Below are 57,671 nucleotides of genomic sequence, written 5' to 3'. Positions count from 1 at the left end.
TTTTTAGAGAGAAAAATCCAGCAAAGCAATTTTTTGATTGTGAATCATGCTTTTTTAGTCCAAGAAACCCAAAGAAAGCGACCATTGTTACCAGAGAGTCCATATTTATTGATCGATGAGGCGCATCATTTGCCTGATATTGCAGAGAAAGTCAATGATCGCCGCTTAAGTATTGCGTATTTTTTCAAACAAATCCAACAGTTTAACGAATCGGATCATTTGTTTGACCGGATCAAAGCGTATTTACCAGAAAACCACGAAGTTCAACGTTGGTTAGAGATTTACCAAGAGGAGTTAAACGCACTTAACGAAGCGCAAATTTTTCTGGCAGAAGGACTGAATCAATTTGCGGCAAAGCAAACAAACGGTCAGTATCCAGAAGAAATGATGGTTACTCAAGAAATGCTTTCGCGGTTACCCTTTGAGTCGAGCCTTGCAATTGACCATCTCCATGTGTTTTATCGTGAAATCAAACAACTACAAGACCAAATGCGCTTAAGTTTGACAATCATTCAAGAAAGCTGGACGAAACAAATGCGCATTGATTTAGCCACTCTTTATCAATTATTCGATCAAATGGAAAAGCAAGCAACTTTGATGGAACAGTGGCTGGAAGATTGGCATGAAAATTTGATCCATTGGTTTGTTCCCAACAAAACAGCGCAACAAACGATTTTTCATCTTCACGATTTCAAGGCAGCCTCACTGAAAAGAACAGTTTGGTATCCGCGCTACACGCATATTTTATATATTGGCGGCACGCTTAAAGTGGGACCGAATCGTCAGTATCTTGCGAAACGTTTAGGAATTGAAGGTACACCATTGAAAGTGATCGCATCTCCTTATGATTACGAAAAACAAGCCCGTATCTATGTACCCAAAGAAGCACCGTCAATTAGTCAAGTTGATCAGCAACAATACGTGGACTATTTGTCTCATACGTTGTCTCAATTGATCTTACAAGAAAAGCGGCCAATCTTGGTTTTGTTTACGTCACATGATATTTTACAAAAAGTTTATCAGACGATTCATTTATCCATGTTAGAGCAAGGACGGGAAATCTTAGCCCAAGGGATCGGCGGTAGCCGACAGAAATTGTTGAAACGATTCATGCTGTCTGAAATGAGTGTTTTATTTGGAGCTGATAGTTTTTGGGAAGGTGTGGATTTACCGGGGGATGCTTTACAGATTGTCGTGGTTACCCGCTTACCTTTTGACAATCCGTTACGACCGATGGTGAAGGCAAGGAATACCTACCTTGAATCAGAAGGAATCAACCCATTCTATCAAGAATCGATCCCTAAAGCTGCTTTAAAATTGAGACAAGCCTTAGGAAGATTGATTCGCGGTGAAGAAGATCGAGGCGTTTTATTGATTCTGGATCGTCGATTACTGTCTGCGAAATACAGTAATCGGATCTTGCAGGCCTTACCGAAGAATATTACGATCAAAGAAGAAACATTGGACGATATTTGCAAAGATATCCCAAAATTCTTAAAGAAAAACGAAGAATAAACTTCTTCAGACAATCTATTTTCGCATGAAAAATCTGCTATAATAAAACTTAGCGAATATAAAAGGAGCGACGATCCTTGAAGAAACAATCAAAACAAAAGCAAGAATCTCCGAAAGAAAAAACAATTAATCATGTATTACTAGGGTTGATTATCGCTTTATTAGCGATCATCGTATTTAGTTCGATTTTTTATTTACGTGCGAGCCGCCCAAGGATGCAAGCCAAACAAGAAGCAATTGAGATTGCTAAAAAATACGCAGGACTTGAAGAAGCAGATCACTTTTATTGGTTTACTCGGAATCATACTTACTTTTCTTTGACTGGTAAAAACGATAAAGGGCAAGAAATTGCGGTCATTATTCCTAAATCGGGCGAAAAGGTCAAAGTATTAGCTCAAAAAGATGGGATAACTGAACAAGAAGCAAAAGAAAAAATTGCTCAAGCTCATCCAGAAGTCCAAATCGAAAAAGCTTCACTAGGAATGTACGATAATCAAGCTGTCTGGGAAGTTGTTGGAAAAAATTCAAAGGATCAATTCAATTATTATTTGCTTTCTTTCGAGTCAGGGAAAGAAATAAAAACTATCACTGGAATATAATTTGTAAAGGATGAGTAGGATGAAGCTGTCAAAAAGAGTACAACAATTAGAACCTTCTGTGACGCTTGCTGCAGCAGCAAAAGCAAAAGCTTTGAAAGCACAAGGAAAAGATATCTTAAGTCTAACGGTCGGAGAACCTGACTTTGCAACGCCCGAAAATATCCAAGAAGTGGCGGTTCAGGCAATTAGAAACGGCAAAGCAAGTTACTATACGCCGAGCGCAGGGATTCCTGAACTACGCCAAGCAATTGTCGATTATATCAAGGAGTATTATGGGATCACCTATGAACCTTCTCAAACAATTGTAACGGATGGTGCAAAATTTGCGTTATATGCCCTTTTTCAGACGATTTTAGATCCTGAAGATGAAGTGATCATCCCAGTACCTTATTGGGTAAGTTATGGAGAGCAAGTAAAATTAGCAGAAGGTCGACCGGTATTTGTTAAAGGCGAGGAAAACAATGGATTTAAAATAACTGTTTCCCAGCTAGAAGCATCACTAACCCCTAAAACGAAAGCATTGATCATCAACTCTCCTTCGAATCCGACAGGAATGATCTATGATCAAAAAGAGCTGCAAGCAATCGGAGAATGGGCTGTCAAACATGATATTTTGATAGTTGCAGATGATATTTATGGACGTTTAGTTTATAATGGCAATGAGTTTACTCCAATTGCAACAATCTCTGAAGCTATTCGTAAGCAAACGATCATCATCAATGGGGTCTCAAAAACTTATGCAATGACGGGATGGAGAATCGGCTATGCTTTGGGGAACCAAGAAATCATCGATGGGATGATTGCAATTGCTTCTCAATCAACAAGTAATTCAACAGCAGTCAGTCAATATGCTGCGATTGAAGCGTTGACTGGTGAGCAAGATCCAGTGGAAGAAATGCGCCTGGCATTTGAAGAACGCCTAAATATCTTATATCCACTTGTTTCAAACTTACCTGGAGTGACACTTAATAAACCACAAGGTGCTTTTTATTTGTTTCCGAATGTAAAAGAAACGTTGGCTATGTGCGGTTATGAGAATGTCACGAAGTGGGTAGAAGATCTATTAGAGGAAACGGGTGTTGCTTTAGTAACTGGTGAAGGGTTTGGTGCGCCAGAAAATGTGCGATTAAGTTATGCAACGGATCTTGGAACTTTGGAAGAAGCAGTCCGACGTATTGCGCAATTTATTGAGAGTAAAAGTCAAATATAATCCTAATAATTAAGGTAGAGCGAAGGAGAGTCATAAGTGGAAACAATTCAAATCATTGATTCGAAAAATCATGTAGGAGAAACAGTAAAGATTGGCGCTTGGGTAGCAAATAAACGTTCAAGCGGAAAAATTGCTTTTCTACAACTAAGAGATGGAACGGCTTATTTTCAAGGAGTAGTTGTGAAAAGTGAAGTTCCAGAAGAAGTATTTCAATTAGCGAAAAATCTTCACCAAGAAACATCAATCATCTTGACCGGAGAAATCCGTGAAGATAGCCGTTCAAAATTCGGCTACGAAATCGGGATTAAGACAATCGAAGTTGTCAGTGAAAGTCATGATTATCCCATCACACCTAAAGAACATGGAACTGATTTTTTGATGGATCACCGTCATTTATGGTTACGTTCTTCCAGACAACATGCAATCATGCAAATCAGAAATGAAATTATTCGTGCAACATATGAGTTCTTTAATAACCATAACTTTGTCAAAATCGATCCTCCAATTTTAACTGGTTCTGCACCAGAAGGAACGACTGACTTATTTGAAACGAACTATTTTGACCAAAAAGCGTACTTATCACAAAGTGGTCAATTATATATGGAAGCTGCAGCGATGGCTTTTGGTAAAGTATTCTCCTTTGGTCCAACATTCCGTGCAGAAAAATCAAAAACACGTCGTCATTTGATCGAATTTTGGATGATTGAACCTGAGATGGCATTTACACATCAAGAAGAAAGTCTAGAGGTCCAAGAACAATATGTTGCTTTCTTAGTACAAAATGTATTGGATCACTGTGATTACGCATTAGATGTCTTGGAACGAGACAAAGAAGTATTGAAAACTTATACGAAGTTACCATTCCCACGTATCTCTTATGATGATGCGATTGAATTATTGAAGAAAAATGGGTTTGATGATATTGAGTGGGGCGATGATTTTGGTTCTCCGCATGAGACATTCATTGCCAATTCATTTGAACAACCCGTATTTATCTTGAATTATCCAAAAGCAATCAAACCTTTCTATATGAAACCACATCCAACTCGTGAAGATGTAGTGATCTGTGCTGATATGATCGCACCAGAAGGATACGGTGAGATCATTGGTGGTAGTGAACGAGCAACGGATTATGAATTCTTATTAGAACAGATCAAAAATCATGGTTTAGACGAAAATGAATATTCTTGGTATCTTGATTTGCGTAAATATGGTTCAGTGCCACATTCTGGATTTGGATTGGGCTTAGAGCGAACAGTTACTTGGATCGCAGGTATCGACCATGTGCGTGAAGCAATTCCATTCCCACGTTTGTTAAACCGTATCTATCCATAAAAATGAAATAGCTGGTTCAACCACAAAAAACTGCAGAAAGTGGCCTCTTAGGAGGTTAACTTTCTGCAGTTTTTTTATAACTTAGTCAGTTGGTAATGGCTTTTTTAAAGCTTCGATTAATGGTTGGATCGTTGATTGCTGAAGAAGCAATTCTAAGGTACGAATCTCTTTTAGCGAAGGATAATTGTCTAAAAGTAGCCAGTTTTTCTGAGGAGCTATTGGAATATTAGAAATCCAGTAATCGATGGAATCTGCATTTTGATCGTTCATTACAGAATCTTGGACATCAATGATTTCAAAAACTGCATACTCATTCAATTTCGTTTTAAGAAGCATAATCAGTAATTCACTATGTACTTGGTCGTAGGTAAAAGCAAGACCAATTTTTTTCTTCTGTTGATTTTTTCTAATAAGTTCCTTTAAGTGTTTATCATAGATAATCGTAAGATAGAGCCATTCATAAAATAAAGGATCATCATTTATTTCATTTCTGAAAGTGATCAATTTTTGTAACAGTCGGTTAGCAGTATGGGTAGAAAAGCGCCCATTTTGCTTAAAAAATTCAATCACAAATCGTTTTTTTTGATCATTTAACAAATATTTGATTTTTCCAGACAAAGTTAGTGATTGATCGATCGAATAATGGAGCTCAATTTCTTTATTTTCTCCAAATAGTTGGTAGAGTTCAGTTGTCAACTGAATCAAGGATTGCTTTTTCCCTTGCATTTCTAGTGAAAGCTTTGGTTCTTTCATCATTGACTGAAATGTTAAGAGATTTGATTGGACGACACCCGTATATGAAAGCTTGAATACTTCTTTGAAGTGTGCATAATCAATGACGATTCGTGAATCATCAAATGGTAAAGTTGCTGAGGATATTGCATTTTTATCCGCTGATTTATAATAAGTCGTTGATTTTTGGATATGGACACTAAGCTTAATAATCACCCAGATCCAGCTACTTAATCGTTGTTGTTCTCGAGAAGTAGAGAAGTTGGGCAATTCGGTAAATGCTTGCAACAGTTGATCAAGAATTAATTGTTCTTTCGGAAGAATATATTGAGTATTAGCGTGATATTTTTCTGAAAAAAAGACATAAAAAAACTGATATAGTTTAGATGAATCTCCTGTAAAGTAGAAAGGAGAGTCAGTCAGACAAATATCATGGCAGTTCAAAAAATCAGCTACTTGTTTTTTGATACGGCGAAATTGAGATTTACTGATTTTTAGTTTTTTTAAAATTTCCGAAGTTGTTATAAACGGACAAGAAAAAACCAGAGAAATAAATTGAATCTGTACAGAATCTTGATAAATATAACTGTATACTTCACTATAGCTGATTGGTTTATTTTTTCTCAGCAATAAATGATCTTTTTTCTTTTCCACTTGAAAAAAGCCACGATTTTCCAGCTCATTCAATTGTTTAAGAATCGTTTGCTTGGTTGCTTGGGTTGTTTCTTCTAGTTGTTGAACGGTCACTTGTCCATTTGCTAAATATGTTTCTAAAATAATTAATTGGATATAATGTTTTTTGGATAATATCGCTTTCATCTTGGTTGGAACCCCCTTACTCGTTATAAGGATTGTACTAATGAAATAGCTGCTATCGGCAATGATAATTTCTTTTTTTGGAAAAAAAAATTATGGACAATTCCAAAAAATTAGTAAACATTAGCAGGATTGCTAAATAGAGAGATGAAAAATGGGAATTTGGCGATTTATTTCTTTTTTTGTGTAAAAAAGGATCTTTAAAATAAAATGTTCATGAAAATTCAAGGCAAATAAAAGAGTATCTCCAGAGATAATATAGAATGAGTCTCGTTACCTAATCGTAACAGCAGAAATCAATTAGTGGGGGAAAATAGAATGAAAAATAACATGAAGAAGGTATTTGTCGCAAGTATTGCCTGTCTGTCTTTAGGAACTTCTATAGGCGTACATGCAACAACCATAGGCAAGGAAGCTATTACTATCAGTGATAACTTGAAAGAAGTGGTTGAGGACTCGATTATCAGTAACGGGAATTTTAGCGCTGGTTTAGATCATTGGATCGTGTCAAACCCAGAATCGAACAATCCAACACTGGTAACTGAAAATGGGGTTTCTTATGTGAAAGCAATGTTGGGCGAAAATATCCATCAATATGTGAAATTACAACCCAATACGACCTACACATTTTCTTATGACGCTGCGGGAAGCAAAAATTTTCCGAGTAAAGTCGAGTTTGGTACATTGAATCACGGAGAAGAATTTGTTTCTTTACAAGAATCGGCACATAATAATGAACAATGGGAAAGACATTCGTTTACTTTTACGACACCAGAAAAAGACAATACATATATTATCCGTTTTTCTTCTACGGGAAATGGTTGGGCAACTTTTAAAAATATCGATATCCAATCAGAAGATGACATATCACAAAATACTTTATTATCTGTTGGAGTAGAAAGTCACCAACCATATATCTACTTAAACTTAACGCCAGAACAATTTAATATCAAACAACGCCTGATGGTTTATTTGGATGGTAACTATTATTTTGAAACGTATAATGGTAAAGCTTACTACTCTTACAAAGAGATAACAGACGAACTAGTAAAGATACGTCGTGGGTTTGAAGGCAACAAAGGTGAAAAAATTGAAGTTTATTTAGCGCCTGGATCACCTGGTCAAAGCTCTGCAGGTAAAGTATTGTTAGAAACCTATGTAGTCGAGAAAAAATTGGAATCAGCAGCGACTGAATATGATCAGATCGTGAAAGATATTCAAGTAGTTGGAAATAAAGTAGTGATGGATATTGATCGAGAAATATTTGAGCAAGACAATCGAATCGTACTTTATAAAAATGATGCATATATCGCGGAAACTTATAAAGGAAAAGCTTACTATTCATCAGTCAAAAAAATGAATGAGACTGTTCGGGTGACTTACAGTAAAGGCGTGGTTGCTGGCGATATCATTTCAATTAAATTAGTAGGTAATCGACCAGGAACAAGTACTACGAATAGTTTCCAACAACTACTAGCGACTATAGAAGTGGAATAATCCCAGTAAAATAGATATCGCTTAGGATGAAGAGATACGACAACAATAAAAAAACTCCCTCACTCGTTTGGCTAGTGGGGGAGTTTTAATCAAATAGGAGAAATGCTTATTTTTTTTATTGCTGATAAGATAGCTATTAGGTATGGATTAGTTCGGGTAAGGACAAGTGTAGATTCCGTTGTTCAGTTCTTTTTTATTTGTGACACTCCTGTACTCTTACAATGGATGATATGGTTTTCACTTTATGAGTCGCTTTTTTTATTGTAAAGGTAATGCTTTTTTGATTGATAAAAAATAGAAGAAGTATTAGTTTGACAAATGAGTGACCACTCATATATAATTATACATGAATAAACGTTCATGTTTAAAGTGAGGAGGTCAGAGCATGAAAAGCTATCGATTAGAAGGATTGGATTGCGCAAACTGTGCAATGAAAATTGAAAAAAGAATCAACGAAATCAATGGGGTAAAGCAAGCAAATGTTAACTTTGCTGTAGGTAAATTAACGATTGACGCAGATCAGGATAAGATAGGTGAAATCGAAACTGAAACTAGAAAAGTGATCAAGGAATTAGAACCAGAAGTTGAGGTAAAAGAGATGGAAGAAGTGACTTCGACATTAAATGAAGAAAAAAGGGATCTGATTCGTATTGTCCTATCAGCTATTGGCTTATTAGGCTTGTTTATTTGGGCTCCAGCTGAACCGATTCGTTTTATTGGATTTTTACTTGTCTATTTATTTATTGGTTTTGATGTTATTAAACAAGCTGCATTAAACATTACGAGAGGTCAATTGTTTGATGAAAATTTTTTGATGGCAATCGCAACGATCGGTGCGATGTTGATTGGTGAATATCCAGAGGCAGTAGCGGTCATGTTGTTTTATCAAGTAGGTGAATATTTCCAAGGCTTTGCAGTCAACCAATCAAGAAAATCGATACGTGCATTGATGGAGATTCGACCAGAAGTGGCTCATGTTGAAACAGAAGCTGGATTGGTGACAACCCAGCCAGAAAGAGTACTGATTGGGGAGCATGTTTTTGTCAAACCAGGAGAACGAGTACCATTAGATGGGAAAGTCATCAGTGGGCAGTCATTAGTTGACACTTCTGCATTAACGGGAGAATCGGTTCCAAAAGAAGTTTTTGAAGGAGAGTCAGTATTAAGTGGTTTTATCAATATCAATCAACCATTAGTTGTTGAAGTAGAAAAAAATTATCAAAACTCAACCATTAGTAAATTGCTCGAATTAGTAGAAAATGCAAGTAGTAAAAAGGCACCAGCAGAAAATTTCATCACTAAATTTGCTCGTTACTACACGCCAGTGGTAGTAGTATTAGCTGTTTTATTAGCCATTTTACCACCACTTGTGTTATCAAATACAGGATTTGATGAATGGATTTACCGAGCTTTGACGTTCTTAGTGATTTCGTGTCCTTGTGCTTTAGTAATTTCGGTACCTTTAAGCTTTTTTGGAGGGATTGGTGGAGCTAGTAAAATGGGTGTATTAGTGAAGGGTAGTAATTACCTTGAATTATTAGCTCATACAGACACCATGGTTTTTGACAAAACAGGAACTCTGACAAAAGGTGATTTTTCTGTTCAATCAATTGAAACTACTATGGTTGAACCTTTATTCATGCAATATGTTGCAAGTGTAGAACAATATTCGACACATCCGATTGCACAAGCGATTTTAGCTGATTATGAAGGAGCATTATTACCCACGGATCAAATGGAAGAAGTTTTAGGCGAAGGAATCAAGGCAGTTGTGGATGGGAAAGTAGTCTTAGTAGGAAATCATAAACTTTTCACTCGATACAATATAGCCTTTCCAGTCAATCAAGCAGTTGGTACCTTAGTATATGTGGCAATTGATCAACAGTATGTTGGAAGCATAGTGATTGCAGATTCCATCAAAGAAGATGCAAAAGCAGCTTTACAAAAACTAAAAAAACTTGGAGTTAAACAAACTGTGATGCTTACCGGGGACGCACAAGCAATTGCGACACATATTGGAAATGAATTAGGAATCGACACGGTCTATAGCGAGCTCTTACCGCAAGACAAAGTGGCTAAATTAGAGCAAATCCTCACGAACGCATCGCAAAAGACTGCGTTTGTTGGTGACGGAATCAATGATGCACCTGTGTTAGCTAGAGCTGATGTCGGAATAGCGATGGGAGGTCTTGGAAGTGATGCAGCAATCGAAGCGGCTGATGTAGTGATCATGAATGATGAACCTGGAAAAATCGCAGATGCTATTCGCTTATCAAGAAAAACGTTGAAAATCGTTAAACAAAATATTATCTTTGCGATCGGGATCAAAAGTGTTGTCTTAATTTTAGGCGCATTCGGGATTGCCACAATGGGAGATGCCGTATTTGCTGATGTAGGTGTCACTGTACTAGCAGTCTTAAACGCTATGAGATGTTTAAAACTCTAACGATCGACTGTTGATCTAAACACAAGCATCGTTAAAGTGAACTTTTCTTGCCTACGGAGTAGGATTATCAGAAAATAAGTGAAAATCTTTAACCAAACTATTTATATGCGTGTTTAAAATGAAGTTCTATAGGTGTATTTTGTTTGTTATTGATCAATAGAAAAGAAATTTTCCTTTATTCGTCAGCTTGATGACTGTTCGGATGAAAGGGGAATTTCTTTTTTTATGTAAAAGCGACGATTTTTGAATTGTACTACCTATTGTTGTTTTTTGATTAGAAAGTAAGCATATTAAAATAACTATTTGATCTAATTTTTAGAAAATTCTTTTACATCGTTCAGTTTGAAAGGGATTAACTAATTTATACAAGGTGTTATCTTGTGTTAAATGATAAAAAGATGGAAAAACAGTGTGGGAAAATTAAAAATATACACACATAAAATAACGAACTATTGTAAATAGATAAGAATTTGTTTATGATTGTGAATAGATAAATATTTTATTTAAAAAAATTTAAAAGGAGAAAACAGATGAATGATAAACAACTACGTTGGTTTACCGTAGCACTCATTGCTTTCAACATGGTTTGGGGCATGGGGAATGTAGTAAACAACTATGCGCAACAAGGAATCTCAGTTGTTACTTCTTGGCTATTGATTCTTGCTATTTATTTTATCCCTTATGCCTTGATCGTAGGGCAACTTGGTTCCGCATTTAAAGACAGTAAAGGTGGCGTCAGCTCTTGGGTCGAAAATACGACATCAAATAAACGGTTGGCATACTATGCTGCATGGACTTATTGGGTCGTCCACATTCCTTATCTTGCACAAAAACCTCAGGCAATTTTGATTGCTGCTGGATGGGCAGTTCAAGGAAATGGAAATATTGTTAACACAATGACTGTTCAAATGGTAGCAGTGATTTCCTTAGTAATTTTCTTAGCCTTCTTGTATCTTTCTACAAAAGGATTATCCACATTGAAGGTCATTGGTGGATTAGCAGGAACTGCGATGTTTGTCATGTCACTTTTATTTATTTTGATGGCAGTAACAGCTCCATTTATTACTACTGATATGGAATTTGCTACTACAGGAATGAATCAGGTCAAAACATACATCCCGACATTTGACTTTAGCTATTTTACGACCGTTTCGATGCTTGTATTTGCAGTAGGTGGGGCAGAAAAAATCTCTCCTTATGTTAATTCCACAAGAAATCCAGCCAAAGAATTTCCAAAAGGAATGATTTTCTTGGCTGCAATGGTTGGTGTTTGTGCGGTTTTAGGTTCTGTAGCGATGGGAATGTTATTTGCGAGTGACAATATTCCGAAAGACTTAATGGCAAATGGTGCTTACAGTGCTTTCCAAATCCTAGGCAACTATTATGGCATTGGTAATTCGTTGATGATCATCTATGCTTTGACAAATATGGTTGGTCAAATTTCCGCATTAGCCTTCTCAATCGATGCACCACTGAAAATTTTATTAGCAGATGCAGATCCAGAATTTGTTCCTTCATGGTTACGTAAACGAAGCAATAAAGGAACACTCGTCAATGGCTATTTATTGACTGGGATTTTAGTTAGCATCATCATTTTACTACCCATTTTTGGAATCAAAGACATGAACGAATTAGTGAAATGGTTGACTAATCTAAATTCAGTAGTAATGCCTATGCGTTATTTATGGGTATTCTTAGCGTATATGATGTTGAATAAAGCTTACAAGAAATTTACTTCTGAGTATAAATTCGTGAAGAATCCAAAGGTTGGTTTTATTTTCGGTGCTTGGTGTTTTGCCTTTACCGCTTTTGCTTGTATTCTGGGAATGGTTCCCAAAGTCGAGTATGCGGCTGATCCTAAAGCTTGGTGGTTCCAGTTGATCTCAAATGTCGTTACACCAATTATTTTGATCATGTTGGGAATGATCTTACCAGCGATTGCCCGTCGTGATAAAAATAAAAATGTAAAAGAAACATTGATTGAAACATAATGAGTTGAGAGAGAAACGATCGTTTCTCTCTTTTTTTTGTGCCTCATGTTATCATAAATAAAAAAAGAAAAAGTTTTGAGTGGAGGAGGAATAAGATGAAGATAGTAATTTTAGGACAAAGTGGCTCTGGAAAATCGACACTGGCAAGAACTATTCAAGAAACGGCAAAGATTCCTCTTTTACCCTTAGATTTTTTATGGCATGGTACAGATTATAGTGAAAAGGCACAAGTTTGGTTTCAACTAGAGCAAGAAAACTTTATGGCTAAACATGAGAACTGGATCATCGAAGGAAACTATCTTGCTACTGCTAGGAAGAGACTGCAAGAAGCAGATCAAATCATCTTATTACGAGTGCCAACGTATCTTGCAATGGCTCGTGTCATCAAACGAACTTTAAAAAGAAAGCGAGATCGTGCGACCAGACCTGACATGCCTAATGACTTTACTGAAAAGTTGGATAAAGAATACTTGGATTTTTTGTGTTTTGTTTGGCGTTTTAAGCGAAAGAATGAACCTCGAATCTTCCAACTGATTGATACATTGCAAGTAAAAAATAAGTTACTCATTTTAGATAATAAACGTGATCGACAAAAGTATATTAACCAGTTGAAAAAAAATAAGCCTATTGTTTGACAATTTACGATTACAGTTGTAATCTATTATCGAAGTTAAGTTTACAAATGTAATCGATGGAGGTGGAAAACCAATGGAAGAAAAGAGAGTATTAATTAAAATCAGTGATTCTGAATGGGAAGTCATGCGAGTTATCTGGACTTTAGGTCAAGCAAATGCCCAACAAATCACTCAGATATTAGCTGATTCGATGGATTGGAAAGTAGCAACTGTTAAAACCCTTCTAGGGCGTTTGGTGAAAAAAGAAGCGCTTTGGACTGAACAAGAGGGAAAGAAATTTATTTATCATCCAGCTGTTTCCGAGATGGAAACCGTTCGAAGTGCTACTGAAAATCTCTTTTCACATATTTGTGCAAAAAGAGTCGGTGCGACGATTGCTGATTTGGTTGAAGAAGCGACATTGACCCAAGCAGATATTCAGCAGATCATGAAACAACTCAATAAAAAAGAGCCAGTCGAAACGATTGAATGTAATTGTATACCTGGCCAATGTGAATGTAAGAAACAGTAATAAGGAGGAAACAAGAATGAAACAAGAATTTTCAGTTAAAGGGATGAGTTGCAACCATTGTGTGGCTCGGATTGAAGAAGCGGTCGGAAGAATCAGTGGTGTCAAAAAAGTAAAAGTTCAGCTGAAAAAAGAAAAAGCCGTTGTGAAATTTGATGAAGCAAATGTTCAAGCGACAGAGATTTGTCAAGCAATCAATGAATTAGGCTATCAAGCAGAGGTGATTTGATGGCAACGAATACTAAAATGGAAACATTTGTCATTACTGGAATGACATGTGCGAATTGTTCTGCTCGAATCGAAAAAGAACTAAATGAACAACCTGGTGTCATGTCCGCTACTGTCAATTTAGCCACTGAAAAGGCAAGTGTGAAATATACCGACACTACTACAGAAAGATTGATCAAAAGTGTCGAAAATATCGGCTATGGGGCAATTTTATATGACGAAGCGCATAAACAAAAAATTGCTGAGGAGAAACAAACCTATTTAAGAAAAATGAAGTTTGATCTTATCTTTAGTGCGATCTTGACTTTACCCTTGATGTTAGCAATGATTGCCATGATGCTTGGAAGTCATGGACCAATTGTGTCGTTCTTCCATCTGCCTCTTGTGCAGTTGCTCTTTGCTTTGCCTGTGCAATTTTATGTAGGTTGGCGCTTTTATAAAGGAGCCTATCATGCATTAAAAACTAAGGCGCCGAATATGGATGTCTTAGTTGCGATTGGAACATCTGCAGCCTTCGCATTAAGCATTTATAATGGTTTTTTCCCTAGCCATTCCCATGATCTTTATTTTGAAAGTAGCAGTATGATCATTACCTTGATTTTACTTGGAAAGTATTTAGAACATACAGCAAAAAGTAAAACAGGCGATGCCATCAAACAGTTGATGTCCCTTCAGACAAAAACAGCACAAGTTTTAAGAGATGGCAAAGAAGAGACGATTGCAATTGAGGAGGTCATGATCGATGACATCTTAGTGATTCGTCCTGGTGAACAAGTACCTACAGATGGACGGATCATTGCTGGCGCTAGTGCATTGGATGAAAGCATGTTGACAGGAGAAAGTGTACCTGTTGAGAAAAAAGAAAAAGATATGGTTTTTGGTGGAACGATCAATACCAATGGATTGATCCAAATACAAGTTTCTCAGATAGGAAAAGATACGGTGTTGGCACAAATCATCCAAATGGTGGAAGATGCTCAAGGAAGTAAAGCACCGATCCAACAAATTGCTGACAAGATTTCAGGGATTTTCGTACCGATCGTTTTGTTTTTAGCATTGGTGACACTATTAGTTACAGGATGGCTCACGAAGGATTGGCAGTTAGCATTACTTCATAGTGTGTCCGTTTTGGTCATTGCTTGCCCCTGTGCGCTTGGTTTAGCAACACCAACTGCCATCATGGTAGGAACAGGAGTCGGTGCTCATAATGGGATATTGATCAAAGGTGGCGAAGCGTTAGAAGGAGCCGCTCATTTAAATAGTATTATTTTGGATAAAACTGGAACGATTACACAAGGCCGACCAGAAGTAACAGATGTCATCGGTCCCAAAGAGATCATTTCCCTTTTCTATTCCCTTGAACATGCTTCTGAACATCCTTTAGGAAAAGCTATTGTTGCTTATGGTGCAAAAGTCGGTGCAAAAACTCAGCCAATCACTGATTTTGTTGCTCATCCTGGTGCAGGAATCAGTGGAACGATCAACGGTGTTCATTATTTTGCTGGGACTAGAAAGAGACTAGCTGAAATGAACCTTTCATTTGATGAATTTCAAGAACAGGCGTTAGAATTAGAACAGGCAGGGAAAACAGTGATGTTTTTAGCCAACGAAGAACAGGTTCTTGGAATGATTGCCGTTGCTGATCAAATCAAAGAAGATGCAAAACAAGCAATCGAGCAACTACAACAAAAAGGTGTAGATGTGTTTATGGTTACGGGAGATAATCAACGAGCCGCTCAAGCAATCGGCAAACAAGTAGGAATCGATTCTGACCATATCTTTGCAGAAGTTTTACCTGAAGAAAAAGCCAACTATGTAGAAAAACTACAGAAAGCTGGAAAGAAAGTTGGCATGGTTGGTGATGGAATCAATGATGCCCCAGCGCTAGCTTTAGCAGATGTTGGTATTGCAATGGGAAGTGGAACCGATATTGCGATGGAAACAGCCGATGTGACATTAATGAATAGTCATTTAACTTCTATCAATCAAATGATTTCTTTATCAGCTGCCACATTAAAAAAAATCAAACAAAATTTGTTTTGGGCATTCATTTATAATACGATCGGGATTCCTTTTGCTGCCTTTGGTTTTTTAAACCCAATCATTGCTGGTGGCGCAATGGCCTTTAGTTCAATCAGTGTATTATTGAATTCTTTAAGCTTAAATCGAAAAACGATCAAATAAATCGTTTCAGAGGAAAGGAAGGAAAAAGATGAATAATGGAATAGATCCTGAGAATGAAACAAATAAAAAGGGCGCTATTGGAAAGAATCCTGAGGAAAAAATAACTGTAGAACAAACGAATACCAAGAATAATTTACAGGAACATGGAAAAATGGAAAATATGGATCAACACCATACGCATGGACACATGGAACGGCACCAACAGATGGACCATGGACACATGAGCGGAATGGATCATAGCCATATGGATCATGAAGATATGAGTGGAATGAATCATAGCCACATGGGTCATGAAAATATGGGTGGAATGGATCATTCTATGCACATGGGGAACTTTAAGCAAAAATTTTGGCTTTCTCTGATTTTAGCGATTCCGATTATTCTTTTTTCACCGATGATGGGGATGTCCTTTCCTTTTCAAGTGACGTTTCCTGGCTCTAATTGGGTGGTGTTGGTTCTGGCAACGATTTTATTTATTTATGGCGGACAACCATTCTTAAGCGGAGCCAAAATGGAATTGAAACAAAAAAGTCCAGCAATGATGACACTGATTGCTATGGGGATTACCGTCGCATATGTTTATAGTGTGTATTCTTTTATAGCCAACCTCATCAACCCCCATACACATGTCATGGATTTTTTCTGGGAATTAGCAACGTTAATCGTAATCATGTTATTGGGACATTGGATCGAAATGAATGCAGTCTCTAATGCCAGCGATGCTTTACAAAAATTAGCAGAATTATTACCTGAATCGGTAAAACGATTGAAAAAAGACGGAACTGAAGAAACCGTCTCTTTAAAAGAAGTCCATGAAGGTGATCGTCTAATTGTTCGTGCTGGAGACAAGATGCCAACGGATGGGACGATCGACAAAGGACATACCATTGTTGATGAATCTGCTGTTACGGGTGAATCCAAAGGGGTTAAAAAGCAAGTGGGCGATTCGGTCATTGGTGGATCAATTAATGGCGACGGAACAATTGAAATTACTGTAACAGGTACTGGCGAAAATGGTTACCTTGCAAAAGTAATGGAGATGGTACGAAAAGCCCAAGGAGAAAAATCTAAATTAGAGTTTCTATCAGATAAAGTAGCAAAATGGTTATTTTATGTGGCTTTAGTAGTTGGGATCATCGCCTTTATTGCTTGGCTCTTCCTAGCAAATCTACCAGATGCACTAGAGCGAATGGTCACCGTGTTCATCATTGCTTGTCCGCATGCACTGGGACTTGCGATTCCATTAGTCGTTGCTCGTTCGACTTCGATCGCAGCTAAAAATGGGTTGCTTTTGAAAAATCGGAATGCGATGGAACAAGCCAATGATCTAGATGTGATCATGTTAGATAAAACAGGCACGTTGACCCAAGGAAAATTTACTGTAACTGGTATTGAGATTTTAGATGAAGCTTATCAAGAAGAAGAAATCTTGAAATATATCGGTGCTTTAGAAGCACATGCAAATCATCCTTTAGCGATTGGGATAATGAATTATTTAAAAGAAAAAAAGATTACTCCTTATCAAGCACAGGAACAAAAAAATTTAGCAGGTGTTGGTTTAGAAGCAACTGTGGAAGACAAAGATGTTAAAATTATTAATGAAAAAGAAGCAAAACGTTTAGGACTAAAAATCGACCCTGAACGATTAAAAAACTATGAAGCTCAAGGAAACACTGTCAGCTTTTTAGTAGTTTTAGATAAATTAGTGGCTGTGATCGCTCTAGGAGATGTCATTAAACCAGAAGCAAAAGAGTTTATCCAAACGATCAAAGAAAAAAATATTATCCCAGTCATGTTGACTGGGGATAACCCCAAAGCAGCCCAAGCAGTAGCGGAATATCTTGGAATCAATGAATATTACGGTGGTCTACTGCCAGATGACAAAGAGGCGATCGTTCAAAGATATCTTGATCAAGGAAAAAAAGTGATCATGGTTGGTGACGGCATCAATGATGCGCCAAGCTTAGCACGGGCAACGATAGGTATGGCAATCGGAGCAGGAACTGATATTGCGATTGATTCTGCAGATGTTGTCTTAACGAACAGTGACCCCAAAGATATCTTGCATTTCTTAGAATTAGCAAAAGAAACGAGAAGAAAAATGATCCAAAATCTTTGGTGGGGCGCTGGTTATAATATTATTGCTATTCCTTTAGCAGCAGGAATCTTAGCACCGATCGGACTTATTTTAAGCCCAGCAGTGGGAGCAGTCTTGATGTCACTAAGTACAGTGGTCGTTGCGCTCAACGCCTTAACTTTAAAATAAGTTGTTAACGTTACTTGATTAACGAGTGAGTGTAAGAATAGAAAAAAGACAATCTTTAAGGACAAACACTAGCAAATTTATTCAAATGAAAACTGGCAAGCAGTTATTTTTCAGCGAATCAATTTTAGCAAAGGTCGTTAAAGATTGTCTTTTTTATTTATGTAGACAAAATGAAAAGAAAAAATGGCAGGAGAAGGGTTGAGAGAGGTATTCAAGAAATAATCAGTAACCATAGTTGTTCCCATTGTACGAAATTTTGCACAGTTCAATGTGTGACGGTAAGAAAAAAATAGCAGTAGTTAACTTTTTCGATCTGTTAAATTAGAATTTAATGAATTTCGTTTGAATCAAAGAAGAAAAAATGTTTTTTTTCGTAATTTATATATAGGGAGATGTATTAATCTATAGTTGATCGTACTCCTGAAACACACAGTAAAAAATAAGTGAGGGAACGCCAATGAAGTGGCAAAGATTATTGTCAAAAAATGTACAAAATCTATTTATATTGATCCATCAAATGAAAGATTTATCGTGGAAAAAAACGGATCTAGCAGAAAAACTATTAGTTGATGTAAAAACGATCGATCGGTATTTAAAAAGATTAGAAGAAGGAGATTTTCCGATCCAACTGATTCAACATAAAAAAAGCGTAAAGCTGATTTATAATAAAGGCTACAGTGAGCCCTATTTGTTGTTTGATTTTCTGATCCACTCTTCGTCCTTTTGCTTATTGAAGGATTTGATTTTGAACACGGAGTATCAACAAGAGTATGATCGCTCCTCACAAGAGCGTCTAAGAAAATGGCTGGGGGAATATCATTTGTCTTTTTCTTATCGAAAACAACAACTTTATGGTTCTGAAAGAAAGATACGCTATCTTTTTTTCTGTTTTCTTAAAGATTTTCCCCTCTTTTTTATTGGGGATACAGAACAGTCTTTTTCCGAATTATTTATCCATTTGTTGGAGACACGTGCCCAAAATGCCGAAATCAAAATATTAGACGAACATCGCACGCTTTTTTTTGAACTTTTTCCAGAGTTGTTATTCCGACACGAACAACGTTTATCTGTCCGCGAAAAAAATTACCGCTGTATCGTTCGTTTAAGTTGCAACATCATTATCGAAAAATACTGGAAAAAAATTGAAGAAACGAAAATCTACCGAAAATTAATGACCTTAACAGAGAAATTGGATTCGTTGTTTTGGTTGGCTAGTGAATTTGAAAGTACGAATAAAACAACGATTACGCGAGTTATCTATCAAGAGTGGCTCCGTTACTCAATTGGACTACACGAAAGAGTAGTCAAAGAGGAATTTCATGAGTATCAGGAAAGCTTGCGTTTGGTGCCGAATGTTAATGAAAAACTTTATCAATACCGGATGGCTTTACAACAAGCACTTACATATCCATCGTATGAATGGGGCCTACTTTTACTTAAAGTTTTGCAAGAAAGAGGATACCTGGAAATCTATCCACCAGAAGTAAAAATCGTCTTTTTTTTTCGTTACGATCATGAGGAAGCGCGCCGCCTAGCTTCTGTTCTGGATAAGACCTTGCGACATCGAAAACGGACCTCCATACATGTTTGTACTCGATCAATCCCTCCAAGTTATGCACAATTGATTATTACGGACCATTTTTTTCCATTAAATAATAGTAAACATCAAAAGACTTATTTCTACCAACCTTCTTTTGGGGTAGATCGTCTACTATCAGATATTGATTATTGGATTGATACGAAAAATTGATTTTTATCATATGAAAAGGGTGTGTTATAATAAAGAAGATGAGTAAAGGAGGATGTCTTTTGGATTTAAAGAAATTAGAAGTTCCTACATCTTCAATCACTGAAGTAAAACGATCACCGATGGATGTATTTGATCAGGCAAGAAAAGCTGAAACCGGTGTATATATATTTAATCGTGAAAAAGTTGCAGGAGTGATGTTGACACAAGAGCAATATGAAACACTGTTACAAGAATTAGCAGATTTACGTCAGAAGGCAAATGAAGAAGTACAGGCACCTATAGAAAGTAATGAACTACTTGGAAACTACGCTGACCAAACAGCTGCTGTCGTTTCGACTTCTGATGGTCTAGATGAGTTGGTACAAACACTGAAACGTTATTTGATTACTGGTGTAACGATTTCTGCTAAAAATTTAGATGAACGAATGGTTACACTAGGTTTCATTACGAAAAAGACGGGCTTTGGAGGAGTGGTCGATATGTTAAACGAATTGACCGCAACTGGAAAGATCAATTATCAGTTACGTAGAAAACCAAACAGTCGTACAGTAATTGCCGAGATTATTGGTGAACAAGACAGTCAATCACAATTATTTGATAAAATTATTATAAAAAAAATCTATCTGCATGAACTTTAATGAATAGCGTAAATTTTTATTTTTTGCTTCTTTCGGTGCTATGATTTTTCAGACTTTTTTACAAGGATCAATGAGAAATCATAGCTGATTTTCTATAAAAATTGGGTGGTTACCGATCCTTTGCTAGTCATATTTTTTCGATTCACTGATTTAACGAGTGAAAATTCTTGCCCAAAAAGCCCCAAGAATTTGAGGGATCAAATACAAAACCGAAAGCAGTAAAATCAGTTGGGTTGGTTTGAATGGCTGGTAAAAGAAATGCCAATCAGAGTAATAGTGACAAATCAAATAAGAAATGAATGTTGAACTAATATTAATAAAGAAGAGAAAGAGTAACTGTTGCTTTTTCTGGAAGCTAAAGCCAGCGTAAAAAGACAGAAAAATCAAAAAAATCAAGCCAAAAACAGAATGATACCGATAATCTAGTAGTAAAGAGAAGTACACATACGGAATGAAAAGTAAGAGCAAAATTAATTTTTTTCCATGATTTTTCATGGTGTGTTCCCCCAATCAGGTGAATCCGATTTCTTCTACTTTCATTCTAAAATCAACCAGCTAATAATCAAACACTTTTTTGAAATTTGTAGATTAAATGAATAAACTCTCATAGCCTTATCTCTAAAAAAAAAGATTTTCCCCCTAATTTTTTTAGAGAAAACGCTTATAGTAGGTGAAAGAAAAAATCGCGTAGGAGTAAAGTGATGAAAAAGAAAATAAAACTTGAACAATTGTATTTATTTTTTTGGTTTTTTCCAATTCTGCTGTTGCCGTTTACTTGGGTGAATGCCGTTGTTCAGGGAGCAGAAATTTTGGGGCTAATTCATGGTACTGGGATTGTAGTATCGAAAAATTTTCCGATTTTAACACTATTCTATTTTTTAGTGAGTATGAGCTTGATTTTGACAAATAAATTTATGAATAGTTATAATTGGCATTTGATTCATTTTTCTTGTATGTTGGTTTTTACTTCCTTTTTTTCTATTCTGCCACGAATCATTGTTGGACCGAATGGCTTAAGTGAAAGTGGATTGAAAGATACAGGGGAAACTTCGATGTACTTTTTGACCATTAAACCAAGTTTTTATCTAGCGATTCTTTCGTTTTTATTAGCAGTCATTTTTTATTCTATAGCAAAATTAAGAATAGAAGAAAAACTGTCCGGCGAAGTTAATAAATAGGTTCAATAAAAAGTAAACATTGTGAGCGAATACATTGTGAGCAAATATGTGAGCAAATGATAGTAGCGAACAGTGTTTTTTTTTGCTCTTTGTCAAATGATGTTGAAGAAGAGAATCTTAGAATCATTTGGCCAGAAAGAGGAAACCTTTTTTATATCACACTACTTGATCCCAAAATAGGCATTGGCATGATTCGACGTTTTAAAAGCACTGAACAAAAATACCTGAAAGGATGGCAGGAAAGCAAGAACAACTTAAAGAAATAGAAGAGAAGTTAGAAATAGCGAAAAAACAGCTTCGTTTCCCACAAAAGGAAGAACTCAAAGAAAAAGTGGTAGAACAAACTAGAGTAAACATAGAAATGGAGTATTCACTAAGTAAGAAGTTAGATACGCAATCAATGGATGAAGATATGAATGAAGCAATGTTGCCTGAAGAAGAATACAATGAAGAAAATCAAATCGAAATATAAAAGAATAAATAACTGAATGTATTACATATTCCGCAAAGGAAATATCTCTTTTCGTATAATAATCAACCTATTTAAAAAATTCAAATAGCCTTTTTAGGCAAGCTAAAGATCTTTATTCTATGATATAATATTATTGTAGAAAGTTTGTGGCGGTTTGGCAAATCCAATTGAAGGAGCGTGGTGCCTATGGGCTTATTAGCTTATCGGACGTACTCTTTAGAAAGGAAATGCCTGATTTGTTCTCATTGGATCAAATCATTGCTATTATCGGAGCAGCAGCAGTAGTAATTACTGCCGTAGCGAAAGCTAGCGATTCGATTTTAGCTTGGTTAAAGTTCAAAAAAGAACAAAAAAAATAGAGCCGTCTCAACTTTTGGCGAAGTAGACAGGCTCTAAAGCTTTGTATATATGCCATCCGCTTTGAACGGACTACACTGGGCATGTTACAGCATGCCCTTTCATTTTTATTATAACCCATTTATCTAAATTTGAAAAGTAACTTTGTTTGCGAAGTGTTGTTCTGCATGACATTAAATATAGCATATTGCTACTTCTTCAATCATAGTAGAATCATTAATCCCAATTGCTATTCTATTACTTGAATAGGGCTTTTTGTCAAATGATGATTGTAGAAAGTTTGTGGCGGTTTGGCAAATCCAATTGAGGGGGCGTGATGCCTATGGGCTTATTAGCTTGTTGGACGTACTCTTTAGAAAGGAAATGCCTGATTTGTTCTCATTGGATCAAATCATTGCTATTATCGGAACAGCAGCAGTAATAATTACTGCAATAGGGAAAGCTAGTGATTCGATTTTAGCATGGTTAAAGTTCAAAAAAGAACAAAAAAAATAGAGCCGTCTCAACTTTTGGCAGAGTAGACAGGCTCTAAACTTGTTAAAAAATGCCATCCGCTTTGAACGGACTACACATTAAGGGCTATGTTAGCGCATAGCTCCTTTATTTAATTATAGTATATCGTAGATAGAGAAGAAAGAAAAGGATTAAAGGTTAGTTTTGATATAAATTAACCTTTATTTTTGGGCTTTTTGTCAAATGACGTTGGTAAAGAGAAAGTCTAGAATCATTTGGCCAGAAAGAAGAAAACTTCTTTCTGTGTTTTTTTTGTTAAAATAGTTTTACGTGATGGATCATGTTTTAAAGGATTTCAGGGGGGCTCTTCTCTCTATTTTTACATCATAAAAAATTTGTCGGTGAATTTCACCAACATCAATTGACACTGAGCCTTTTTATTTGGCTTCGATTTACGATAACTTTACATAAATTAACTGGATATTTACACCTTCAATATGCAGGATTTACAGTGGATTGCTACAATTTACTTGTAAATAAGAAAGGGGTATATCAATGAAAAAAGTATTATTTTCTTTAGGTGTTTTAGGTCTTATGTTAGCTGGCTGTGGTTCCGGTTCTGGTAGCACGGATGGCTCCGCAGCACAAAATAATTCTGCAACTTCTGGCGATCAAGTCAAAATCGTGGCTGTCGGATCTACTGCGCTCCAACCTCTAGTCGATGCGGCACAAGAAAGTTTTGTCCAAAAAAATCCCAACTATCAAATCTCTGTCCAAGGTGGTGGAAGTGGTACTGGGTTAAGTCAGGTCGAGTCTGGGGCAGTGACAATCGGAAACTCCGATGTCTTTGCTGAGGAAAAAGAAGGCGTAGATGCAAGTAAAATAAAGGATCATAAAGTTGCGGTGGTAGGTATGGCGCCAATCGTCAATAAAGACACGAACGTCAAAAATATTACAAAACAGGAATTAATTGATATATTCACTGGAAAAATTACCAATTGGCAAGAACTAGGTGGGAAAGATGAAAAAATCAATGTCATCAATCGGGCAAATGGTAGTGGTACACGAGCTACTTTTGAAAAGTGGGGATTAGATGGTGCTACTCCAGTACAATCACAAGAACAGGATTCATCAGGAACTGTTCGACAAATTGTTAGCCAAACTCCTGGCGCAATCAGCTACCTTGCTTTTTCTTATTTGGATGATAAAACACAGGCTTTAAGTATTGATGGTGTAGAACCAAAAGAAGAAAATGTTGCTGACAACAGTTGGAAAATTTGGTCTTATGAACACATGTATACAAAAGGTGAGCCTTCCCCAGAAGTTCAAAAATTTTTAGATTATATGATGACAGACGAAATCCAACAAGGACCGGTGAAAGAACTCGGTTACTTACCAATTACTGCGATGAAAGTAGAACGTGATGCTGAAGGAAACTTAAAATAAGCAATCATGTACTCAAATCTGCTACCCCTAAAAGTGTGCCTTTAACGGGCATGCTTTTTTTTTTAGCTATTTCCTACAAATGAATATGACAGTAATGAAAGATATTTATTAGTCATTTCATAGGCTTTTTTTTTACAAATGTATTAAGGTAAATATAATACTAATAATCGAGGTAAACGGTAAATGAGAATATTTAGTCATCAAACGGAAGTTGAAAAAGATCAAACTTCAGTTAAAAATATTACAAGATATGCTCCCGATTATCGAGAGGGGCTAACAGATGAGCAAGTTGCAGAACGAGTGCATGCTCAAGCAACAAATGAAACGATCGACCCATCATTTAAAACGAACAAACAAATCGTTTTGCAAAATATATTTACTTATTTTAATTTGATTTTTATCGTCTTAGCAGTTTTATTATGTCTAGTTAGTTCCTATAAAAATTTGACTTTTTTGCCAGTGATTCTTGCAAACACGGGAATTGCTATCTATCAAGAGATTCGCTCAAAAAAGATATTAGATAATTTGAGTGTACTGAATGCAGCAAAAGTCACAGTCGTAAGAAACGGCGTAGCCAATAAGATCGATATGGAGGAATTAGTTTTAGATGATGTCATCTTGCTCGAAACGGGTCAACAGATTCCTGCAGACGGTTATGTCTTAGACGGTAAATTACAAGTCAACGAAGCACTTTTGACAGGTGAAGCAGATGAGATCGTGAAAGAAGTAGATGATTATTTGATGTCAGGGAGCTTTGTCGTTTCTGGTAAGGCTTATGTACGATTAGACAAGGTTGGCTATGACTCTTACATCTCCCAATTAACAGCAAAAGCAAAAAAAATGGGAGGAGGCGAACAATCAGAAATGATTGCTTCGCTGAATAAATTAATCAAATGGATCGGGATCATTATTATTCCCATCGGTATCACCTTGTTTTCACAAAGTTACTTTTTTAATGGCAACACGATCAAAGAAAGTGTGGTAGCCATGGAAGCAGCTTTAATCGGGATGATACCAGAAGGCTTGTATCTATTGACAACGATCGCTCTAGCAATGAGTGCCGCTCGTTTAGCTAAGCAACGAGTATTATTACATGATATGAAAAGCATAGAGACTTTAGCAAGGGTTAATGTACTATGTGTAGATAAAACGGGAACCATTACTGAAAATCAGATGTCTGTACAAAAACTAGTGATTGCTAAAAATGAGCAGGCGGAGCAACAGGCAACTAGGATTCAAGAACTCATTTCAGATTATGCTAAAGCTATGGCAAATGACAATGCGACGATGCAAGCAATCAAAACGTACTTTAATAAGCCTACAGATCAAGAGCCTTTATCTATCTTGCCTTTTTCGTCGGTACAAAAATTCAGTAGCGTAACATTTGCGGATGGGGTCTATGTATTAGGAGCGCCAGAAATGGTTTTACGTGAACGTTTCGAAACAGTTAAAAATGAATTTAGTCAATATGCTGATCAAGGCTACCGTGTGTTGGTTTTCGGTAGTTACCAAGGAATATTGAGCGAAGCACTTTTAGAAGCAGAAGTGATTCCGCTTGCTTATCTTTTGATTGCCAACCCAATTCGAAAAGAAGCCCCTGACACATTTGCTTATTTTAAGGAACAAGGGGTAGCAATCAAAGTGATTTCAGGGGATAATCCGCAGACCGTTTCAACTGTCGCATTACAGGCGGGCATTGCTAATGCAGACCAATATATTGATGTTTCTCAACTTGCTGAGGAAGATTATCTCTCAGCAGTGGAAAAATACACCGTATTTGGACGGGTAAAACCTGAACAAAAAATGCAGTTCGTTCAGCTTCTTAAACAAAAAAATACAGTCGCGATGACTGGTGATGGTGTCAATGATATTTTAGCAATGAAAGAAGCTGATTGTAGTATCGCTATGGCTTCTGGCAACGAAGCAACGATCCAAGCTGCGCAAGTTGCTTTATTAGATTCTGATTTTTCTAGAATGCCTGAGATCGTAGCAGAAGGTCGGCGAGTTGTTAATAATATTGAACGATCTGCTAGTTTGTTTTTAGTAAAAAATATTTTTTCTTTCTTACTTTCCGTCTTTTCTGTCTTGTTCGCACTGACTTATCCGTTGGAGCCTTCTCAAATTACATTGATTAGTCTGTTTACGATTGGTTTGCCATCGTTTTTACTTGCTCTTGAAGAAAACAAAAATCGAATTGAAGGAAAGTTTATTGTGAATGTCTTAGAAAAAGCCATTCCTGGTGGGCTAACAGATATGACTGTCGTGGGGACTTTAGTGGTAGGCGGTGTCATCTTGCATTTGAATAAGACAGATGTTTCCACGGCTTCAACGATGCTACTGACAGCGGTTGGTTTTCTCGTACTCTATAAAATTTGTCACCCATTGAACCAATTCAGAGGGCGGATCATTTTATTTTGTGCAGCAGGTATCTTATTTTCAGTCGTCTTTCTGCATAAATTATTTTCTATCTCCGCTATTTCACCCGTTTCGATTCTGTTGCTTTTGATTCTATTTTTTGCGGCGGACTCGATTTTCCGGCAGTATTCGCGAATGATCGAAAATTACAGCCAGTTGAAGGATGGAAAGAAAAAACGGTCTATTTGGTTCTGGCTCAAAGTGCTGTTTTCAGTAGACAATAAACACGATTAACAGATAGACAAAACAAAAATAGGCGGTTATGCCAACCGCCTATTTTTTTCTGTTCCGCTATTTCACTTGTTCATTCATTTTTTGAAGATTTAAAGGTGATCATGCTGGAGGGATGGTGACGGTAAAAGTCGACCCCATTCCTGGATGACTTTCCACTTTGATCGTACCACCCAAGAGATTGACGTAATCTTTCACAATAGCCAGACCTAGACCAGTACCACCTGAGTGTCGACTACGTGCTTTATCCACTCGATAGAAGCGCTCAAAGATCCTTTCTTGATCTTCACGATCAATCCCAATACCAAAGTCTTGGACGGAGAATGTCAATTGGTTGTCAACCTCGTAACGGATGATTATTTTCTCTGATTCTTTAGAATATTGGATTGCATTTTCGATCAGATTTTTGATGATCGGGTATAAGAGTTCAGTTTGAGTTGTAAATGATTGTTCTTTCTGTTGCATTTCCAGGGTTAAGTGTTTCTTTTCGATCATTGGTTGGTAACTTTGAATGATTTGTTCAAAGTAAGTTGCTAAATGGATGGTTTGCGTTTCGTGTGCTGTTTCTTCATCTTTTGATAGCTGAATGATTTCTCGGATCAGCTTATCTAAACGAATCGCATCTTTTTGCATGATCAATAGGAACTCATTCAATATTTTTGGGTCATCTTTGGCTCCATCTAGCAGTGTTTCAGTAAATCCGATCAATGAAGTAACCGGTGTTTTAAGTTCATGAGAAACATTTCCTACGAAGTCTTTTTGCAGTTTTTCTAATCGTCTTACTTTTGTGAGATCATAAGCCACGCCTAGAATCTGCCCAGTCTCTTCAGAACTATTGAAGTAACGTAAGCTGATGTCTAATGTTTGTTGTCCCTCTGAAATAGTAATTTCTTGATGGATCAATGGTTCATTTGGCGTAACTTGATGAATCAATTGGATTAATTTTGGCTCTTGAATGATCTCAGTATACCGTTGATTAGGCTGATAATCATGTACCCCTAAATGTGCCTGCATTTTTGGATTCAATAACCGCAGATGTGACTCTGAATCGATCAAAAAGACACCAATCATTAATTCATTCAATAGAGTATACAATTGTTCTTCAGTGGTCGTATAGGCACGATAGACTTTACTCATTTGTTCACTCAAAGCATTGATCGTTTGGTAAAGTTCTTCCCATTGATCAGAAGTTTGCATGATGGTCTCGGTTTTATCAGGGTTTTTGACCATTTTCTTTAAGACGGGCAGCACGGTTTTCAAGGGACGGTTACGTTGATAAACCAAATAATAGCTCATACTGGACAAAACAACGAAGAAAACCAAAAAGAAGAAAAAGACCCAACGACGAAAATTTTCTGTTCTTGGCAAAAAGCCGTTTGTTGGTTCTGCGATTCGAATAATGGCTTCCAACTGCCCATTCTTCTTGATCGGTAGTGCTACATATAATAGTTCTTCCTTTAACGTACTGCTCATTCTTAAAGAAGTACCTAGTGAGCCGCCATCAAGGACTGCTTTGATTTCTGGACGAGTATTTCGCTGCCCTCGTAGTGAGTGATCGGTCGTATCGAATAGGATTGTACCATTTGGAGCTAATAAGGTTAGTCGTTCATTTGATTGATGAACAAAGTCTGTTAAAACTGCTTGATTATGCTTCGAAGATAAATCATCAATAGTCAATTGCTGGATCAGCAATTGCCCTTTTTTTGAAAGATAGCTTTCTTGTTGCTCGATGATTTGTTGTTTGAAATATTGAGAAATCATTTGCCAGCCACCGAAAAAGAGTCCCACTAAGAGAATGAAAAAGAAGACACGCTCAGAAATTTTTTTCCAATTCATCGTTTTGGTTCCTGAAATTTATAGCCAAAACCGCGAACTGTCACTAAATATTTTGGATGTTTAGGGTCTCTTTCGATTTTTTCTCTTAAGTGACTGACATGGACATCAACGATTCGACTTTGACCTGCAAAATCAAAATTCCAGATGCGATTTAGCAGCGTATCACGATCAATTACACGATCTTTTCGTTTCATAAAATAAACGAGCAGTTCAAATTCTTTTGGCGTTAATTCGATCGGTCGTTCCTCTACGGTTACTTGGAAATTCGTTAAATCTGCTTTGATCTGTCCAATCGTTAGGTAAGCAGGTTCTGCTTCTTCTTGTTGGACATGGCGTGGTTCGATGCGGCGAAAAATAGCTTTCATTCGAGCAAGTACTTCTCTAGGGCTGAAAGGCTTTGTTAAATAATCATCAGCACCAATTTCCAAACCGATGATCCGATCGACCTGGTCATCTTTGGCTGTTAGCATTAAAATTGGAGTATCAATTTTTTCTTGTCTTAACTTTTGGGTGATTGCCATACCATCTATAGAAGGCAGCATCACATCTAAAATCATAAAATCAAAAGGTTCTTCCAGTGCTAATTCCAGTCCTTTTTGTCCGTCTAAAGCACTTGTTACTTGATACCCTTCTTTTTCCAGATTGAACGTCAACAATGTGACGATTGAAGGTTCATCATCTACCACTAATACTTTTTTCATAACTTCTCCCTTTTCTTGCGTTCATTCTTTTTGTTTATTTAAAAACAGCTATCAACTAATGCCTGGTTTTTTTAATTAAGTGTCATGAATAGACATTTCTTATTTTAGCATAGAATCCAGTAGAAGGACTATTTTACCAACTAAATAAATGGTATAATAGGAAGGCACTTTGTTGGATAAAGGAGTGAGTGGCAATTGATCGGAATTAGCGCTTGTTTAGGCGGTGTCTTATGTCGGTATGATGGACAAGAAAAAGCTGTACCAGAATTAAAGAAACTGGTCGCTGAAGGTAAAGCGATCATGGTTTGTCCTGAAGTAATGGGCGGTCTATCAACTCCTAGAGCCCCAGCAGAAATCGTTGGTGGCGATGGATTTGACGTTTGGAATGGTCAGGCAAAAGTGATCACTACAAATGGTGAAGACGTCACAAAAGCCTACCAAGAAGGGGCAATCCATGCTTATCAAAAATTAAAAGAGCAAGAAATAGATTTAGTGATATTAAAAGCGAAAAGTCCTTCTTGTGGTTCCTCTCTTATTTATGATGGGAGTTTTTCAGGAACCTTGAAGTCTGGAACTGGTGTAGCAACTGCTTATTTTATCCAACAAAAGATGACCGTACTCTCTGATGAAGAATGGTTGAAATTGCGAGGTGAACAGAATGGAAATCGAGAAAACGAACCGAATGAACGCACTTTTTGAATTTTATTCTACGCTTTTAACCGAAAAACAGATGAATTATATGGAGTTGTATTATGCAGACGATTTTTCATTAGGAGAAATAGCAGAAGAGTATGAAGTAAGTCGCCAAGCAGTATACGATAATATCAAACGAACCAGTAAGATTTTAGAAGATTATGAAAAGAAACTCCATCTTTTCTCTAATTATATTGTTCGGGAACAGTTATTAGAAAAAATGAAAACTTATGTAAAGGAAACTTATCCTAAAGATGAAGTTCTCCTTGATTATGTGAAACAGATCCAAGAAATTGAAGAATAAAGGAATGAAGAAATCATGGCATTTGAAAATTTAACTGAGCGCCTTCAACAGGCAATGAGCAAGTTAAGAAAAAAAGGGAAAGTTTCAGAAGCTGACGTCAAAGAAATGATGCGGGAGATCCGCCTTGCATTACTAGAAGCCGATGTAAACTTACAAGTAGTAAAAGACTTTACGAAGCGTGTTCGAGAACGGGCGATTGGTGTAGAAGTATTAGAAAGTTTAACACCTGCACAACAAATCGTTAAGATCGTTGATGAAGAATTGACGATCACTTTAGGGGCAGAAACTGTTGAATTGAATAAATCACCAAAAATTCCAACAGTCATCATGATGGCAGGTTTGCAAGGGGCAGGTAAGACGACGTTTACTGGTAAACTAGCCAACTATTTAAAGAAAAATGAAAATGCACGTCCTTTACTAATCGCAGGTGACGTGTATCGTCCAGCTGCGATCGATCAATTGAAAGTTCTAGGGCAACAATTAGATGTACCTGTTTTTGATATGGGAACAGATGTTAGTCCAGTTGAGATCGTTCGTCAAGGGATGGAATTAGCAAAAGAAAAGAAAAATGATTATGTTCTGATCGATACGGCGGGACGTCTGCATATCGATGAAACCTTGATGGATGAATTGAAACAAATCAAAGAATTAACACAACCAAATGAAATCTTGTTGGTTGTCGATGCGATGACCGGTCAAGATGCTGTCAATGTGGCAGATAGTTTTAACCAACAACTAGGGATCACTGGGGTAGTTATTACTAAATTAGATGGTGATACACGTGGTGGTGCAGCACTTTCGATCCGTTCTGTGACTGGCGCACCAATCAAATTCATCGGGTCAGGGGAAAAATTAACAGATCTTGAAGTTTTCCATCCAGACCGTATGGCAAGCCGTATTCTTGGTATGGGCGATATGTTGACGTTGATCGAAAAAGCGCAACAAGACTATGACGAGAAAAAAGCAGAAGAATTAGCGAAAAAAATGCGGGAAAATTCATTTGATTTCAATGATTTCATTGAACAGTTGGATCAAGTGATGGGGATGGGACCGTTAGAGGATCTGATCAAAATGATTCCTGGGATGAACCAAGTACCAGGGATTGAAAATGTCAAAGTAGATCCTAAAGATGTCGAACGTAAAAAAGCAATGGTTTACTCAATGACACCTGCAGAAAGAGAAAACCCTGATTTATTGAATCCAAGTCGTCGCAGAAGGATTGCCGCAGGTTCTGGTAACAGTGTGGTTGAAGTTAACCGCATGATTAAGCAATTTAAAGAATCACGCAAAATGATGCAACAAATGTCTAAGGGAGATATGAATATTCCTGGAATGGACCAAATGTTTGGCACAGGTGTCAAAGGAAAACTTGGAAAAATGGCGATGAATCGCATGATCAAGAAAAACAAAAAGAAAAAGAAAAAACGGAAATAAAGCTTCTATCATACGTCTATCGTACTTCTATTATAATAGTAGAATTTTGTTTACCGTTTCATCCATCGAAAGAATCGTTGAGTTAGCTTCTGCTGGCTTTGCGATTCTTTTTTTGCATACTAGATAAACCCAATTCAAAAACTACCTGCCATAGCGTTCCTCATTTTAGATAGAGAAACAAAGGAATGGTACAATAAAGCTAAGAGGTGAAGAGAATGAAACGCAGATGTCCTTGGGGTGAGCAAACAGCAAGTATGAAACATTATCATGACACAGTTTGGGGTGTTCCAGAATATGATGATCAATTACTTTTTCGTAAATTGATGTTAGATATCAATCAAGCGGGATTAAGCTGGCAAACGATTTTGAATAAAAGTGCCTCCTTTGATGAAGCTTATGACTTTTTTTCGATCGGTAAAGTAGCCGAATATACAGAAGCAAAAATCAATGAGTTGATGGAAAATAAAGGGATCATTCGTAACCGTCGTAAAATTGAAGCAGCGGTAGCCAATGCTCAGGGTGTCCAAAAAATCCAACATGAATTTGGTAGTTTTGCGGATTATTTGTGGTCATTTTCGGATCATCAAGTGATCAATCACTCGTATAAAGAACAAAATGAGGTACCAACAACGAGCCCGTTATCTGATCAAATCGCCAAAGATCTAAAACAACGCGGATTTAAATTCATCGGAAGCACAACCATATATGCTTTTTTAGAAGCTGTGGGAATTGTCAATGATCATTTAGATCATTGCTTTCGCAAACAAGAAGTCAGCCAGATGGGAAAAGGAGAGTGAATATGATGGGGAAAATCGTCTTTTATGGTGCCATTAGTTTAGATGGCTACTTAGCAACAAAAGAGGATAGTTTACAGTGGTTATTTGACACACCAACTGGAGAAAAAACAACTTACGAGGCTTTTTATCAAACAATTGATCAAACGATTATGGGAAGAAAAACTTATCAGGAAGCCAAAAAATTTTTAGCAACTGAGCATCTGTATCCTGAAAAAAAGAATTTTGTATTTTCTTCTAATAAAGAGCTGGTATTAAATGATGCAACAGTTGTTCATGAAGATCCCGTTTCATTCGTGAAAAACATAAAAGAACATTCTAACCAAACAGTCTGGGTCGTTGGTGGTGGGAATTTGTTGAAACCTTTGATCGAAAATCATTTAATTGATGAATGGTGGATCCAAATCGCACCTGTGCTTTTAGGAGAAGGTATTCGATTGTTTCAAGAAGGCGCATACGAAGAACGATTGAAACTAGTTGATACTAATTATTTTGGAGAGTTCATTGAATTGCATTATGTAAGTAATCGTGGAATATGATGGGAAAGATTATGTTGTGATGGCAAGTATTATTGTTTAAAAATAGTTTGATTAAATCAAGAGAGAAGGCGATTAAGACTTAAGTTAGTATGATGTATATTATAACTAACTTAAGTCTTAATCGTCTCTCATGTTAATAAATTGAGCGATTTCTTTATCACTACAACGATAAAGATTAAAAATATTGCGCAAACATTCGTAATTAGGTCTTCCTTTTCCTCTTTCCCAACAAGAAACGGTTTCTCGACTTACATTGAGATAATTTGCAACAAATGTTTGAGTATAATTTGCCTTTAATCTTTTTCGTTTTAACCACCTTGCATAGAAAATACAAATCACTCCTTAATATAAAGCGCTTCACCTTGAATTATATAGGTAACATATTGTATTTAAAAGGTGTTGTGTGGGGAAATTTTCCCCTTTACTAAAATAATACAAGGTTATACGATTTACATATATAAAAGTAAACGATTACTTTACTTTCTATAAAATGATAAATTAAGGAGATTTGATTGGATTAATGTTTTTTCAATTTCTATCCATCTCTTTCTGATAGTACTATTATTATTAATCGGTATATTAGTAACTATTTCTATTATTAATTTTAGATGGGAGAAGGAAAGTCTATGAGAAAAATATTCGTTGATCTTTTAAAATGTAGCGGTATATCATTTTTTATTACATTTTTGATGTTAATCATGTCAATTATCCCTATTTGCTTGATCAGTTTTTTTTATGGAACAAATTTTCACGCACCTTATAATTTATTTACTGTCATAGGGAATACGAATGATTTAGGAAACGCAATTGAATTTAATTTTAATCAGAATTTTGGGATACAAATTCTATTATTTTATTTTTGTTTCACTTTTGTAATATTAGGAATTACATATACAAAACGCTATAAGAAAATGATATATTTAATAATTTCATTGTTTGCCATTTTGCTACAAGTTCTCTTAATGAATAGTATTGTATTAAATAAAGAACCGTTTAAGGAAACATCTATAAATGAAATCAAGGAATTAATTAAAAGTAATGAAGATACAGTTATTTATGTGGGAAGAGACAATTGTCCAGAATGTATCATTTTTAAGCCAAAATTAAGTTCATTTTTAAGTAAAGAAGGTCTGAGAATCAATTACCTGAATACTACTGGAAATGAAGATGAAGTATCTAATTTTAAAAAATTTTATAATGAACTTGGTGTGGTTAGCGTGCCAGCAGTCATCTTTATGGAAGGTGGTAAAATTGTCAAAGTACTTCATGGAAATAAGGCCTATAATGAGATAGAAAATAGAATGAAACAATTTACTCAGCTCAAAACTGAACAAATAAGTAAATAATTAGATGGCGGGGGCTATGCTAGTATGACAGATTCTAGTAGTGATAGTACTTTGACCATAAATAGGAAAACAAGCCGAAGAATTCCAAAAATAGGAGAAGCTATTTTCGGATTCTTCGGCTTGTTTTTCAGAGCTAGACAGGTCACAACCTTTTTTCGATTGTTTCCTTCATATATGATCTATTTGATTCGACCCATCGCTTATCAAAGCTAATTTTTACTTAGTTAATTTATTTAAAAAATCAAGATAAGCATCTAGAATCGTTTGGAAGAAGCTGAGTGTTCCTTCCACAATATGACCTTCTTCATCAACTAAATTTGCAATATTGCCAATATAAGCTTCAGGTTGTTGTAAGGTAGGAACATTTAAGAATACAAGTGATTGACGTAGGTGATGGTTCGCGCCAAATCCACCGATACCGCCAGGGGAAGCAGTGACAACTAACCCAGGTTTGCCGTCCCATGCGCTTTGACCGTAAGGGCGAGAGCCTACATCTAGTGCATTTTTAAGTACAGCAGGAACCGAACGATTGTATTCTGGAGAAACAAAAACAACACCTGCTAATTCCTTGACCTCATCACGGAAACGACTCCATTCAACAGGAGCATTCTCTGGAGTTTCAAGATCTTCGTTATAAAAAGGCAGATCATCGATCTTTACAAAAACACCTTCATATCCTTCAGGTAGCAAGTTAGCGAAAGCCTCTGCTACTTTTCTATTGTACGAATCCTTACGCAAACTACCTACAAAAAATCCAATTTTTTTAGTCATAAAACAATTCCTCCTTCAAACTTTCTATATTTATCTTACAAAAAATAAGTAAACTCAGCAAATAAAAACACTTGAGGAACATAGTGACTAACTTAACTACTTTTTTCGACTACTTATAGTAGTTATTGCGTATATATATTTGCTTCACTTGACATGGATCTTCTATAATTAGTGAATAGAAGTCTTGTCTGAAGGAGTTTGTGTGATTTTTTTAGAAAAGAGTGTAGTACATGAACTTTTGATAAAGAATGTTTCTCATTGAAACATCGGTACACATCATCGCATGACTTGGGGTAACGCAGCATCAAATAAAAAGATGAAATTGGTAGGTGGAACAAATGCATATTAACGAGTTTTTACCATTTTTGATCCCGTTAGTGATCATACAACTTGGGTTATTTTTTTATGCCCTTTATCATATTTTGACTCATACGCATTATCGATTTGGCAGTCGAACACTCTGGATCATCGTAATTCTCATAGGATTTCAATTTGTTGGTCCAATCTTGTATTTCGTGTTCGGTAAGGAGGAGGCATAATGGCGATCCTTGAACTAATCGATGTATCAAAATCTTTTGGTGAAAAAAAAGTGTTGAACCATCTTTCCCTTACCGTCAAGGAAAAGACGATCTTTGGGTTTATTGGAAAAAATGGTGCAGGGAAAACGACAACGATGAAATTGATTTTGGGGTTGCTAAAAAAAGATGCTGGAACAATCAAGGTTAATGATGAAACGGTTCACTATGGTCAAACAAAAACGAATCGCTGGATCGGCTATTTGCCAGATATTCCGATGTTTTATGACTACCTTACCGCCGAAGAGTATTTGCAATTATGCGGGGAAATCACCGAGATGCCTAAACATAAAATCCAACAAAAAACGCAAGAGTTATTAGCGTTAGTCGGATTGGCTCACGAGAAAAAAAGGATTAGGACTTTTTCAAGAGGGATGAAGCAACGTTTGGGGATTGCCCAAGGGTTACTGAACGAACCAAAACTGTTTATTTGTGATGAGCCGACTTCGGCGTTGGATCCATTGGGGCGTAAAGAAATTTTGGATATCTTATTACGTGTCAAAGAGCAAACAACGATCCTTTTTTCCACACATATTCTATCAGACGTGGAACAAATTTGTGATGAAGTGGCTTTCTTAAATAAAGGAGAAATCGTTTTATCAGGCACGGTAGCAGAATTGAAAACCCATCCTAAAAATGAAGGATTTGAAATCCAATTTCCAACTGTGAAACATTCTCAAGAATTTTTATCGCTTTTGCCGGGAGCAATCATGAAAAATGAAACCCTTATTTATCCTGGCAGAACTAACGAAGACTTACTTCGTGCACTATCTTTAATTGTTGATCACAAATTACCGATTCAATCGATTCATCGTTTAGAACCTTCCTTAGAACAAATTTTTATGGAAGTGGTGGACAAATGAAGCAATTACTCGCGTTTTCAAAAAAAGAATGGAAGGAAAATTGGCGTACAGGTAGATTATTACTGTTGCTTTCATTAACGATCATTTTTGGGATCATGAATCCACTGATAGCCAAATTAACACCCTACATCGTTCAATCGATGTCAGAAAATTTAGCAGCATCTGGTATGAAAATCGGGGAAGTCAATGTAGATGCGCTGACTTCTTGGGGACAATTTTATAAAAACATGCCTATGTTTCTTTTATTGTTTTTGTTATTGTTTAGCTCGACATTGACGAATGAATATCAAAAAGGAACATTGATTAATCTTTTAACCAAAGGGATGGTTCGCTGGAAAATTTATTTTACTAAATGGATCATGGGACAGTTTTTTTGGGCAGTTGATTTTTGGGGTTGTTCCTTCATTACTTACTTTTATACTGCTATTTATTGGGATAATGAGCTGGTTGTTCAATTAGGGACAAGAAGTTTTTATTATTATTTATGGGGTGTGTGGTTATATACTTTATTTCTATGGTTGTCCTCCTTTATTTCTTCTGGCTATTTTGTGCTAGCTTGTGGAGGGATTTGTGTGGCTGGCTGTTATCTGTTATCTATGTTTACAAAAGTTGCTGAGTATTCTCCTTTTTATTTAACGACAGTTTCGAACGCATTAGGGGAAAGGATTGATTCGAGTAAATATTCTTTTTCTTTAGTGGTAACAGGTTTGATGATTGCTGCCTTTTTAGTGACAGGAATTCTTTTTTTCAATAAAAAAGAGAGTTGAAAAAATTTTTTATTAGCTGTAAAGAAAAAAAGCTTTACAGGGTAAAAAAAAACTGTTACACTACAACTTGTGAATAAAACAATGGAGGTGGAAATATATAATGGCAGTTAAAATCCGTTTAAAACGTATGGGTTCTAAAAAGAGTCCTTTTTACCGTATCGTCGTAGCTGATTCACGTTCTCCTCGTGATGGACGTTTCATCGAAACTGTAGGTACTTACAATCCTTTGAAAGACCCTGCAGAAGTAGTTTTAAAAGAAGATTTAGTTCTTAACTGGTTATCTAAAGGTGCGCAACCTTCTGATACTGTACGTAACATCCTTTCAAGAGAAGGCGTTATGCAAAAACACCACGAAGCTAAATTCTCAAAGAAATAAGGTGATCGGATATGAAAGATTTAAGCGAATTAGTCTTAACAATCGTTCGTCCGTTAGTCACTTATCCTGAACAAGTCCAGTTAGAAGTCACTGAGTCAAAAGACTTCTATGAATATAACCTAACTGTGGCTCCTGAAGATATTGGTCGTATCATCGGTAAACAAGGGCGTGTTGCGAAAGCAATTCGTACGATCGTTTACGGGGTACGAACAAATGCACCGAAAAAAGTGCGTTTAAATATCATCGATCATAAGGAATAAAAAAAGCTGTTTCGTCTTGACGAGACAGCTTTTTTCTTTTTGAGGGGACTACTTGGCAAATGAGTATAGAAAGCGTATCCTTAAAGTATAGAAAGGAGTAGATACCTATGAAAAAAGTTGCATTATTGATACCAGCTCTTTTACTTTTAAGTGCCTGTCAAGGGACAAATAATTCTACTGAAACAACTGATACGGTGACACCAGCGACTCATTCAACGAGTCATAGTACTTCCAAAGAAACAGATACTCAATCAACAACCAAAAAGAGTGAAAGCTCTGAGATGTCTGGAAATACAACGGAAACGGCGACTACAAAAACAGAAACATCTACACAGAATAAACAAGCACAAACCGCATTTGAAGAACTGAAAGAAAAATACCCAACGACACCGATGCCACAAGAGATTCCGATTACAACAGGGAAATTAAACATCGCTGCTGCCGAAACCAAACAGGGCTTTTCGATCTTATACTATGATCTACCGAAAGCCTATGTCTTAAATGCCAAAGAGTTAAACCAAGAAACCCCGATGGCTTCTTATCTTTACCAATATGGTTTTGCTTCTAGTCAAGAAGCAATTGATGCCTTGAGACCAGTTACAGTTGATACAAATGGCCGACAAGTCGATTTAGGCTACAATATCACTGGCTATCAACAAGGAGCGGCGGGATCTAGTATTCTAGAATGGCAAGAAGGAAATTGGAGTATTCGTGTCCGGGCAAGTAATATTGAAGGACAAGATCCTGTACCGTTAGCCAAAGAAATCGTTGCTTACTTAGAAAAAGCAAGTTTGCCTGCGCCTGAGAAGTACGGGAAAATTACGGTTGAAATGAATGATTCTTCCCAACAAGCTACACAAGTAAGCTGGCAAGAGCCTAAAAATGTTTATACTGTTACCCACAAAGATACTCTTTCCGCATTGAAAATGGCTGTTTCTATGAACCAATAAATGATTGGAAAATGATATAGAAAAGCGAAAAGAAAGTAGAATTGCATATGCACACATGCTAAAATAAGGCAGATACGTCAAAAACACGTTCAGCCATTTAAAAACCATTGTTTGGTTGAAACATGTGTGAAAAGGAAAAGGGGATACAAGTTGACTGAATATTTAAATGTTGGAAAAATCGTAAATACTCAAGGGATCAAAGGAGAAGTGCGCGTCATTTCTACCACAGATTTTCCAGAAGAACGATATAAAAAAGGTGCTGTACTTACCTTGTTTCAAGAGAAGAAAGCGCCAATTGAATTAACCGTCAAAAGTCATCGTAAACATAAAAATTTTGACTTGTTAAGTTTTGAAGGGCATCCTTCAATCAACGATGTTGAAAAATATCGAGACGGTATTTTAAAAGTTTCAAAAGAAGAAACGATCGAGTTGCCAGAAAATGAATTTTATTATCATGAGATCATTGGAGCAAAGGTCGTTGAGGAAAATGGAAATGAATTAGGTAAAATCAAAGAAATTCTTTCACCAGGTGCTAACGATGTTTGGGTAGTCCAACGACCAAAGAAAAAGGATGTTTTGCTTCCTTATATTGATTCAGTGGTTAAAACAGTTGATTTAGAAAATGGGGTCATTTACGTCGAGATTCCAGAAGGATTGATCGATGATGAAAATTGATGTCTTAACACTCTTCCCACGAATGTTTGAAGGACCAATGGGTGAATCGATCATCGGTAAAGCGGTCAATAAAGGATTGTTAGAGATCAATGTTTCTAATTTTAGAGACTATTCCGATAATAAACACCAAACGGTCGATGATTATCCATATGGTGGCGGGGCAGGGATGTTGTTAAAAGTCCAACCTATCTATGACAATATCAAAGCAATTGAACAAGCAAATCCTGAAACAAAAAAACGTGTGATTTTATTGGATCCAGCTGGTAAACGATTTGATCAAGCGATGGCGGAAGAATTTTCGAATGAAGAACATTTAGTATTTATTTGTGGACATTACGAAGGCTATGATGAACGAATCCGTTCGCTAGTTACGGATGAAGTCTCTTTAGGTGATTATGTCTTGACTGGTGGCGAACTTGGCGCAATGGTGATGATCGATGCAACAGTCCGCTTACTACCGGATGTTTTAGGAAATCAAACATCCGCTCAAACAGATTCTTATTCAACGGGATTATTGGAACATCCTCAATATACACGGCCAGCAGAATTTAACGGGATGAAAGTCCCAGAAGTTTTAACAAATGGAAACCATAAATTGATTGAAGAATGGCAACTGAAAGAATCCTTAAGAAGAACCTATCAACGCCGACCTGACTTATTGGAACAATTATCAATGACTCCACAAATGCTGAAATTGTTAGAAGAAGTCAAAAAAGAAGAATCAGACGAAATAGAATAAGAAATATCAATATGACTCTTTACACTAAATTGATAGTATGATAGTATCTTATGGTGAGTGCAAAAGCACTTAACTATTACGATGTTCCGCTGTGAGGGAAAACTCATAAGAATGTTTGGAATAAGGAGAAAAGATCAATGAATCCATTAATCGAAGAATTAACAAAAGAACAATTACGTTCTGACATCCCAGCTTTCCGCCCTGGTGACACTGTACGTGTTCATGCGAAAGTTGTCGAAGGTACACGTGAACGTATCCAGTTATTTGAAGGTGTTGTAATCAAACGCCGCGGAGCTGGAATCAGCGAAACTTATACAGTACGTAAAGTTTCTAACGGAGTAGGTGTTGAACGTACATTCCCATTGCATACACCACGTGTTGCAAAGATCGAAGTCGTTCGCTACGGTAAAGTACGTCGTGCAAAATTGTACTACTTACGTGCATTACACGGAAAAGCTGCTCGTATCAAAGAAATCAGAAGATAAGAAAGCAGAATTCTGTCTATCAAATTTCGAATGTGAAAAGTCCTTGTATATCAAGGGCTTTTTCTTTTACTCTCTTTTGATTACTGGTATTTTCTCCCCTGATTTCGCTAGATTTGCCTAATTTAACTACCACTGTCGTCAAAAATGAGTAAAAAGCGGTCATTTTCGTGACGACAAAGGTGATTCGAAAAATACCAAAACGATAACCCTGTTAAGCACCTACGAAGCCCAGTTTGCTTAATAGGAAAAATATACCGCTACACATATCGAAGATGCGTAAAAGGACTTAGCACGCGCTCTCTAAATAATCAGAGAGGACCAGTAAAATGGTTAAATCAAACAAAACAGACAAAAGAATCATCTGGAAAAGCGAAAATGACTTATCGCTCATGACTACAATTAGTCGATTTATTGAAATGCATCAAATAAAAATCAGTCAGGATGTATCAAGATAAACTGAAGGAACATCCGAACGAGGTTCCAAGTGTTTGGTTTATCACCCAAAGATTTAAATCGTGGGAAAATCTTATGTCTATTTTAGGTGGAAAAGTCTATGATCGTTATCGTTGAGATAAACTAACAGATAAAGAATTTCTTGAACTCGTACAAAAATTTATCAAAGCTGAAAATATCAAATCGCAACGTGCTTATGAGAAGAATTCGTCAGGAAAAAATGTACCTTCTCTCAGTACTGTAAAAAAACGGATATCGGATATTAGAAGTTTGTTTACCTCTATAAATCAAATCGAAGGAAATTTATCTGATCTTGAACTTTTGTATGAACTCAAAAATGAAATCATCGAGCTGGGATTAGAAGAAAGTCTCTCTGTAACAGAATTTCGTAGACGCACTAAATCAACGAAACTTCCTTCTGTAGACACAATAAAAAGAAGGACCGGCCTAAATTGGGAAGAATTGATGGCAGCAATCGGTTATGATTATCGTAAAATAAAAGCTGAAAAGAAGCTTGAGAATTTTAAAAAGTAGCTTTCGTATCTAGGCACTCAAATCATATTTGGGTGTCTTTTTTTATGCCTATTTTTGAAAGGAGCGAAAAAATGAAACACAAGACAAATAAGCGCATGAAATTTTTGACCACATTAACGATTCTAGGGCAAATGGTGAATTCAGCTCTTTCCCCGATTCTTGCTCATGCAGAAGTTCTTCATCCGCAAGAAGTGACGATTGAATATTCAGCTAGCGAGCTGCACAACATGACGGGGACTTTTAGCGATGGAACAGTATATAGCAGGCCTAACGCGCCTATCTATTACTGTTTTCAATGGTAAAAAGCAACCAGTTTTTTGTATTGACCCCACTGTTCTGATCCCTAATGAAGTCACTCATGGCTATGAAAAAAATCCTCTGCCGGATATATTTCGATGGATCAAGTCCAGCAACTAGTTTTGATTGTTCTGGACTCACGCAATGGTGTTACGCCAAAGTTGGCTTGACGATTCCGCGTGTGGCGCAAAATCAATATGATGCGATGCAGCATTTGTCGTTATCAGAAGCCAAACCAGGGGATCTGATTTTCTATCATTCGACTTATGATGCAGGGGCGTATGTTACGCACGTTGGAATTTATGTGGGCGATAATCGGATGTATCACGCCGGCAATCCTATCGGATATACCAATTTAACAGACACTTATTGGCAGCAGCATTTGATTGGTGCTGGCCGGTTAGCAAAATAAAAGGAGACTATTTACATGAAAAAACAACAAACTTATAAATTTGGAACCCACAAGAAAAGAATGATTTTCTTGTGGGTTCTTTTAATCAGCAGCTTCAGCTTTGCAATCTATAAAAATTTCACCGCAGTTGATCAGCATATGGTTCATGAAAAGACTATCGTAGAAGAAAAAATCGTTGATACTAGCGGCATTCAAAGTTATATCAAAGCATTTGCGACAGATTATTTTAGTTTGGAGAACAACAAAGAAGCTATTGAAAATCGTATAACGAAGATTAATGGCTATCTTACTGAGAAGCTGCAAAAATTGAATGTAGATCTGATTCGGCAAGATATCCCGACTAGTTCTAAAGTGACGGATGTGCAAATTTTGAATGTGGAAAAGAAAAATTAAACTGGTTATCAAGTTACTTTTACTGTTGAACAATCAATAAAAGAAGGAAAGGAAGGACGGCAAGTCATAACAACCTACCAGACAACTATTCATCAAGATGAGGATGGGAATAAAGTGATTATCCAGAATCCAACTATTACGGCGACACCGGAAAAATCAGATTATGAACCGAAAAAATTTGAGTCTGATGGTAGTGTTGATGAAAGGACCACAAAAGAGGCTAATCAATTTTTAGAGACGTTTTTCAAATTATATCCGAAAATTGCTAAAGAAGAACTTGCTTATTATGTCAAAAATGAAGCTTTAAAACCGATTCAAAAAGATTTTTTTTTTCGGAACTGATTGAACCAACTTTTGAAGTAAATCTTAAAAATACAATAAAAGCTACTTTTACAATTAAGTATTTAGATAAAAACACAAAGGCTATTCAATCCATGCAGTACAAGCTTGTAATACGTAAAATGGGTAACTGGTAAATCATAGAGTAAAGAGGATTAATGTTTTCGAAGTAATCTTGGCAGGCTGGCAGGAGTATTTCTGCTAGCCTTTTCGGTCAGCTTTCTATTGAATCTCTGCAAAATAATTGTGCTATTGCTTTTTCTCTGTACAAAAAATTAAGAAAAATAGGAAGTCGTCTTTGTCAAACCGTCTTGGATTTCTTTTTTTTGCTGGACACGCTGCTTGTCGAGGATAAAATCAAAATTGCTCATTGCTAAAGTGGTCATAAGATACTGACTAAATAGATCTTGCGAAAGATGAAAAATTTGTGAATACGTTTTGTTGAATAACTTCCGAAGTTTAGCATCAAAACTGTTTATTCCAAAATTTAATCGTCGCAAATGTTGAATCTCCAGACGATTAGTCATTAAGTAATCCGCCAGTGCTTCGTTTAAATAATTATAGCTGTCAAAGTGTGATTTGTTTCGTTGTTGCGTGATATTTTCTCTTATGACTGTTTCAATCAGATTGATATGCTGATTAATCAGCTTTTCTGTTAATTGATAGGTATTTTCATAATGATCATAAAAAGTAGTTCAATCCATTTTACTGGCTTTAGCCAGTTTAGAGACTGAGATTTTTTTAAAAGGCATTTCAGCCAATAATTTCATGAAATGGATTTGCAGCATGTCATCAGTTCGTTCAAAACGTAAATCTCCCATAAATTTTCCTCCTTTCTAGTAATTTTATTCTACATACTGTGGTTTTATTCTACAGCTAAAAAATCTTAGTTGTAGAGTTCTCTTTGTTTCCATAATAGTATAAGAGCATCAAAGGAAAGAAAAGATTAGTAAAAATGAGTGACTATAAAATTACATTTATAGTGGATGGCCGCATAGTTCCAGAACAGGAAATATTAGCGATGGAGCTAAGTAGTTATAAAAAATTCAAAACAAAGCAAAAACACAAGAATGTTTATAGTGTATTAGAGATAACGAATTTCTTTTGCTTCTTCTTTTTGATAAAATGAAGAAAATAGTATTTTGAAGAAGTGTATAATAAGTCTTTAAATCCTATAGTATTAATTTTTATATGGTTAAGAAATACAAAATCATCATAAATACTTGTTAGTATTAAATCGATTGGAGAAATCTATCATGGAGAATAAAACTTTGGAATACATCAAAAAAATCATGAATAATGTAGATTCCCAAAAACGTCGTATAGGAAGAAACGCTCATAATGATTTACTTGTCTGTTTTAGAGGTGAAAGCGAGGATTACAAAGAAACAAAGTTGATGCCTTCATTATTTCGTAACAAAGCTGGGATTTTATTAGAAAAAGAGCTTATTGAGCTGCTTAGTGATTACGAGATTCCAGAATCCAAAGATATTTCAAAATTATCTAAATCCATCGCTGGACAACATTTTGTACAGACGAGTAGATTGTTGGACATCACCTTTAGTATCCTTCCTGCTTTATACTTTGCTAGTAGTAATACTAATGAAGATGGTTACGTTTATTCTTTTGTATTTCCGGAATCTTTTTCACCTAATTCAGACTATCTAAATTATTACTATGACAAATTAGTAGAAGGACATTTTATTCCCTATTCTAAAGATTTTAAAGTGATAACACATAGCTATAATAATGAAAGGCTTAAGATGCAAAGTGGCGGCTTTATTTTGTTTGCAGGAAAGACATTCACTAAGATTCCAAAAGAATATTACAGTGCACCAACTAAAATATTAGCTGAAGACAAAGAAATGATTCGGAATGAACTCTCGAAATATTTTAATATGAATGAAGCAACTTTGTTTCCTGAAAAAGATAAACGAAAAGAGCCTATTATAAATAGATTATCCAACATAAAAAGAAATAAATTCAAACCGGATGACTATATCGACATGGAATTAGCTTATTCTTGTAGAAGAATAGAATTTGAAATAAATATGAAAAATTCTACTACTGAAGTGACACCAAAACAAATACTCCGGTTTTTACGTAAAGAAAAAGCTAGCTTAATGGACTATATAGAAAATAATTATGATTTAGACGATGAAAAAAAGTCAAAAAGAAAAGATATAGAACAAAGATTTACAATCATGGAGGCTGGGGTGAAAAAATGAGAGCAGAATTAATAGATATTTTAATGGATAAAAAAGTTATTACAAATGAAGACTTGGAAGCAGTAAAATTTCAAGATTTTCATGGTTTTAAATCTCTTGAGAAGCAGACTGATAGTAGCATAATTAATATTTTAGCTGCTGACTATAACAGTTTTGAAGAAGAAAGTGGAGAATCGATTGAGCGTAAAATAAATGAACTATCCTCCCTGAGGAGTGAGCTTGAAAAAGGAGAAAAAATATATTTGATATATATTTTTTTTAAGAATTGGGAAGACGAACGGCATACACTTCGAGTCCTTCTAGAACAAGCCAAAAATGCTAAAGAAAGAAAAGTTATTAATGATGTTTATGGATTTATGACCCCTATTTATTTAGATAATAATCATGAACTTTCTTTGAAAGTAGATCAAGATGGTATCAATTATTTGGAAATCTATACGGAAAATGAATCTGCTAATACACAAGTTTGTGCGAAAATTTTTAATTTGTCGATGACTCAACTAAAAAATTTGTACAACGTAGCTGGAAATCATTTATTTAGACAAAATGTCAGAATCGGTATTTTGAATAAAAAGATAGGACAAAATTTAAAAGAAGAATTTAAAAATTATCTAAAAGTAGGATTGATCAATCAGATTGAATCGCAAGATAAGAAAGACATTGTAAAAGAGTATTTTAATCTGTCTGATAGAATATTTTTGAAATTTATGCCTGATATTTTTTGGTATAAGCATAATGGAATCAATATCTTTATGAATGATGATGCTCCATTTGATACTACTACAGACCATATTATTATCGATCCAGATAAAGTGAGTGTCATAAATGGTGCACAAACACTGACAAACTTTTTCCTTGCTGAAGAACAACTACTTGAAGAAATCAAAAGCAGCGACTTAAAGGACGTCATCGATTTAAGCTCCAAAAAACTTGATAAAATAATGGAAGAAATCTTAGATTCTATCATAGTAAAAACTGTTTTTATAAAAGGAACAGAATCTTTATCTAAAACAATCACTTGGGGATTAAACAATCAGATTCCAATTTCAAATCAGGATTTTGTCGGTGTTTCAAAAGAAGTTGAAGAATTAAATAAGCTATTGAAAAAATATCAATTAAAAATATTGAAAACAGGAGAAATAGAGAAGATATATACGGGACTTACCCCTTTAGAATTTATAAAACTTTATTATATAGTTACAGATAAGCCCGGAAAAAGTAAAAATTTCAATAAATTGAAATTAGAGGACCGGATGGAAACTGCCTTAAAAGAAATAAAGGAAGATGGCAGGCTATTAAAAAGAATCGACGTTGCATTAGAGGTTGGAAAATGGTGGGACGATATCTATCGTAAAAGTGATGATAAGTCTTTGTTTTTACGCTATGGCAAGAATTATTTTCAGAGTTATATTATCAATGTGTTGAGGATAAATGATAGGCTGGACTCTCTAGTCGAAAATGATTTATATATGTATTATGAAGAATTAGAGATTCTATTAAAGGATCTCAAAGCTGATGTAAATGATTATAAATCTGACAATGTCTTTGAGAAAATATTGAAAAACTTAAATGGTGATATATCTGAAGATAGTAAAAAGATTACACCCTCTCAGTCAAGAAATCATTATGAAACGGATTTGACTAATTTTGTTATTGAAAACAAGGAAAGCAATTACTCGATTGCAGCAATTATAAAAAGATACAATTCAGAAAATGATATTGAAATAGAATATTTTAGGACAATTTCTTATCTGGACCACAAGATAAAAGAAAACTTTCCGCTACCGAATTCTACCTTTGAAGAATTTTATAAACGCGAAGGATATATGCAAGATAACGATTATCCTAAATTTAACGAATCATTATTTTTCAAGGAGCTTGAAAGAAGATACCCGATTTATATTATATTTTTAAATCAGAATAAAGAAGTTGAAAAAGTAAAGCTAATAGATGATTTCTCTATCTCTATGTCTACGGACTGGAAGGAAAAAGCTGAAATGGCTTTTGAAAAAGTAAGGGAAGCTTTTGAAAAAGGGGATTCTAGTCTTTTTCCTAAATTAAGTTCTAATATTGGATTCCATGTCCGACCTAAAGCAGCAAATGGAAATGATACATTTCAGTTTAGCGACGGTGAAGATATCACGAGGAGAACTTTTTGGGCTAATTCAAGCTATATAAAAGCCATTTTAGTAGATAATGGATTATTAATTGTAAACAAGGAATAAGGTAAAAAACAGAATCGACTCCTAGAGGATTGATTCTGTTTTTTCTCGTATTCAGCCTTTTAAAGCGAACAAAGAATCTTCTCTTATGATATAATCTGAATAAAGTATTTAAGTCCTGGCTAGATTTCAAAAAAGTTTGGGGCTATTTGCTGTTTACTTTAAGTATTCTGTCAAGGAGCTGCATATGTATGAAAAATAATGAAGATATCCAATCTATCCAAAAAGATGTAGATGATCGAATCTCAAAATATTACGGAAAAAAAGTTTCGGAACTGAAAGAAAGGTTAGGGATAAAAATTGATAATAAAGCTTCTTTTGTTCAATTATCTAAAAAGATGCTTAAAATCCCTAGCAATCAATTCGAACTTTGTGATGGACGAGTCAATGCCGTATTAAAAACAGTGAGATTGACTGGAACGAATACTCCAGCAGAATCTATGTCTTTTATGAATATAGACTTTAAAGAATGGGTAGATTCGCCTGACTGGCATGCTAGTTCACTTTACCGATATTTCCATGATAAAGTACTTGTTTTCTTCATTTTTCAACAGTACCCAAGTGGAAAGCGGGTTGCAGATGATGAGATGACTTTTTTGAAAGCTAAAGCATGGAAAATGCCTGATTATGACCTTGAACATGGTCTCAAAGAGGTGTGGGACGAAGTCAGAGATCTATTAAAAAATAATAGATTAGAAATCAAAGCTGTGACGCAAAAAAATGGCCGCCAGGTGAATAAGAACAATTTACCTTCGATGAACTTCAACGAATTAGGGCATTTGCGACCTGGAGCAAAAAATGGAGAGGATAAAGTTACATTGCCAGATGGACAACGTATAGTTAGACAACGTTTTTGGTTCAATTCCAGTTACGTCAAAGAGATATTAGGGATATAAAGGAGCAAATGACATGACTATAGACTTATTAGAATTACGCGAACAAGGAATCGTCAAACCTGGTGGACATCACTTGAATGTACCGATAAATAAAGTAAATGGGCAGCCTTATGATGGAACGACGTATATGATTCCGTTAGAGTATTTATATTATAATGATCAAAATGGCCGCATAGGAGTTTCTCTTTCTGAATATGAGAGCATCAATGGGCCGCTCGAAGCTGGTCATAATGAAGACTACAATAACGCTATCCAAGAGATGTTGATCAGTGGTGGCGGTGAGAAAACGAAAAAAGAAATGCAGGTCTTAAAGCGAGACATGTCTATCAAAGGACAGCAAGAGGCTGGCTATGTTTTGCTAGATGGTCGTGTCATCGATGGAAATCGTCGGTTTACTGCAAAAAGAATGTTAGAACAAGACCCAGCTGTGAGTGAGCCACAATTTTATGAAGCAGTGATACTTGATGACCTATCGATGCAGAACCATACAGATCAAAAACTGATCAAATCGCTAGAATTACAGATACAATTCGGAAAATTAGACAAAGTAGATTATAATCCCATCGATCGTTCAATAGACGCCTATAAAACTATCAAGGTGAACAATATCATGAATGCCAAAGATTATGCTGAATATGCAGGTCTCAAGGTCCCTGAAGTGAACAAGCGTCTTTTAGAAGCTGAGTTGATCGTAAGATTTTTAGATTTTGCGAATGCAAGTCCAGACAATTACGCGCTGGCTAAACAACTAGATTTAGATGGTCCGCTGCAAGATTTAGTGCCACAATATAAAAAATTTAAAAATAATGAAAACGCTGATCAATTATTGAATAGTTTATTCACAAAGATTTTACAAATCAGATTATCGGGAGAGGACTATAAATCAGAATACAGACAGATAGTCAAAAATATCATAGGTACTAAGGAAGAAGAAAAATTTATCGATGATATGGAAGACGCAACAGATACAGTAGTTGATGCGCTGGACTCAAAAACTGTCATCCGAAGTAATATTGAACTCTTCACTACATTGAACTCGCAAGAAACTACATCGGCTTTATCTAAAGTGCAAACTGTATCAAATCGTCATTCTGAGGCAGCAAAAAACAAAAAGGAACGGGACGAACCGGCTAAACTAGTCAGTCGAGCAATCAGTGCGCTCAATTCTATCGATACCCAATCAGTTGCATCTCTTTCAAATGAAGATAGTACTGAACTTATCCGTTCATTAGATGAGCTTCAAAAACTTATCGATGAGATTCGCTCGAATGGAGAGTAATTATGTTAAAGAAACTACATGACGCCATCAAGCCAAGTTACAACCCTAAAAATGATGATGTGGGTGAAGAATTCTATAACAGAATCTTAAAGGAATCCAATATCTATAAACGGGTCAGTGGCTATTTTTCAGCTAAAGCGTTAGCCATATATGCTCAAGGGTTGGATGAATTTGCTCAAAATAATGGTTATGTGCGATTCATTATTTCTCGTGATATATCAAAAGAAGATTTTGAGGCTATTCAAGAAGGATATAGAAAAAAAAGTGATAGTGAGATATTGAATGAAAAAGATAAAGTACAACTTGGTAACCTAGCTTTTTTGATTGCACAAGGTAAAGCCGATGTACGATTCGGATTAGTCAAAAACGGTTTATTTCACTCTAAATGGGGGCTATTCGAAGATGGTCAAGATACAATTTATTTCAATGGGTCGATGAATGAGACAGCAAATGGCTTAGAGAACAACTGTGAATCTTTTGATGTCGATTTTTCTTGGGATGTGAGCAATAATGTCAGAAAACGCATTGAGCAAAAGCAAAACGAATTCGAGTCACTTTGGAACAATAGATATGATGGAGTCGATGTGGTAGAGGCATCTAATCTAGTCTATGAATTGTTACAAGAATATGATGTTGGTAAGATCCGGAAACCCTTTATGATAGAAGAAAATTCGTTTGCTCTAGTTTTAAAAGAAGATAGACTCTGTTTTGTCGATAAAACAGAAGGAGAAATTATAGAAAAAAAATCATTTAAGACTAAATTCAGCTCTTATGTAGATAGTGATATGGGGTACCCTATCTTCAAAATGAGTCTAGATTATCGAGAAATTGAACGAATCATCCAACGTGCAAAGAAGCAAGCTGACAAATATGCTGTTTCTTTTCTTGTATCTCCAGAAGTTGAGAAAATGATTTTAGATCAAAGGTATACGATAGAAGAATATCGCAAGTCTGGTTTGACACTAAAAGATAAAGATTCACGCTGGGATAAGGAATCTGCCGCTTTCCAAAAAATCGTGGAGGAAGAAGTCGCTAGACCTTTGAAACCACTACAAATGGATTCAGCGATGTATATGCTCACACAAAAACGAGCAGCTAATTTTTCAGTTCCAGGCGCTGGAAAAACAGCGATGTTATTAGGTGTCTTTGCTTTTCTGAATGCTAAAAAAAATGATGTACCCATTAAAAGGTTATTGGTAGTTTGTCCGATAAATGCTTTTAAGTCATGGCGAGATGAATTCAAAGCTGTTTTTGGAGATAAAAAAGAATTGAACGTTTTGAATGTCCATGGTAAATCGGTCAGAGGAAACAAGAGTATTTTTGAGGCACAATGGAGTACCGCAAATCTTATATTGGTCAATTATGAATCTTTACCCAAATTTCAAGATTCCATAATAAAATGTCTCTCTTATGATCAAGCAACGATGCTAGTATATGATGAGGTCCATCGAATCAAAGGAATCGATGCGAAGCGAGCTTTAGCTGCTTTAGAAATATCCACTCATGTAGATTATCGTTATGTATTGACTGGGACACCTATCCCTAATAATTACTTAGATACGTATAACTTCTTGCACATCCTATTCAAAAATGAATACGAGGCTTTTTTTGGATTCAGCAAAAACATGTTGAAAGATCCTAATGAAGAAGAAATCGTTCAAATAAATGAAAAACTACGCCCTTATTTTTGGAGGACGAGCAAAGAAGACTTGGGTGTGCCACTTGCTGATCCAGATATCTTAATAGAAGTCAGTCCATCTCCAGAACAAATCAGACTTGCTGAAATCATCTATACCACAGTTGAAAACCAACTTGCTGCATGGATACGCATGATTCAATTGTCAACGAATCCTGAGTTGATAAACCAAACGATAGATTATAGTGATCTTGGGTTCAGCGAAGATGATGAAGTCAGCAATGATTCTTATGACCAAGTCAGTGAGGCTGTTAGAAATGATTTGGCCAAAAGTATACATGATGCTACAGTCGCTGAAGTCAATGATTGGGATTTATCAAAAGTCTCATCTCCAAAATTTGAAGAAGGCATCAGATTGGTCGAAGAAATCGTTCGAACTCATGGAAAAGTCGTAGTATGGGGATTATTCGTGAAAACGTTAGAGAAGATCGTTGATACTTTGAATAGTCGAGGAATCGTTACGAAACTCATATATGGCGGTACAGATCGTAACGAACGAGACCAGATAATAGATACATTTAGAGAAAAAACAGATGAGATCCAGGTACTTGTATCTAATCCCAATACTTTAGGGGAGTCTGTTTCTTTGCATGATATCGCCCATGATGCGGTCTATTTTGAATACAACTATAATCTTACCTTTATGTTGCAATCACGAGATAGGATACATCGACTAGGTCTAGAATCAAATCAACATACGAGATATTACTATTTGATGACTAAAACGGATAGAGATTTTTATAATTTCATCGACGTAAAAATATATTCACGACTGAAAGAAAAAGAAGACAGGATGAAGAACGCAATCGATGGCGACTTTCTCATACCTGAGTTTTCTGATGATGAGATAGAGGTCATGAAAGATATAATCGACAAAGAACGTAAATTTTGAATTTTTGATTATCGTTTTTATAGGTTTGGTTGTGACTGCTCAATTAAATAGTGCCTTAGACCAAAAAGACTGAACCCGAGTTGGATTCAGTCTTTTTGGCTACTTATGTGTTTTGAAAACCACCTGCTATGCAGGTGGTTCCGGAAAGCTTCCAGCGAGGTATAAAAAAAGCCTCCTAAACTGATAAGATGAAGTAGGTTTCCCGACCACCACATCAAAAAATTTAGGAGGTACCTTTTTATGAAAAAGGCTACAGAAAGTTTATCACACACTGTTTGGAAATGTAAGTATCATATAGTATTCGCTCCGAAATATCGCCGCCAAATCATTTATGGCAAATACAAAGCAAGTATTGGAGAGATTATACGTGAATTATGCGAAAGAAAGGGCGTTAAGATTTTAGAAGCAAATGCTTGTCCAGATCATATACATATGTTAGTCAGTATCCCACCAAAAATAAGTGTCTCTCAATTTTTAGGTTACTTAAAAGGAAAAAGTAGTTTAATGATTTTTGATAGACATGCAGAACTCAACTATCGTTATGGAAATAGAAAGTTTTGGTGTAGAGGATATTATGTGGACACAGTAGGACGAAACAAGAAAAAAATCGCAGAATATATTCGTAATCAATTACGAGAAGACCACGTAGCAAATCAGCTTACATTGTTTGAAGAAGTTGATCCGTTTACTGGAGAAAAAAATCGTAAGAAGCACTAAGAGCTTCTTTGAGAAGCAGCGAGTAAATGTGGTGCAAGAGGAGGGAACCGATTCGGTAAGTCTTTTAGACTTAGGCCGGTAAAAGAGGCTTTCAGCCGCAGAACAAACCACCCGTTCACACGAGTGGTTTTGATTTGAGTGTTCTTGAGCATACGAGGACCACAGTAGAAGAAATTATTTAATGAGGTCAGGCATTTGAATACTCTTTATAAGAGTTTTTGTAACTCATCACCGATGCGTTTCACTATCTCAGTGACTAATGCATTCCCCATAAAGAACATCCGCATCCGATCGGATACTTCTACTACTTCACCAGTTGAAAGCTTTTTGAATTTTGTCCAGTCATCAGGGAAATCTTGGAGACGTTCCGCTTCAATAGGAGTCAACAGACGGTAACGTCCATCGATTTTGAGTAGGTGAGTAGATCTATTTACAGATCCCTCTGATGTCAACATCGTACGCCCAGGCATATTTAAATCGTCATGAGGAGACATACCTCCCTCTGCAAAAATATAAGTATGGCCTTCTGCAGAAGTACGTTCGATTTTTTTAGGCCCACGAAGATATTCAAATTTTTCTATCTTATTTGCATCTGTCAGATAGTATTTTTCATCTACTTCAGAAGCTGGTTGGATAATCTGGCCTAAAGTGATGGGTGTTTCTTCTCTAGTTGGTTCGGTATCAATAGTAAAATATCTGCCATGACGCATTATGCCAGTATTGAATACCTTTCCGGTGAAATTATCAGATACTTCTACTATATCGTGCGAAAGTTCATAGGAAGCGTGTCGATTCTTGTAAGGTTCTTTCACAATGGGAAATTGACGAGCAAAAAGCCCATCTTCAAAAATGTATTCATCATAACGATGCTCGTTTTTTTCCGAAGATTCCGTCTCGAATCGAGAATCCATTTTTTGAGCAAAGTCGGTATCATTTCGATAAACGAAGAAGAAAACACGACGACGACGTTGACTCCGCCCGTATTCAGCAGCATTAATGACACGCCACTCTACAGAATATCCTAAATCATTAAAAGCAGCAAGCATTATCGCGAAGTCACGCCCACGTTGTTTTGAGGGGGATTTAAGTAAACGGTCAACGTTTTCTAAGATCAAATACTTAGGTTTGATATGATTAGTAGCTCGTATAATCTGCCAGAATAGAACACCTTTTTTGCCTTCGATACCCATCTCATGTTTCTTACTACGAGCTACTGAGTAGTCTTGACAAGGAAAACCTCCGACGATGATATCCGCATCCATACGCTCAAAAACTTCATTTGGAATCTCTTCGATATTTTCATTGATGTTCTCACTATCTTGAAAATGATAGTTATATACTTCAAAAGCATCTTGCGACTTACGTGAAGGTTCCCATTGATTGGACCATTTCGTTTTGAAAAGATCAGCATTGGAATGGTCGAGACCGACCCTGAACCCGCCGACACCGGCAAAAAGCTCTAATACTTTTAGTGTTTCACTCATATTAGGGAACATCCTTTCGATTTTAACTAAAAATCATTATACAACAAATCATCAAATTTGAAAAGATCTAATTTGAAAAATGTTATAATACTCTTAAGAAGGTGGGATAACTAAATGTACCTTATATCTAAACAGATAAAAACTAAATTATCTATGGAATTGATTGATACATTATGGCAATTCTATCAAGAAGGATATCCTGATTGCAAAGAAAAAGATGCTTATCAATTATTCATGATCCAACGATCCAATATTATTATGTGGCAAGAAGTGTCTGAATCAAAAAAAATCGTCAGATGCGATTCAATGACAGAAAATGATATGGAGGTATGGATCATATTCGATGATAAGAATTATACTATGATGTTTCCTGAAAATTATTGAGTAGATTAGATAGATGGAGGTTTTTGAACTATGACAGAATATTTGACCAAGGAGCAAGTACACAATAGAGCTAAAGAAGCAGTTGGAAAAACTGTACTAGAGCTCAATAATAGAATCCCTCTTTCTCAAAGCAAAAATAAAAATTCTGTGGGTGATGCATTTGAAGCATGGTTCGGAAAGATCAAAGATAGCGATAGCAAACCTGATATGGAAGAAGCCGGCGTAGAGTTGAAGGCCACACCCATCAAAAGGTTGAAAAATGGACAATACAGTGCAAAAGAAAGGCTGGTATTGAATATAATCAACTATGACAAGGTTTTGGATGAATCTTTTGATAACAGTCACTTCTTATATAAGAATGGTACGATGGAGATTGCATTTTATGAACATCTCAAGGAGATACCTAAAGATCAATGGACAATCAAAGAAACGATTTTATATGAAATGTATAGAAACCCTGTAGATTTTGAAATAATCCGCCAAGATTGGGAGATTATTCATGATTATATCGCTAAAGGAAAAGCACACGAATTAAGTGAAAGTCTCACGAATTATCTTGCCCCATGCACTAAAGGAACTAACGCTAAAAAATCATTCAGGAAACAACCGTGCTCTGATGTAAAAGCTAAGCAACGAGCGTATTCACTAAAATCAGGCTATATGACTTCTATCCTAAGAAAATATGTATTGGGCGATAAAAGAATCGATTCGATAATCAAGGATCCATTCCAGTTAAAGAGTAACGATTTAGAAGACCTGGTTTTGAAACATTTTACTCCTTATATAGGGCAAACAATCCAATCATTATGTGAAAGATTTGGATTAAATCCTAAAACGTACCAAGTAAATTATAAAATCGCTTCAGCTATATTAGGATTAGAAGAAGATGGTACTCGAGAAGAACCTTTTCCGAGAGTGGAGGAGTTCGAGAAGGCTTCTATCGTTGTTAAAACTGTTAATTTCGATAAACGAGGACACAATGCGCAAAGTATGTCTTTTCCAGCATTTAAATTTATTGATTTGAGTAAACAAACTTGGGAAAAAGAAGATGGCGAACCTAGCGGAGATTGGCATAATTTCTTATTGGATACGAGATTCCTCTTTTTCGTAGTGAAGGAAGAAGACGCAGGTCCAGTTTTTAAAGGAGTCAAATTTTTTAGCATGCCCGAAGAAGACATTGAAGGCCCCGTACGACAAATGTGGGAAGATACCATAAAAAAACTCAACGAAGGTGTCGAATTAGAGGCCGTACCAGATAAGTCTACTAGAGATGGCTGGAAAATCAAGAATAATTTCATTAAAAAGAATGATAGATTAGTCTGTCACGTTCGACCTCATGCATCTACTAGAGACTACAAAGTCAATGGTCCTCATGCTGATGAACTTCCAGTTCCTGCTAAATGGATAAATAGACCAAATAGCGAAGATTATTCAGATCAATGGATGACGACTCAATGTTTTTGGATAAATAATGATTATATTAAGGAACAAGTCAGAAACCTACTTTGATAAATAATTTATTAGATTAAAAGGGAGATGACTCTATCACAGTTATCTCTCTTTTTTTGTTTTTATCAAATCAAGAACTAAATCTACACAGAGTTCGGTTTCTTTTAAAACTTCTTTTTCCCAAAAGTGGATTGGAATCCATCCATTTTCCCTAAGCTTTTGGTCATTTTTCTTATCTCTTGCAATGTTTTCTTCGATTTTTTCAATCCAATATTCTCTGTTTCGTTTTAATCGTTGCTTTCTATTTTCCCAGTCTTGTCCATGCCAAAATTCACCGTCAACGAATACAGCAATTTTATATTTAGTTATTGCTATATCTGGTGAACCAGGTAGCCTTTTTAAATTTCGACGGTATCTGACTCTTCGATGCCATAACTTTTTCGCTAAGATAGTTTCGGCCTTACCGCCCTTCAAATGGACATTTGACATTCGTTTAGAAGTTTCGGGTGTCGTCTCTAATTTACGGTGTTTCATGACTTATTTTTCCTTTCGTCAGTAAGGTGCCATTCTCAGATTATTGGGATATTCACGCTTTCATTATACTAGGAATAATCAGAAATTCAAAACCTTAAAGATATAGAATCATTACGAGATAGCTCCTTATAATAAGAAGAGATTTTTGTGATAGACGACAAAGCTGCCACAGCACAAAAAACCAATAGACGGATAGCCTGGCTTCACCGCTACCGCTATTGGTCTTTTTTCGCATAATCAGTAATCTTCATTCGAATCTGCAGTCTGCTTTCCTAGTTTTAATCGTTTGTTTAAATGAAACATGTTAAAACTCACAACGATAATGCTCAATCCAATCATAGTATCTATGGCAATCGTCATAGAAAAAAGATTGATGAGGGTAAAACCTAATAGAATGTTTGGTGCCATCACCGTTAAAATCGTATTGATGCTACCGATTGAAGAAGCAAGGA

General features: G+C 36.0%; 55 protein-coding genes and 3 pseudogenes (2 of these 58 only partly in view). 47 read left to right on the top strand and 11 right to left on the bottom strand.

The annotated features are described in order from the left end of the window. The 4 genes from IGJ27_RS08875 to asnS all read left to right on the top strand — a co-directional run. Positions 1-1,515, top strand: the 3' portion of a protein-coding gene (locus tag IGJ27_RS08875; protein WP_178305806.1) for a helicase C-terminal domain-containing protein. It extends 1,266 nt beyond the left edge of the window; the window shows 1,515 of its 2,781 coding nt (coding positions 1,267-2,781); its start codon lies beyond the left edge, outside the window; it ends in the stop codon at positions 1,513-1,515. Between the two features lie 77 nt (positions 1,516-1,592). Next, positions 1,593-2,114, top strand: a complete 522-nt coding sequence (locus IGJ27_RS08870) for a cell wall elongation regulator TseB-like domain-containing protein (RefSeq protein WP_010718499.1) — start codon at positions 1,593-1,595, stop codon at positions 2,112-2,114. Positions 2,115-2,133: 19 nt separating this feature from the next. After that, complete coding sequence (locus IGJ27_RS08865) at positions 2,134-3,324, top strand: pyridoxal phosphate-dependent aminotransferase (RefSeq protein ID WP_178305807.1); 1,191 nt, start codon at positions 2,134-2,136, stop codon at positions 3,322-3,324. Between the two features lie 36 nt (positions 3,325-3,360). Next, positions 3,361-4,659 carry an asparagine--tRNA ligase gene (gene asnS / locus IGJ27_RS08860; protein WP_010718497.1) on the top strand — a complete coding sequence of 433 codons (1,299 nt, stop codon included), beginning with the start codon at positions 3,361-3,363 and terminating at the stop codon, positions 4,657-4,659. A gap of 81 nt (positions 4,660-4,740) precedes the next feature. On the opposite strand, the gene IGJ27_RS08855 is transcribed toward asnS, so the two are convergent. Continuing rightward, complete coding sequence (locus IGJ27_RS08855; protein WP_256733926.1) at positions 4,741-6,210, bottom strand: MarR family transcriptional regulator; 1,470 nt, start codon at positions 6,208-6,210, stop codon at positions 4,741-4,743. Positions 6,211-6,525: 315 nt separating this feature from the next. Between IGJ27_RS08855 and IGJ27_RS08850 the strand changes: the two genes are divergently transcribed. The 10 genes from IGJ27_RS08850 to IGJ27_RS08805 all read left to right on the top strand — a co-directional run bounded on the left by IGJ27_RS08850 (position 6,526) and on the right by IGJ27_RS08805 (position 20,350). Further along, complete coding sequence (locus tag IGJ27_RS08850) at positions 6,526-7,704, top strand: carbohydrate binding domain-containing protein (RefSeq protein ID WP_178305808.1); 1,179 nt, start codon at positions 6,526-6,528, stop codon at positions 7,702-7,704. Between the two features lie 385 nt (positions 7,705-8,089). Beyond that, positions 8,090-10,150 carry a heavy metal translocating P-type ATPase gene (locus IGJ27_RS08845; RefSeq protein WP_178305809.1) on the top strand — a complete coding sequence of 687 codons (2,061 nt, stop codon included), beginning with the start codon at positions 8,090-8,092 and terminating at the stop codon, positions 10,148-10,150. Positions 10,151-10,680: 530 nt separating this feature from the next. Next, complete coding sequence (locus IGJ27_RS08840; RefSeq protein WP_010718493.1) at positions 10,681-12,141, top strand: APC family permease; 1,461 nt, start codon at positions 10,681-10,683, stop codon at positions 12,139-12,141. A gap of 95 nt (positions 12,142-12,236) precedes the next feature. Continuing rightward, positions 12,237-12,776 carry a topology modulation protein gene (locus IGJ27_RS08835; RefSeq protein ID WP_088745559.1) on the top strand — a complete coding sequence of 180 codons (540 nt, stop codon included), beginning with the start codon at positions 12,237-12,239 and terminating at the stop codon, positions 12,774-12,776. 73 nt (positions 12,777-12,849) lie between these two features. Then, complete coding sequence (locus IGJ27_RS08830) at positions 12,850-13,287, top strand: CopY/TcrY family copper transport repressor (protein ID WP_053766604.1); 438 nt, start codon at positions 12,850-12,852, stop codon at positions 13,285-13,287. A gap of 16 nt (positions 13,288-13,303) precedes the next feature. Beyond that, complete coding sequence (gene copZ / locus IGJ27_RS08825) at positions 13,304-13,513, top strand: copper chaperone CopZ (protein ID WP_010718490.1); 210 nt, start codon at positions 13,304-13,306, stop codon at positions 13,511-13,513. Then, positions 13,513-15,696 (top strand): copper-translocating P-type ATPase CopA, encoded by a 2,184-nt coding sequence (gene copA, locus IGJ27_RS08820; RefSeq protein WP_178305810.1) that lies wholly within the window; start codon positions 13,513-13,515, stop codon positions 15,694-15,696. Before copZ ends, copA begins: the two co-directional genes overlap by 1 nt. A gap of 28 nt (positions 15,697-15,724) precedes the next feature. Beyond that, a complete protein-coding gene (copB, locus tag IGJ27_RS08815) occupies positions 15,725-17,962 on the top strand; it encodes a copper/silver-translocating P-type ATPase CopB (protein ID WP_178305811.1) in 2,238 nt (745 codons plus the stop codon). Positions 17,963-18,419: 457 nt separating this feature from the next. Next, positions 18,420-19,712: a helix-turn-helix domain-containing protein gene (locus IGJ27_RS08810; protein ID WP_010737923.1), complete on the top strand. Its 1,293-nt coding sequence runs from the start codon at positions 18,420-18,422 to the stop codon at positions 19,710-19,712. Positions 19,713-19,771: 59 nt separating this feature from the next. Then, positions 19,772-20,350 carry a prevent-host-death protein gene (locus IGJ27_RS08805; protein WP_010718485.1) on the top strand — a complete coding sequence of 193 codons (579 nt, stop codon included), beginning with the start codon at positions 19,772-19,774 and terminating at the stop codon, positions 20,348-20,350. 150 nt (positions 20,351-20,500) lie between these two features. On the opposite strand, the gene IGJ27_RS08800 is transcribed toward IGJ27_RS08805, so the two are convergent. Next, the gene (locus tag IGJ27_RS08800; protein WP_014834534.1) at positions 20,501-20,845 is read right to left on the bottom strand and encodes a hypothetical protein; all 345 of its coding nucleotides are present in this window, start codon (positions 20,843-20,845) and stop codon (positions 20,501-20,503) included. Between the two features lie 206 nt (positions 20,846-21,051). Between IGJ27_RS08800 and IGJ27_RS08795 the strand changes: the two genes are divergently transcribed. The 6 genes from IGJ27_RS08795 (at position 21,052) to IGJ27_RS08770 (ending at position 26,905) form a co-directional block, all read left to right on the top strand. Beyond that, entirely contained in the window at positions 21,052-21,528 is a 477-nt protein-coding gene (locus tag IGJ27_RS08795; RefSeq protein WP_010718484.1) for a hypothetical protein, read from the top strand. A gap of 232 nt (positions 21,529-21,760) precedes the next feature. After that, positions 21,761-22,000, top strand: a complete 240-nt coding sequence (locus tag IGJ27_RS08790; protein ID WP_081127997.1) for a hypothetical protein — start codon at positions 21,761-21,763, stop codon at positions 21,998-22,000. Positions 22,001-22,146: 146 nt separating this feature from the next. Next, complete coding sequence (locus tag IGJ27_RS08785; protein WP_014834536.1) at positions 22,147-22,359, top strand: hypothetical protein; 213 nt, start codon at positions 22,147-22,149, stop codon at positions 22,357-22,359. A 280-nt stretch (positions 22,360-22,639) separates the two neighbouring features. Continuing rightward, positions 22,640-22,852 carry a hypothetical protein gene (locus IGJ27_RS08780; protein WP_178305812.1) on the top strand — a complete coding sequence of 71 codons (213 nt, stop codon included), beginning with the start codon at positions 22,640-22,642 and terminating at the stop codon, positions 22,850-22,852. Positions 22,853-23,365: 513 nt separating this feature from the next. Continuing rightward, positions 23,366-24,256 (top strand): phosphate ABC transporter substrate-binding protein, encoded by an 891-nt coding sequence (locus IGJ27_RS08775; RefSeq protein ID WP_010737921.1) that lies wholly within the window; start codon positions 23,366-23,368, stop codon positions 24,254-24,256. A gap of 183 nt (positions 24,257-24,439) precedes the next feature. Continuing rightward, positions 24,440-26,905, top strand: a complete 2,466-nt coding sequence (locus tag IGJ27_RS08770; protein WP_081127995.1) for a cation-translocating P-type ATPase — start codon at positions 24,440-24,442, stop codon at positions 26,903-26,905. 99 nt (positions 26,906-27,004) lie between these two features. On the opposite strand, the gene IGJ27_RS08765 is transcribed toward IGJ27_RS08770, so the two are convergent. Together IGJ27_RS08765 and IGJ27_RS08760 are read right to left on the bottom strand one after the other, a co-directional pair. After that, positions 27,005-28,738, bottom strand: a complete 1,734-nt coding sequence (locus IGJ27_RS08765) for a sensor histidine kinase (protein WP_034700840.1) — start codon at positions 28,736-28,738, stop codon at positions 27,005-27,007. Beyond that, positions 28,735-29,439 (bottom strand): response regulator transcription factor, encoded by a 705-nt coding sequence (locus IGJ27_RS08760; protein ID WP_010718479.1) that lies wholly within the window; start codon positions 29,437-29,439, stop codon positions 28,735-28,737. Before IGJ27_RS08760 ends, IGJ27_RS08765 begins: the two co-directional genes overlap by 4 nt. A 195-nt stretch (positions 29,440-29,634) precedes the next feature. On the opposite strand from IGJ27_RS08760, the gene IGJ27_RS08755 reads away from it, so the two are divergent. The 5 genes from IGJ27_RS08755 to IGJ27_RS08735 all read left to right on the top strand — a co-directional run bounded on the left by IGJ27_RS08755 (position 29,635) and on the right by IGJ27_RS08735 (position 33,203). After that, positions 29,635-30,138, top strand: a complete 504-nt coding sequence (locus tag IGJ27_RS08755) for a DUF523 domain-containing protein (RefSeq protein WP_010718478.1) — start codon at positions 29,635-29,637, stop codon at positions 30,136-30,138. After that, positions 30,098-30,436, top strand: a complete 339-nt coding sequence (locus tag IGJ27_RS08750; RefSeq protein WP_010718477.1) for a putative DNA-binding protein — start codon at positions 30,098-30,100, stop codon at positions 30,434-30,436. The genes IGJ27_RS08755 and IGJ27_RS08750 overlap by 41 nt, the downstream gene beginning before the upstream one ends. 15 nt (positions 30,437-30,451) lie before the next feature. Continuing rightward, positions 30,452-31,870, top strand: a complete 1,419-nt coding sequence (gene ffh, locus IGJ27_RS08745) for a signal recognition particle protein (protein WP_010718476.1) — start codon at positions 30,452-30,454, stop codon at positions 31,868-31,870. A 215-nt stretch (positions 31,871-32,085) separates the two neighbouring features. Beyond that, entirely contained in the window at positions 32,086-32,667 is a 582-nt protein-coding gene (locus tag IGJ27_RS08740; RefSeq protein ID WP_010737917.1) for a DNA-3-methyladenine glycosylase I, read from the top strand. 5 nt (positions 32,668-32,672) lie between these two features. Beyond that, positions 32,673-33,203: a dihydrofolate reductase family protein gene (locus tag IGJ27_RS08735; protein WP_178306406.1), complete on the top strand. Its 531-nt coding sequence runs from the start codon at positions 32,673-32,675 to the stop codon at positions 33,201-33,203. Positions 33,204-33,320: 117 nt separating this feature from the next. On the opposite strand, the gene IGJ27_RS08730 is transcribed toward IGJ27_RS08735, so the two are convergent. Then, positions 33,321-33,542 (bottom strand): helix-turn-helix domain-containing protein, encoded by a 222-nt coding sequence (locus IGJ27_RS08730; RefSeq protein ID WP_228196763.1) that lies wholly within the window; start codon positions 33,540-33,542, stop codon positions 33,321-33,323. Between the two features lie 287 nt (positions 33,543-33,829). Here IGJ27_RS08730 and IGJ27_RS08725 point away from each other — a divergent pair, with 287 nt between their 5' ends. Continuing rightward, positions 33,830-34,549: a thioredoxin family protein gene (locus IGJ27_RS08725; protein ID WP_088766027.1), complete on the top strand. Its 720-nt coding sequence runs from the start codon at positions 33,830-33,832 to the stop codon at positions 34,547-34,549. A 216-nt stretch (positions 34,550-34,765) separates the two neighbouring features. On the opposite strand, the gene IGJ27_RS08720 is transcribed toward IGJ27_RS08725, so the two are convergent. Further along, on the bottom strand, positions 34,766-35,320 hold the full coding sequence (locus IGJ27_RS08720) for an NADPH-dependent FMN reductase (RefSeq protein ID WP_178305813.1): 555 nt from the start codon (positions 35,318-35,320) through the stop codon (positions 34,766-34,768). Positions 35,321-35,658: 338 nt separating this feature from the next. Here IGJ27_RS08720 and IGJ27_RS08715 point away from each other — a divergent pair, with 338 nt between their 5' ends. The 13 genes and pseudogenes from IGJ27_RS08715 (at position 35,659) to IGJ27_RS08655 (ending at position 43,441) form a co-directional block, all read left to right on the top strand. Continuing rightward, the gene (locus tag IGJ27_RS08715; protein ID WP_010737914.1) at positions 35,659-35,859 is read left to right on the top strand and encodes a PLDc N-terminal domain-containing protein; all 201 of its coding nucleotides are present in this window, start codon (positions 35,659-35,661) and stop codon (positions 35,857-35,859) included. Beyond that, positions 35,859-36,758, top strand: coding sequence for an ABC transporter ATP-binding protein (locus IGJ27_RS08710; RefSeq protein WP_010737913.1), 900 nt, complete (start codon positions 35,859-35,861; stop codon positions 36,756-36,758). Before IGJ27_RS08715 ends, IGJ27_RS08710 begins: the two co-directional genes overlap by 1 nt. Continuing rightward, positions 36,755-37,525: an ABC transporter permease subunit gene (locus IGJ27_RS08705; protein ID WP_178305814.1), complete on the top strand. Its 771-nt coding sequence runs from the start codon at positions 36,755-36,757 to the stop codon at positions 37,523-37,525. The genes IGJ27_RS08710 and IGJ27_RS08705 overlap by 4 nt, the downstream gene beginning before the upstream one ends. 100 nt (positions 37,526-37,625) lie before the next feature. Beyond that, on the top strand, positions 37,626-37,901 hold the full coding sequence (gene rpsP / locus IGJ27_RS08700; protein WP_010718464.1) for a 30S ribosomal protein S16: 276 nt from the start codon (positions 37,626-37,628) through the stop codon (positions 37,899-37,901). Between the two features lie 11 nt (positions 37,902-37,912). Then, the gene (locus IGJ27_RS08695) at positions 37,913-38,161 is read left to right on the top strand and encodes a KH domain-containing protein (RefSeq protein ID WP_010718463.1); all 249 of its coding nucleotides are present in this window, start codon (positions 37,913-37,915) and stop codon (positions 38,159-38,161) included. 107 nt (positions 38,162-38,268) lie between these two features. Beyond that, a complete protein-coding gene (locus tag IGJ27_RS08690; RefSeq protein WP_053766613.1) occupies positions 38,269-39,111 on the top strand; it encodes a hypothetical protein in 843 nt (280 codons plus the stop codon). Between the two features lie 150 nt (positions 39,112-39,261). Next, a complete protein-coding gene (rimM, locus tag IGJ27_RS08685) occupies positions 39,262-39,786 on the top strand; it encodes a ribosome maturation factor RimM (RefSeq protein WP_010718461.1) in 525 nt (174 codons plus the stop codon). After that, on the top strand, positions 39,776-40,525 hold the full coding sequence (trmD, locus tag IGJ27_RS08680) for a tRNA (guanosine(37)-N1)-methyltransferase TrmD (RefSeq protein WP_025480115.1): 750 nt from the start codon (positions 39,776-39,778) through the stop codon (positions 40,523-40,525). The genes rimM and trmD overlap by 11 nt, the downstream gene beginning before the upstream one ends. Before the next feature lie 137 nt (positions 40,526-40,662). Continuing rightward, positions 40,663-41,010: a 50S ribosomal protein L19 gene (gene rplS, locus IGJ27_RS08675; RefSeq protein WP_002286913.1), complete on the top strand. Its 348-nt coding sequence runs from the start codon at positions 40,663-40,665 to the stop codon at positions 41,008-41,010. Between the two features lie 326 nt (positions 41,011-41,336). Next, a pseudogene (locus tag IGJ27_RS08670) lies at positions 41,337-41,997 on the top strand (hypothetical protein). A 71-nt stretch (positions 41,998-42,068) separates the two neighbouring features. Then, positions 42,069-42,299 carry a hypothetical protein gene (locus IGJ27_RS08665; protein WP_053766615.1) on the top strand — a complete coding sequence of 77 codons (231 nt, stop codon included), beginning with the start codon at positions 42,069-42,071 and terminating at the stop codon, positions 42,297-42,299. 89 nt (positions 42,300-42,388) lie between these two features. Beyond that, positions 42,389-42,706, top strand: a pseudogene (locus IGJ27_RS08660) (C40 family peptidase); the annotation flags it as partial. A gap of 15 nt (positions 42,707-42,721) precedes the next feature. Next, positions 42,722-43,441: pseudogene (locus tag IGJ27_RS08655) on the top strand (conjugal transfer protein). A 272-nt stretch (positions 43,442-43,713) separates the two neighbouring features. On the opposite strand, the gene IGJ27_RS08650 reads toward IGJ27_RS08655, so the two are convergent. Beyond that, a complete protein-coding gene (locus IGJ27_RS08650) occupies positions 43,714-43,965 on the bottom strand; it encodes a hypothetical protein (RefSeq protein WP_373191436.1) in 252 nt (83 codons plus the stop codon). Positions 43,966-44,133: 168 nt separating this feature from the next. Next, positions 44,134-44,259, bottom strand: coding sequence for a hypothetical protein (locus tag IGJ27_RS08645; RefSeq protein ID WP_256733928.1), 126 nt, complete (start codon positions 44,257-44,259; stop codon positions 44,134-44,136). Positions 44,260-44,694: 435 nt separating this feature from the next. On the opposite strand from IGJ27_RS08645, the gene IGJ27_RS08640 reads away from it, so the two are divergent. The 6 genes from IGJ27_RS08640 (at position 44,695) to tnpA (ending at position 53,368) form a co-directional block, all read left to right on the top strand. Further along, on the top strand, positions 44,695-45,666 hold the full coding sequence (locus tag IGJ27_RS08640) for an FRG domain-containing protein (RefSeq protein WP_096708888.1): 972 nt from the start codon (positions 44,695-44,697) through the stop codon (positions 45,664-45,666). Then, on the top strand, positions 45,663-47,891 hold the full coding sequence (locus IGJ27_RS08635) for a hypothetical protein (RefSeq protein WP_178305815.1): 2,229 nt from the start codon (positions 45,663-45,665) through the stop codon (positions 47,889-47,891). Before IGJ27_RS08640 ends, IGJ27_RS08635 begins: the two co-directional genes overlap by 4 nt. A 188-nt stretch (positions 47,892-48,079) precedes the next feature. Continuing rightward, positions 48,080-48,784 (top strand): DNA mismatch repair protein MutH, encoded by a 705-nt coding sequence (locus IGJ27_RS08630; RefSeq protein ID WP_096708891.1) that lies wholly within the window; start codon positions 48,080-48,082, stop codon positions 48,782-48,784. Positions 48,785-48,797: 13 nt separating this feature from the next. After that, positions 48,798-50,063 carry an RNA polymerase subunit sigma-70 gene (locus IGJ27_RS08625; RefSeq protein ID WP_096708892.1) on the top strand — a complete coding sequence of 422 codons (1,266 nt, stop codon included), beginning with the start codon at positions 48,798-48,800 and terminating at the stop codon, positions 50,061-50,063. A gap of 2 nt (positions 50,064-50,065) precedes the next feature. Beyond that, on the top strand, positions 50,066-52,651 hold the full coding sequence (locus IGJ27_RS08620; RefSeq protein ID WP_178305816.1) for an SNF2-related protein: 2,586 nt from the start codon (positions 50,066-50,068) through the stop codon (positions 52,649-52,651). Between the two features lie 240 nt (positions 52,652-52,891). Beyond that, positions 52,892-53,368, top strand: coding sequence for an IS200/IS605 family transposase (gene tnpA, locus IGJ27_RS08615; protein ID WP_161645439.1), 477 nt, complete (start codon positions 52,892-52,894; stop codon positions 53,366-53,368). A 206-nt stretch (positions 53,369-53,574) separates the two neighbouring features. Here tnpA and dcm read toward each other — a convergent pair whose 3' ends face one another. Beyond that, complete coding sequence (gene dcm / locus IGJ27_RS08610) at positions 53,575-54,852, bottom strand: DNA (cytosine-5-)-methyltransferase (protein WP_096708895.1); 1,278 nt, start codon at positions 54,850-54,852, stop codon at positions 53,575-53,577. Positions 54,853-54,966: 114 nt separating this feature from the next. Between dcm and IGJ27_RS08605 the strand changes: the two genes are divergently transcribed. Both IGJ27_RS08605 and IGJ27_RS08600 read left to right on the top strand, forming a co-directional pair. Next, positions 54,967-55,236: a DUF960 family protein gene (locus IGJ27_RS08605; RefSeq protein ID WP_096708896.1), complete on the top strand. Its 270-nt coding sequence runs from the start codon at positions 54,967-54,969 to the stop codon at positions 55,234-55,236. A gap of 30 nt (positions 55,237-55,266) precedes the next feature. Then, positions 55,267-56,745, top strand: coding sequence for a Sau3AI family type II restriction endonuclease (locus IGJ27_RS08600; protein WP_096708897.1), 1,479 nt, complete (start codon positions 55,267-55,269; stop codon positions 56,743-56,745). A gap of 42 nt (positions 56,746-56,787) precedes the next feature. Here the strand turns inward: IGJ27_RS08600 and IGJ27_RS08595 are convergent, their stop codons facing one another. Both IGJ27_RS08595 and IGJ27_RS08590 read right to left on the bottom strand, forming a co-directional pair. After that, positions 56,788-57,219, bottom strand: coding sequence for a very short patch repair endonuclease (locus IGJ27_RS08595; RefSeq protein WP_096708898.1), 432 nt, complete (start codon positions 57,217-57,219; stop codon positions 56,788-56,790). 237 nt (positions 57,220-57,456) lie between these two features. Then, positions 57,457-57,671, bottom strand: partial view of a hypothetical protein gene (locus tag IGJ27_RS08590; RefSeq protein WP_161645441.1) — the 3' portion only. 115 nt of this gene lie beyond the right edge of the window; 215 of the gene's 330 nt are visible here — the last part of the coding sequence; the start codon falls outside the window, past its right edge; it ends in the stop codon at positions 57,457-57,459.

The organism is Enterococcus sp. DIV1726a (assembly GCF_051710985.1).
GTDB lineage: Bacteria > Bacillota > Bacilli > Lactobacillales > Enterococcaceae > Enterococcus_B > Enterococcus_B hirae.
This window is presented reverse-complemented; position numbering and strand designations above follow the sequence as displayed.

Bases quoted from the DNA above. Each gene is read 5' to 3' on its own strand.
- IGJ27_RS08865 (WP_178305807.1), top strand. From the start codon at position 2,134: ATGAAGCTGTCAAAAAGAGTACAACAATTAGAACCTTCTGTGACGCTT.
- IGJ27_RS08855 (WP_256733926.1), bottom strand. From the start codon at position 6,210: ATGAAAGCGATATTATCCAAAAAACATTATATCCAATTAATTATTTTA.
- IGJ27_RS08850 (WP_178305808.1), top strand. From the start codon at position 6,526: ATGAAAAATAACATGAAGAAGGTATTTGTCGCAAGTATTGCCTGTCTG.
- IGJ27_RS08845 (WP_178305809.1), top strand. From the start codon at position 8,090: ATGAAAAGCTATCGATTAGAAGGATTGGATTGCGCAAACTGTGCAATG.
- IGJ27_RS08840 (WP_010718493.1), top strand. From the start codon at position 10,681: ATGAATGATAAACAACTACGTTGGTTTACCGTAGCACTCATTGCTTTC.
- IGJ27_RS08835 (WP_088745559.1), top strand. From the start codon at position 12,237: ATGAAGATAGTAATTTTAGGACAAAGTGGCTCTGGAAAATCGACACTG.
- IGJ27_RS08830 (WP_053766604.1), top strand. From the start codon at position 12,850: ATGGAAGAAAAGAGAGTATTAATTAAAATCAGTGATTCTGAATGGGAA.
- copZ (WP_010718490.1), top strand. From the start codon at position 13,304: ATGAAACAAGAATTTTCAGTTAAAGGGATGAGTTGCAACCATTGTGTG.
- copA (WP_178305810.1), top strand. From the start codon at position 13,513: ATGGCAACGAATACTAAAATGGAAACATTTGTCATTACTGGAATGACA.
- copB (WP_178305811.1), top strand. From the start codon at position 15,725: ATGAATAATGGAATAGATCCTGAGAATGAAACAAATAAAAAGGGCGCT.
- IGJ27_RS08810 (WP_010737923.1), top strand. From the start codon at position 18,420: ATGAAGTGGCAAAGATTATTGTCAAAAAATGTACAAAATCTATTTATA.
- IGJ27_RS08800 (WP_014834534.1), bottom strand. From the start codon at position 20,845: ATGAAAAATCATGGAAAAAAATTAATTTTGCTCTTACTTTTCATTCCG.
- IGJ27_RS08795 (WP_010718484.1), top strand. From the start codon at position 21,052: ATGAAAAAGAAAATAAAACTTGAACAATTGTATTTATTTTTTTGGTTT.
- IGJ27_RS08790 (WP_081127997.1), top strand. From the start codon at position 21,761: ATGGCAGGAAAGCAAGAACAACTTAAAGAAATAGAAGAGAAGTTAGAA.
- IGJ27_RS08775 (WP_010737921.1), top strand. From the start codon at position 23,366: ATGAAAAAAGTATTATTTTCTTTAGGTGTTTTAGGTCTTATGTTAGCT.
- IGJ27_RS08770 (WP_081127995.1), top strand. From the start codon at position 24,440: ATGAGAATATTTAGTCATCAAACGGAAGTTGAAAAAGATCAAACTTCA.
- IGJ27_RS08765 (WP_034700840.1), bottom strand. From the start codon at position 28,738: ATGAATTGGAAAAAAATTTCTGAGCGTGTCTTCTTTTTCATTCTCTTA.
- IGJ27_RS08760 (WP_010718479.1), bottom strand. From the start codon at position 29,439: ATGAAAAAAGTATTAGTGGTAGATGATGAACCTTCAATCGTCACATTG.
- IGJ27_RS08750 (WP_010718477.1), top strand. From the start codon at position 30,098: ATGGAAATCGAGAAAACGAACCGAATGAACGCACTTTTTGAATTTTAT.
- ffh (WP_010718476.1), top strand. From the start codon at position 30,452: ATGGCATTTGAAAATTTAACTGAGCGCCTTCAACAGGCAATGAGCAAG.
- IGJ27_RS08740 (WP_010737917.1), top strand. From the start codon at position 32,086: ATGAAACGCAGATGTCCTTGGGGTGAGCAAACAGCAAGTATGAAACAT.
- IGJ27_RS08735 (WP_178306406.1), top strand. From the start codon at position 32,673: ATGGGGAAAATCGTCTTTTATGGTGCCATTAGTTTAGATGGCTACTTA.
- IGJ27_RS08725 (WP_088766027.1), top strand. From the start codon at position 33,830: ATGAGAAAAATATTCGTTGATCTTTTAAAATGTAGCGGTATATCATTT.
- IGJ27_RS08720 (WP_178305813.1), bottom strand. From the start codon at position 35,320: ATGACTAAAAAAATTGGATTTTTTGTAGGTAGTTTGCGTAAGGATTCG.
- IGJ27_RS08715 (WP_010737914.1), top strand. From the start codon at position 35,659: ATGCATATTAACGAGTTTTTACCATTTTTGATCCCGTTAGTGATCATA.
- IGJ27_RS08710 (WP_010737913.1), top strand. From the start codon at position 35,859: ATGGCGATCCTTGAACTAATCGATGTATCAAAATCTTTTGGTGAAAAA.
- IGJ27_RS08705 (WP_178305814.1), top strand. From the start codon at position 36,755: ATGAAGCAATTACTCGCGTTTTCAAAAAAAGAATGGAAGGAAAATTGG.
- rpsP (WP_010718464.1), top strand. From the start codon at position 37,626: ATGGCAGTTAAAATCCGTTTAAAACGTATGGGTTCTAAAAAGAGTCCT.
- IGJ27_RS08695 (WP_010718463.1), top strand. From the start codon at position 37,913: ATGAAAGATTTAAGCGAATTAGTCTTAACAATCGTTCGTCCGTTAGTC.
- IGJ27_RS08690 (WP_053766613.1), top strand. From the start codon at position 38,269: ATGAAAAAAGTTGCATTATTGATACCAGCTCTTTTACTTTTAAGTGCC.
- trmD (WP_025480115.1), top strand. From the start codon at position 39,776: ATGAAAATTGATGTCTTAACACTCTTCCCACGAATGTTTGAAGGACCA.
- rplS (WP_002286913.1), top strand. From the start codon at position 40,663: ATGAATCCATTAATCGAAGAATTAACAAAAGAACAATTACGTTCTGAC.
- IGJ27_RS08665 (WP_053766615.1), top strand. From the start codon at position 42,069: ATGAAACACAAGACAAATAAGCGCATGAAATTTTTGACCACATTAACG.
- IGJ27_RS08650 (WP_373191436.1), bottom strand. From the start codon at position 43,965: ATGACTAATCGTCTGGAGATTCAACATTTGCGACGATTAAATTTTGGA.
- IGJ27_RS08645 (WP_256733928.1), bottom strand. From the start codon at position 44,259: ATGGGAGATTTACGTTTTGAACGAACTGATGACATGCTGCAAATCCAT.
- IGJ27_RS08640 (WP_096708888.1), top strand. From the start codon at position 44,695: ATGGAGAATAAAACTTTGGAATACATCAAAAAAATCATGAATAATGTA.
- IGJ27_RS08635 (WP_178305815.1), top strand. From the start codon at position 45,663: ATGAGAGCAGAATTAATAGATATTTTAATGGATAAAAAAGTTATTACA.
- IGJ27_RS08630 (WP_096708891.1), top strand. From the start codon at position 48,080: ATGAAAAATAATGAAGATATCCAATCTATCCAAAAAGATGTAGATGAT.
- IGJ27_RS08625 (WP_096708892.1), top strand. From the start codon at position 48,798: ATGACTATAGACTTATTAGAATTACGCGAACAAGGAATCGTCAAACCT.
- IGJ27_RS08620 (WP_178305816.1), top strand. From the start codon at position 50,066: ATGTTAAAGAAACTACATGACGCCATCAAGCCAAGTTACAACCCTAAA.
- tnpA (WP_161645439.1), top strand. From the start codon at position 52,892: ATGAAAAAGGCTACAGAAAGTTTATCACACACTGTTTGGAAATGTAAG.
- dcm (WP_096708895.1), bottom strand. From the start codon at position 54,852: ATGAGTGAAACACTAAAAGTATTAGAGCTTTTTGCCGGTGTCGGCGGG.
- IGJ27_RS08605 (WP_096708896.1), top strand. From the start codon at position 54,967: ATGTACCTTATATCTAAACAGATAAAAACTAAATTATCTATGGAATTG.
- IGJ27_RS08600 (WP_096708897.1), top strand. From the start codon at position 55,267: ATGACAGAATATTTGACCAAGGAGCAAGTACACAATAGAGCTAAAGAA.
- IGJ27_RS08595 (WP_096708898.1), bottom strand. From the start codon at position 57,219: ATGAAACACCGTAAATTAGAGACGACACCCGAAACTTCTAAACGAATG.